This is a genomic window from Rhodococcus sp. 1R11, assembly GCF_004563845.1.
Classification (GTDB): Bacteria; Actinomycetota; Actinomycetes; order Mycobacteriales; family Mycobacteriaceae; genus Rhodococcoides.
In genome coordinates, this window is the sequence record NZ_SPNG01000013.1 from 115,072 (window position 1) to 167,050 (window position 51,979).

General features: G+C 64.8%; 47 protein-coding genes (1 of these 47 cut by a window edge). 21 read left to right on the forward strand and 26 right to left on the reverse strand.

Going from position 1 to position 51,979, the window contains the following annotated elements; all coding sequences use genetic code 11:
* Positions 1-938, forward strand: partial view of a M20 family metallopeptidase gene (locus tag E4P29_RS21210; RefSeq protein WP_209205490.1) — the 3' portion only. 226 nt of this gene lie to the left of the window's left edge; 938 of the gene's 1,164 nt are visible here — the last part of the coding sequence; the start codon falls outside the window, past its left edge; the stop codon is at positions 936-938.
* A gap of 146 nt (positions 939-1,084) precedes the next feature.
* Positions 1,085-2,248: a M20 family metallopeptidase gene (locus E4P29_RS21215; protein ID WP_135047078.1), complete on the forward strand. Its 1,164-nt coding sequence runs from the start codon at positions 1,085-1,087 to the stop codon at positions 2,246-2,248.
* Positions 2,249-2,286: 38 nt separating this feature from the next.
* On the opposite strand, the gene E4P29_RS21220 is transcribed toward E4P29_RS21215, so the two are convergent.
* The gene (locus E4P29_RS21220) at positions 2,287-2,751 is read right to left on the reverse strand and encodes a gamma-glutamylcyclotransferase (protein WP_135047079.1); all 465 of its coding nucleotides are present in this window, start codon (positions 2,749-2,751) and stop codon (positions 2,287-2,289) included.
* Between the two features lie 181 nt (positions 2,752-2,932).
* Between E4P29_RS21220 and E4P29_RS21225 the strand changes: the two genes are divergently transcribed.
* The 3 genes from E4P29_RS21225 to glpD all read left to right on the forward strand — a co-directional run bounded on the left by E4P29_RS21225 (position 2,933) and on the right by glpD (position 7,524).
* Positions 2,933-4,336 (forward strand): NAD(P)H-quinone dehydrogenase, encoded by a 1,404-nt coding sequence (locus E4P29_RS21225; protein WP_135047080.1) that lies wholly within the window; start codon positions 2,933-2,935, stop codon positions 4,334-4,336.
* Between the two features lie 139 nt (positions 4,337-4,475).
* Positions 4,476-5,699 carry a PLP-dependent aminotransferase family protein gene (locus E4P29_RS21230; RefSeq protein WP_135047081.1) on the forward strand — a complete coding sequence of 408 codons (1,224 nt, stop codon included), beginning with the start codon at positions 4,476-4,478 and terminating at the stop codon, positions 5,697-5,699.
* 94 nt (positions 5,700-5,793) lie between these two features.
* On the forward strand, positions 5,794-7,524 hold the full coding sequence (gene glpD, locus E4P29_RS21235; RefSeq protein WP_135047082.1) for a glycerol-3-phosphate dehydrogenase: 1,731 nt from the start codon (positions 5,794-5,796) through the stop codon (positions 7,522-7,524).
* Positions 7,525-7,687: 163 nt separating this feature from the next.
* Here glpD and E4P29_RS21240 read toward each other — a convergent pair whose 3' ends face one another.
* Positions 7,688-8,461 carry a DNA-formamidopyrimidine glycosylase family protein gene (locus tag E4P29_RS21240; protein WP_135047083.1) on the reverse strand — a complete coding sequence of 258 codons (774 nt, stop codon included), beginning with the start codon at positions 8,459-8,461 and terminating at the stop codon, positions 7,688-7,690.
* A 51-nt stretch (positions 8,462-8,512) separates the two neighbouring features.
* Entirely contained in the window at positions 8,513-13,057 is a 4,545-nt protein-coding gene (locus tag E4P29_RS21245; protein ID WP_135047084.1) for an ATP-dependent helicase, read from the reverse strand.
* A 95-nt stretch (positions 13,058-13,152) separates the two neighbouring features.
* Between E4P29_RS21245 and E4P29_RS21250 the strand changes: the two genes are divergently transcribed.
* Entirely contained in the window at positions 13,153-13,404 is a 252-nt protein-coding gene (locus tag E4P29_RS21250; protein WP_027496446.1) for a hypothetical protein, read from the forward strand.
* Between the two features lie 101 nt (positions 13,405-13,505).
* Positions 13,506-14,033, forward strand: coding sequence for a DUF1992 domain-containing protein (locus tag E4P29_RS21255; RefSeq protein ID WP_135047085.1), 528 nt, complete (start codon positions 13,506-13,508; stop codon positions 14,031-14,033).
* On the opposite strand, the gene E4P29_RS21260 is transcribed toward E4P29_RS21255, so the two are convergent.
* Together E4P29_RS21260 and E4P29_RS21265 are read right to left on the reverse strand one after the other, a co-directional pair.
* On the reverse strand, positions 14,017-15,582 hold the full coding sequence (locus E4P29_RS21260; protein WP_135047086.1) for an NAD-dependent epimerase/dehydratase family protein: 1,566 nt from the start codon (positions 15,580-15,582) through the stop codon (positions 14,017-14,019). The genes E4P29_RS21255 and E4P29_RS21260 overlap by 17 nt on opposite strands.
* Positions 15,579-16,808: an aminotransferase class I/II-fold pyridoxal phosphate-dependent enzyme gene (locus E4P29_RS21265; protein ID WP_135047087.1), complete on the reverse strand. Its 1,230-nt coding sequence runs from the start codon at positions 16,806-16,808 to the stop codon at positions 15,579-15,581. Before E4P29_RS21265 ends, E4P29_RS21260 begins: the two co-directional genes overlap by 4 nt.
* 378 nt (positions 16,809-17,186) lie before the next feature.
* On the opposite strand from E4P29_RS21265, the gene E4P29_RS21270 reads away from it, so the two are divergent.
* A complete protein-coding gene (locus E4P29_RS21270) occupies positions 17,187-18,305 on the forward strand; it encodes an acyl-CoA dehydrogenase family protein (RefSeq protein WP_135047088.1) in 1,119 nt (372 codons plus the stop codon).
* A 3-nt stretch (positions 18,306-18,308) separates the two neighbouring features.
* Here E4P29_RS21270 and E4P29_RS21275 read toward each other — a convergent pair whose 3' ends face one another.
* Complete coding sequence (locus E4P29_RS21275) at positions 18,309-18,914, reverse strand: ribulose 1,5-bisphosphate carboxylase large subunit (protein WP_135047089.1); 606 nt, start codon at positions 18,912-18,914, stop codon at positions 18,309-18,311.
* A gap of 54 nt (positions 18,915-18,968) precedes the next feature.
* Here E4P29_RS21275 and E4P29_RS21280 point away from each other — a divergent pair, with 54 nt between their 5' ends.
* The 3 genes from E4P29_RS21280 (at position 18,969) to E4P29_RS21290 (ending at position 21,364) form a co-directional block, all read left to right on the forward strand.
* The gene (locus E4P29_RS21280) at positions 18,969-20,153 is read left to right on the forward strand and encodes an NAD(P)H-binding protein (RefSeq protein ID WP_135047090.1); all 1,185 of its coding nucleotides are present in this window, start codon (positions 18,969-18,971) and stop codon (positions 20,151-20,153) included.
* The gene (locus E4P29_RS21285) at positions 20,153-20,863 is read left to right on the forward strand and encodes a type II CAAX endopeptidase family protein (protein WP_135047126.1); all 711 of its coding nucleotides are present in this window, start codon (positions 20,153-20,155) and stop codon (positions 20,861-20,863) included. Before E4P29_RS21280 ends, E4P29_RS21285 begins: the two co-directional genes overlap by 1 nt.
* A gap of 63 nt (positions 20,864-20,926) precedes the next feature.
* Positions 20,927-21,364, forward strand: a complete 438-nt coding sequence (locus E4P29_RS21290; protein ID WP_135047091.1) for an Lrp/AsnC family transcriptional regulator — start codon at positions 20,927-20,929, stop codon at positions 21,362-21,364.
* Here E4P29_RS21290 and E4P29_RS21295 read toward each other — a convergent pair.
* Positions 21,336-24,050 (reverse strand): molybdopterin-dependent oxidoreductase, encoded by a 2,715-nt coding sequence (locus E4P29_RS21295; protein ID WP_135047092.1) that lies wholly within the window; start codon positions 24,048-24,050, stop codon positions 21,336-21,338. The two genes, E4P29_RS21290 and E4P29_RS21295, sit on opposite strands and share 29 nt — an antisense overlap.
* Positions 24,047-24,859, reverse strand: coding sequence for an FAD binding domain-containing protein (locus E4P29_RS21300; RefSeq protein ID WP_135047127.1), 813 nt, complete (start codon positions 24,857-24,859; stop codon positions 24,047-24,049). Before E4P29_RS21300 ends, E4P29_RS21295 begins: the two co-directional genes overlap by 4 nt.
* A gap of 179 nt (positions 24,860-25,038) precedes the next feature.
* Here E4P29_RS21300 and E4P29_RS21305 point away from each other — a divergent pair, with 179 nt between their 5' ends.
* Together E4P29_RS21305 and E4P29_RS21310 are read left to right on the forward strand one after the other, a co-directional pair.
* Positions 25,039-26,607 carry a PucR family transcriptional regulator gene (locus E4P29_RS21305; RefSeq protein WP_135047093.1) on the forward strand — a complete coding sequence of 523 codons (1,569 nt, stop codon included), beginning with the start codon at positions 25,039-25,041 and terminating at the stop codon, positions 26,605-26,607.
* A 7-nt stretch (positions 26,608-26,614) separates the two neighbouring features.
* A complete protein-coding gene (locus E4P29_RS21310) occupies positions 26,615-27,250 on the forward strand; it encodes a DUF2461 domain-containing protein (protein WP_135047094.1) in 636 nt (211 codons plus the stop codon).
* 10 nt (positions 27,251-27,260) lie between these two features.
* Here E4P29_RS21310 and pucL read toward each other — a convergent pair whose 3' ends face one another.
* Genes pucL through uraD (E4P29_RS21330) form a run of 4 tightly spaced genes read right to left on the reverse strand, consistent with a single transcriptional unit; the run spans position 27,261 to position 30,924 of the window.
* A complete protein-coding gene (gene pucL / locus E4P29_RS21315) occupies positions 27,261-28,181 on the reverse strand; it encodes a factor-independent urate hydroxylase (RefSeq protein WP_135047095.1) in 921 nt (306 codons plus the stop codon).
* Between the two features lies 1 nt (position 28,182).
* Positions 28,183-28,509, reverse strand: coding sequence for a hydroxyisourate hydrolase (gene uraH / locus E4P29_RS21320; RefSeq protein WP_135047096.1), 327 nt, complete (start codon positions 28,507-28,509; stop codon positions 28,183-28,185).
* Positions 28,506-29,009 (reverse strand): 2-oxo-4-hydroxy-4-carboxy-5-ureidoimidazoline decarboxylase, encoded by a 504-nt coding sequence (uraD, locus tag E4P29_RS21325; protein WP_135047097.1) that lies wholly within the window; start codon positions 29,007-29,009, stop codon positions 28,506-28,508. Before uraD (E4P29_RS21325) ends, uraH begins: the two co-directional genes overlap by 4 nt.
* 10 nt (positions 29,010-29,019) lie before the next feature.
* Positions 29,020-30,924: a 2-oxo-4-hydroxy-4-carboxy-5-ureidoimidazoline decarboxylase gene (uraD, locus tag E4P29_RS21330; protein ID WP_135047098.1), complete on the reverse strand. Its 1,905-nt coding sequence runs from the start codon at positions 30,922-30,924 to the stop codon at positions 29,020-29,022.
* Positions 30,925-31,101: 177 nt separating this feature from the next.
* On the opposite strand from uraD (E4P29_RS21330), the gene E4P29_RS21335 reads away from it, so the two are divergent.
* Positions 31,102-31,635 (forward strand): nucleotidyltransferase family protein, encoded by a 534-nt coding sequence (locus tag E4P29_RS21335; RefSeq protein ID WP_135047099.1) that lies wholly within the window; start codon positions 31,102-31,104, stop codon positions 31,633-31,635.
* Between the two features lie 91 nt (positions 31,636-31,726).
* On the opposite strand, the gene E4P29_RS21340 is transcribed toward E4P29_RS21335, so the two are convergent.
* Positions 31,727-32,233: an alpha/beta hydrolase gene (locus E4P29_RS21340; protein ID WP_135047100.1), complete on the reverse strand. Its 507-nt coding sequence runs from the start codon at positions 32,231-32,233 to the stop codon at positions 31,727-31,729.
* Between the two features lie 168 nt (positions 32,234-32,401).
* Between E4P29_RS21340 and E4P29_RS21345 the strand changes: the two genes are divergently transcribed.
* The 4 genes from E4P29_RS21345 to E4P29_RS21360 all read left to right on the forward strand — a co-directional run bounded on the left by E4P29_RS21345 (position 32,402) and on the right by E4P29_RS21360 (position 34,951).
* Positions 32,402-32,803 carry a VOC family protein gene (locus E4P29_RS21345; protein ID WP_135047101.1) on the forward strand — a complete coding sequence of 134 codons (402 nt, stop codon included), beginning with the start codon at positions 32,402-32,404 and terminating at the stop codon, positions 32,801-32,803.
* 5 nt (positions 32,804-32,808) lie between these two features.
* On the forward strand, positions 32,809-33,450 hold the full coding sequence (locus E4P29_RS21350; RefSeq protein ID WP_245154436.1) for a class I SAM-dependent methyltransferase: 642 nt from the start codon (positions 32,809-32,811) through the stop codon (positions 33,448-33,450).
* Between the two features lie 88 nt (positions 33,451-33,538).
* Entirely contained in the window at positions 33,539-34,366 is an 828-nt protein-coding gene (locus E4P29_RS21355) for a hypothetical protein (protein ID WP_135047102.1), read from the forward strand.
* A 15-nt stretch (positions 34,367-34,381) separates the two neighbouring features.
* Positions 34,382-34,951 (forward strand): AAA family ATPase, encoded by a 570-nt coding sequence (locus tag E4P29_RS21360; RefSeq protein WP_135047103.1) that lies wholly within the window; start codon positions 34,382-34,384, stop codon positions 34,949-34,951.
* Positions 34,952-34,961: 10 nt separating this feature from the next.
* On the opposite strand, the gene E4P29_RS21365 is transcribed toward E4P29_RS21360, so the two are convergent.
* The 9 genes from E4P29_RS21365 to E4P29_RS21405 all read right to left on the reverse strand — a co-directional run bounded on the left by E4P29_RS21365 (position 34,962) and on the right by E4P29_RS21405 (position 45,479).
* On the reverse strand, positions 34,962-35,648 hold the full coding sequence (locus E4P29_RS21365; RefSeq protein ID WP_135047104.1) for a haloacid dehalogenase type II: 687 nt from the start codon (positions 35,646-35,648) through the stop codon (positions 34,962-34,964).
* Complete coding sequence (locus E4P29_RS21370) at positions 35,645-36,061, reverse strand: DUF1707 domain-containing protein (protein WP_135047105.1); 417 nt, start codon at positions 36,059-36,061, stop codon at positions 35,645-35,647. The genes E4P29_RS21365 and E4P29_RS21370 overlap by 4 nt, the downstream gene beginning before the upstream one ends.
* Positions 36,062-36,144: 83 nt before the next feature.
* The gene (locus tag E4P29_RS21375; protein WP_135047106.1) at positions 36,145-37,938 is read right to left on the reverse strand and encodes an acetyl/propionyl/methylcrotonyl-CoA carboxylase subunit alpha; all 1,794 of its coding nucleotides are present in this window, start codon (positions 37,936-37,938) and stop codon (positions 36,145-36,147) included.
* Positions 37,939-38,065: 127 nt separating this feature from the next.
* On the reverse strand, positions 38,066-39,535 hold the full coding sequence (locus E4P29_RS21380) for a condensation domain-containing protein (RefSeq protein ID WP_135047107.1): 1,470 nt from the start codon (positions 39,533-39,535) through the stop codon (positions 38,066-38,068).
* Positions 39,536-39,669: 134 nt separating this feature from the next.
* Entirely contained in the window at positions 39,670-40,083 is a 414-nt protein-coding gene (locus E4P29_RS21385) for a SufE family protein (protein ID WP_135047108.1), read from the reverse strand.
* Positions 40,080-40,976, reverse strand: a complete 897-nt coding sequence (locus E4P29_RS21390; protein ID WP_135047109.1) for a sulfurtransferase — start codon at positions 40,974-40,976, stop codon at positions 40,080-40,082. Before E4P29_RS21390 ends, E4P29_RS21385 begins: the two co-directional genes overlap by 4 nt.
* Before the next feature lie 130 nt (positions 40,977-41,106).
* A complete protein-coding gene (locus E4P29_RS21395) occupies positions 41,107-42,480 on the reverse strand; it encodes a condensation domain-containing protein (protein ID WP_135047110.1) in 1,374 nt (457 codons plus the stop codon).
* Positions 42,458-43,912, reverse strand: a complete 1,455-nt coding sequence (locus E4P29_RS21400) for a condensation domain-containing protein (protein ID WP_135047111.1) — start codon at positions 43,910-43,912, stop codon at positions 42,458-42,460. Before E4P29_RS21400 ends, E4P29_RS21395 begins: the two co-directional genes overlap by 23 nt.
* A gap of 118 nt (positions 43,913-44,030) precedes the next feature.
* Positions 44,031-45,479, reverse strand: a complete 1,449-nt coding sequence (locus E4P29_RS21405) for a condensation domain-containing protein (RefSeq protein ID WP_135047112.1) — start codon at positions 45,477-45,479, stop codon at positions 44,031-44,033.
* Between the two features lie 550 nt (positions 45,480-46,029).
* Between E4P29_RS21405 and E4P29_RS21410 the strand changes: the two genes are divergently transcribed.
* Complete coding sequence (locus E4P29_RS21410; RefSeq protein ID WP_135047113.1) at positions 46,030-47,376, forward strand: hypothetical protein; 1,347 nt, start codon at positions 46,030-46,032, stop codon at positions 47,374-47,376.
* Positions 47,377-47,381: 5 nt separating this feature from the next.
* Here E4P29_RS21410 and E4P29_RS21415 read toward each other — a convergent pair whose 3' ends face one another.
* Complete coding sequence (locus tag E4P29_RS21415) at positions 47,382-48,659, reverse strand: glycosyltransferase (protein WP_167735576.1); 1,278 nt, start codon at positions 48,657-48,659, stop codon at positions 47,382-47,384.
* 142 nt (positions 48,660-48,801) lie between these two features.
* Between E4P29_RS21415 and E4P29_RS21420 the strand changes: the two genes are divergently transcribed.
* Both E4P29_RS21420 and E4P29_RS21425 read left to right on the forward strand, forming a co-directional pair.
* Positions 48,802-50,178 carry a hypothetical protein gene (locus E4P29_RS21420; RefSeq protein WP_135047115.1) on the forward strand — a complete coding sequence of 459 codons (1,377 nt, stop codon included), beginning with the start codon at positions 48,802-48,804 and terminating at the stop codon, positions 50,176-50,178.
* Positions 50,179-50,293: 115 nt separating this feature from the next.
* Complete coding sequence (locus tag E4P29_RS21425) at positions 50,294-50,737, forward strand: flavodoxin domain-containing protein (RefSeq protein ID WP_027496480.1); 444 nt, start codon at positions 50,294-50,296, stop codon at positions 50,735-50,737.
* Positions 50,738-50,752: 15 nt separating this feature from the next.
* On the opposite strand, the gene E4P29_RS21430 is transcribed toward E4P29_RS21425, so the two are convergent.
* The 3 genes from E4P29_RS21430 to E4P29_RS21440 form a co-directional block, all read right to left on the reverse strand.
* Positions 50,753-51,421: a Maf family nucleotide pyrophosphatase gene (locus tag E4P29_RS21430; protein ID WP_245154437.1), complete on the reverse strand. Its 669-nt coding sequence runs from the start codon at positions 51,419-51,421 to the stop codon at positions 50,753-50,755.
* Between the two features lie 11 nt (positions 51,422-51,432).
* The gene (locus E4P29_RS21435; protein WP_245154438.1) at positions 51,433-51,723 is read right to left on the reverse strand and encodes an acyl-CoA carboxylase epsilon subunit; all 291 of its coding nucleotides are present in this window, start codon (positions 51,721-51,723) and stop codon (positions 51,433-51,435) included.
* 20 nt (positions 51,724-51,743) lie between these two features.
* The coding region (locus E4P29_RS21440; RefSeq protein ID WP_280634557.1) for a carboxyl transferase domain-containing protein at positions 51,744-51,979 on the reverse strand (236 nt) is incomplete at its 5' end.

Consider the following 51,979-nt stretch of genomic DNA (forward strand, 5'->3'; position numbering starts at 1 on the left):
ACGCGTTGCCCGAGATCGGTCACGCCTGCGGCCACAACATCATCGCCGCGTCCGCGGTGGGTGCCGCCCTGGCGCTTGCGCCGGTGGCCGATGCTCTCGGCATCACGGTCCGGGTGCTCGGCACCCCAGCCGAGGAAACCGGCGGCGGCAAGGTCCTGATGCTCGAGCGCGGCGTCTTCGACGACATCGGTGCCGCACTGATGGTGCATCCGGGCCCGTTCGACATCGTGGGCGCGACGTCGCTGGCATTGGCCGACGTTGCCGTCAAGTTCACCGGCCGCGCTGCCCATGCGTCGGCCGCCCCCGAGTGGGGAATCAACGCGGGCGATGCCGTCACCGTCGCGCAGGTGGCGCTCGGGCTCATTCGGCAGCACCTCTCGCCCGGCCAGCAACTGCACGGCATCGTCAGCGACGGCGGCGTCGCGCCGAACATCGTGCCCGGACATGCCGAACTGCTCTACTATCTGCGCGCGAACAGCACCGAGTCACTCGATGCGCTGACGAAGAAGACGTTCGCCTGTTTCGAGGCGGGCGCCATTGCCACCGGATGCACTCACGAAATCCGCACGGTCTCGCCGACGTACGCGGCCCTGACCCCGGATTCGTGGCTGGTGGCGGCATTTCGTCAGGAGATCGAATCGCTGGGACGGTCGCCGTTGGCACCGGAATTGGAAGGATTTCGCCCGTTGGGCAGCACTGACATGGGAAACGTGACGAATGTTCTACCCGGAATCCACCCCGTCGTCGGCCTCGATGCCGGAGGGGCGGTGACGCATCAACCGGAGTTCGCCGCAGCGTGTGTCACCGAGTCCGCCGATCGTGCACTGCTCGACGGTGCTCTCGCCCTCGCCGGAACGGCCGCTCGTGCCGCAGCCGATCCACAGACCCGGGCGCGTCTGCTCGACGGTGTGAACGCTCGATCGGCGGCGCAGCGATGAGCGCAGGCGAAGAGGCGGAAGTTCGGATGAGCGCAGGCGAAGAGGCGGAAGTTCGGATGAGCGCAGGCGAAGAGGCGGAAGTTCGGATGAGGGCAGGCGAAGAGGCGGAAGTTCGGATGAGGGCAGGCGAAGAGGCGGAAGTTCCGATGAGTTCACGTGAAGCCGCGATCGATCGGTGGATTCAGGCTCACACAGAAGATCTGTCCCTGTGGCGTCGGCACATTCACGCCCATCCGGAACTGGCCCGTCGTGAATTCGCTACGACGGCGTTCGTCATGGAGCAGCTCTCGGCGGCAGGCCTGTCACCCAAGCCTCTGCCCGGCGGCACGGGCTTGATCTGCGATATCGGTCCCGACGGCCCGCGCGTCGCGCTGCGCGCGGACATGGACGCGTTGCCGCTGCAGGAGATCACCGGTGCGCCGTACACGTCGACGGTTCCCGGCGTTTCCCACGCGTGTGGGCACGATGCCCACACCACGGTGCTGCTGGCGACCGGACTCGCGCTGGCGTCGCTGCCGGACCTGCAGTACGGGGTTCGGCTGATCTTTCAGCCTGCCGAGGAGGTCATGCCGGGCGGTGCACTCGACGCTGTTGCCGCGGGAGCGCTCGACGGAGTGTCGAAGATTTTCGCGTTGCACTGCGACCCGCGACTCGAGGTGGGACAGGTGGGCGTGCGTGTCGGGGCCATCACCTCCGCCGCCGACACCGTCGAATTGCGTCTGGACTCGCCTGGCGGACACACCTCGCGGCCGCACCTGACCACCGATCTCGTCTACGCGTTGGGCACCGTCATCACCGGGCTGCCGGGCATGTTGAGCAGGCGCATCGATCCGCGAACCAGCACGGTGATGGTCTGGGGCGCGGTCGTGGCGGGGCAAGCCCCCAACGCCATTCCGCAGACCGGCATGCTCACCGGAACAGTACGGACCGGCGACCACGAAACGTGGGCGCTGCTCGAGCCGCTCGTTCGCGAGATCGTCACCGGTCTGTTGGCACCGACCGGGGTGCGATTCGAGCTGCATTACCGGCGCGGCGTACCGCCCGTGGTGAACGACCCGGCGTCCACGGCCACCTTCGAGAAGGCGATCGGGCGAGTGGGGCCGGCGGCGTTGGCCGACACGGCGCAGTCCGGTGGCGGCGAGGACTTCTCGTGGTACCTGGAGAACGTGCCGGGAGCGATGGCCCGACTCGGCGTGTGGTCGGGGACCGGTCCGCAACTCGACATCCATCAGCCGACGTTCGACCTCGACGAGCGAGCCTTGGCCGTGGGTGTGAAGGTGATGACCGGAATCGCGTTGGATCCGAACTAGCGGTCAGGCGGTTGTTGTCGCCGGCTGACCGCGAACTTCTAGGACGTGGTGCCCGGCCCTACGTTGCGGCTGTTGCGGGTGCGTAGGTCTCGCACGTATTCGGCTGGGGCACCGGCAATTTCGGCGGCCTCGGCCATGACCCCGAGGTAGCGTGCCGACGGTAGGCCACCTTCGTAGGCGTCGAGAACGTAGAGCCACGCCAGGACCGGCTCGCCTCCGGTCTCGATGCGCAGCCGGATCTTGCGGTGGATGCCGAGCTCCGAGCCCTCCCACCGATCCAGGCTCTCCTCGTCCTCCTCGGATACGTCGTAGAGCACCACGAAGACCTCCGAGTCCGGGTCCTCGACGATCGTGGCGAGCGCGCCCTCCCAGCCGATGTCGCCACCGCCGAAGGTCAAGCGCCACCCGTGCAGCCACCCGGTTCCCGACAGCGGTGAGTGGGGGCAACGCTGCAACATCTGCTCCGGATGCATGTTCGATCCGTAGGCGGCATAAATTGGCACGTCGGCCAGCCTAAACCGTATCGCCGCCCGTTGACGCCCCGTGGTGGTGTTTCGGTGCGTCGTCGCAGGTACGCCGAGCGACGGGTGGAGTGAAGCTAGCCTTACCGACGCGCGGAACCGGACACTGCAATACCGTTGACGTGACACAGTACAAAGATTTCAGCACGCGAGAAGAGGATCAATGACCCGGATTGTGATCATCGGTGGTGGTCCGGCAGGGTACGAAGCAGCTTTGGTAGCCGCTCAGCACGGCGGACAGGTGACGCTCGTCGATTCAGACGGTATCGGCGGTGCCTGCGTTCTGTGGGACTGCGTGCCGTCGAAGACGTTCATCGCCTCGACCGGCATTCGCACCGAGATGCGTCGAGCCAGCGACCTGGGCATTTCACTGGACCCATCGCAGGCCGCCGTTGCGCTTCCGAAGATTCACGACCGAGTCAAGAGTCTCGCGCAGGCACAGTCGGCCGATATCGCCCACCGCGTCACCTCGGTCGGCGTCGAAATTCTGGCCGGCCGCGCCGAGATGATCGACACCCACGTCGGTATGGCCTCGCATCAGATCAAGGCGGTGTTGGCCGACGGTGAGGAACGCATCCTCGACGCCGACGTCGTCCTCATCGCGACCGGTGCCCGCCCGCGCGTGGTCAAGGGAGCCGAGCCCGACGGCGAACGCATTCTCAACTGGCGACAGCTCTACGACCTCGAGGCACTGCCCGAACATCTCGTGGTCGTCGGGTCCGGTGTGACCGGTGCCGAGTTCGTCTCGGCCTACACCGAGATGGGCGTCAAGGTCACCGCTGTCTCGAGCCGCGACCGCGTCCTCCCACACGAGGACGAGGACGCCGCTCTGGTCCTCGAGGACGCGTTCAACGAGCGAGGTGTCACTCTCGTCAAACATGCCCGGGCCGATTCGGTCGTCCGCACCGACGACGGCGTTCTCGTCACGCTGTCGGACGGGCGCACCGTCGAGGGCAGCCACGCGCTGATGACCGTCGGATCGGTGCCCAACACCTCCGGTCTCGGACTCGAGAACGTCGGCATCGAACTCGACAAGGGCGGATACCTGCGGGTGGATCGCGTCTCGCGCACCGCAGTGGCCGGGATCTACGCAGCCGGTGACTGCACCGGCCTGCTGCCGCTGGCCTCGGTCGCGGCGATGCAGGGACGCATCGCGATGTACCACGCACTGGGTCAGGCCGTCAGCCCGATCAAGCTCAAGACCGTGGCCTCGGCGGTGTTCACGCGGCCCGAGATCGCGTCGGTCGGTGTCGCGCAGTCCAAGATCGACGCCGGTGACGTACCGGCACGCGTGGTGATGCTGCCACTGACCACAAATCCGCGAGCGAAGATGAGTGGGCTCAAGCGCGGTTTCGTCAAGATCTTCTGTCGCCCCGCCACCGGCGTCGTCATCGGCGGCGTTGTGGTCGCCCCGAGCGCGTCGGAGCTGATTCTGCCCATCGCGATGGCGGTGCAGAACAATCTGTCGGTGAACGACCTGGCGAACACGTTCTCGGTGTACCCGTCGCTGTCCGGTTCGGTCATCGAGGCTGCGCGCCAGCTGATGGCGCACGACGATCTGGACTGATCTCAGAATGTGAGAATTGCGTTTCATATTTCGGTAACACGTGAGACAGTCGAGAGAGCGGACACACCCGTCCGCTCTCTCCTCGACTCAGCGGATCCGCGGGCCGTTCCCTCGTTCCTGCTGCCCCGGAGTCTCTTTCGTGTCTTCTACTCACTTCCCTGCCGGCTTGGCCCGGCGCACCGCATCACTGTCCAGCTCGGCGATCCGTGATCTTCTGGCCCTCACCGCACGCGAGGACGTCATCAGCCTGGCGGGAGGTCTACCGGCCACTGACCTGATCCCCGTCGACCGCATCGCGGCAGCTGCCGAGGCGGTACTGTGGAGCCCTGATGCCGTTCAATACTGCGAGACCGCCGGCCATCGCACGCTGCGCAGCGTGATCGCGGCCAGAGAGAGCGCCGTGCGCGGGGGAGTCACGGTTCCGACGGGCACCGTCGTCGTCACGCACGGATCGCAACAGGCCCTGACGCTGCTCGCGCAGGCGCTGATCGACCCGGGTGCCGTTGTCGTCGTCGACGAGCCTGCGTATACCGGTGCGCTGCAGGTGTTCTCGATCGCCGAAGCGCGGATCGAGGCCATCGAGATCGACGCCGACGGCATGGACACCGCCGAACTCGAACGACGGTTGGCGGCGGGACTGCGTCCTTCGGTGGTCCACACGGTTGCCAACTTCCACAACCCTCGCGGGGTCACGATGAGCGAGCCGCGGCGGCGGCACCTCGCGGCGCTCGCGGATTTCTACCGATTCTGGGTGATCGAGGACGACCCGTACGGCGAGATCTGGTTCGGCGCAACGGGCTCTACGCACGGGACGGGCGCACCGCCGCCGCCGATAGCCTGTTTCGGCGATCGCGTCATCCGGCTGTCGAGTGCGTCGAAGATCCTGGCTCCGACGCTGCGGGTCGGCTGGTTCGTCGCCCCGCCCGCCGTGTGTGCGGCTGTGGAACTCCTCAAACAGGGTGCCGATCTGTGCGGTTCCTCGATGACGCAGCTGATGGCGGCGAACATGCTCGGCGACACTGCGTGGTCGAACACCCACTTGACAACGCTGCGTCACGAGTACGCATGCCGTGCAACAGCATTGACGGACGCGCTCGATGCCGAGTTCTCCTCGCGGCTCACGGTCTCGCGCCCGACGGGAGGAATGTTCGCCTGGGCCACCTTCGAGGATGGGACCGACACGGACGAGCTGCTCGCGACCGCCCTGGAGCACGGAGTCGCCTTCGTTCCCGGCTCGGCGTTTGCGTCGGCCGAGCAGTACGGCCGCTCGCTCCGATTGAGCTTCGCGGGATCGACCCCGGCAGAGCTGGCGGAGGCGGTGCGGCGATTGGGTGCCGCACACGCGTCCATCCGCACTCACTGAGCGTCGTCAGCAGGTTCTGCGCTCGGCGGACCTGGGGCGGTAACCTGACATGCACGTAGTGCCCGGGGTTTTTCGACGGATAGGGAGCGTCACAGTGAGCAACCGATCGAACACGAAGTTCCTCGGACCCACCCAACGGGTGGAGGCGTGGGACCAGCTCGGACGCGAACAATTCGACGTCGTGGTGGTCGGCGGTGGCGTCGTGGGTTCGGGTGCCGCGCTCGACGCGGCGACGCGGGGTCTGAAGGTGGCGCTGGTCGAGGCGCGAGATTACGCGTCGGGCACCTCGTCTCGCTCGTCGAAGATGTTCCACGGCGGGCTCCGCTACCTCGAGCAGCTCGAGTTCGGGCTCGTACGCGAGGCGCTGCACGAACGTGAACTCTCGCTGTCCGCACTCGCACCACACCTGGTCAAGCCGCTGAAGTTTCTGTTTCCGCTCACTCATCGCCTGTGGGAGCGCCCGTACATCGCCGCGGGCATCTTTCTCTACGACCGGATGGGTGGGGCCAAATCGGTTCCGCAACAGAAGCATCTGACCCGTTCCGGTGCCCTGCGGATGTCGCCCGGCCTCAAACGGAGGTCGCTGATCGGCGGAATTCGGTACTACGACACCGTCGTCGACGACGCGCGGCACACGATGACCGTCGCCAGAACTGCGGCCCATTACGGCGCAGTGGTGCGTACGTCCACTCAGGTCGTGGGGTTCCTGCGGGAGGCCGACCGGGTATCGGGTGTGCGAGTACGAGATTCGGAGACCGGAGCCACGACCGAGGTTCGTGCGCACGTGGTGATCAACGCCACGGGCGTGTGGACCGACGAAATACAGTCACTGTCGAACATGCGTGGTCGCTTCCGAGTACGGGCCTCGAAGGGTGTGCACATCGTGGTGCCGCGCGATCGCATCGTCAGCGAAGCCGCGATCATTCTGCGCACCGAGAAGTCCGTGCTGTTCATCATTCCGTGGGGCGCGCACTGGATCATCGGCACCACCGATACCGACTGGAATCTCGATCTCGCGCACCCTGCCGCGACCAAAGCCGATATCGATTACATCCTCGGTGAGGTCAACGGGGTGCTCGTGACGCCCCTCACACACGACGACATCGACGGCGTCTACGCGGGATTGCGGCCGCTACTGGCAGGTGAAAGCGACGAAACGTCCAAGCTGTCCCGCGAACACGCGGTCGCTCGGGTGGCACCGGGACTCATCGCCATCGCAGGCGGCAAGTACACGACCTACCGGGTGATGGCCGAGGACGCAGTGGATCTCGCGGCCGAGGACATCCCGGCGCGGGTGGCGTCGTCGATCACCGAGAAAGTGCCGCTCGTCGGCGCGGACGGCTATTTCGCGCTGGTCAATCAGGCCCCGCACCTGGGCGAAGTACACGGTCTGCATCCGCACCGAGTGACTCATCTGCTGGACCGGTACGGTTCGCTGATCGACGAGGTGCTCGCCATGGCTGACGGCAAACCCGAACTGCTGCAACCGCTGACCGACGCGCCCGCTTATCTGCAGGTCGAGGTGGTCTATGCCGCTGCGGCCGAGGGCGCACTGCACCTCGAGGACGTGCTGTCGCGGCGCACCCGGATTTCCATCGAGTACTCGCATCGTGGGATGAACTGCGCGGGACAGGTCGCAGCACTCATTGCCCCGATCCTGGGTTGGGACGAGGCCACGGTCGACCGCGAGGTCGACACGTACCGGGCTCGGGTCGAGGCCGAGATCGAGTCGCAGCGTCAGCCCGACGACGAGTCTGCCGACGCTCTCCGCGTCGTCGCGCCCGAAGCGCGTCAGGAAATTCTCGAACCCGTCCGGACCCTCTGAGTCACGGGACCCGAACCAGCGTCCGCGGTGCGCGAGCAGCCGTCGCGCCGGAGACAGCCATGACCAGCAGGGTGAGTATCGCAAGTGTCAACATACGATCCATGGTGATCGGCGAAGCTGTGAGCAGGCTTGGTCGGCCCTGACGAAGCTCTGTGAAGGCCGGTCATCTCTGGCAGTGCGGGCAGTAGTAGATCTGCCGTTCTTCGAGTGGATTGTCGCCGATCAGTCCGAACTCGATGGTGGTACCGCACCGTCGGCACGGCTTGTTCTCGCGGCCGTACACCCAGAAATGGCGACCCGCGCGACGATCCCCGGTGGTGACGCGCTGATTGCGATTCTTGTTGGCGGTGATGGTGCGGAAGGACAGGTCGATCATCTTCTTCAGGTCTCCGGAGTCCTCGACCGGCGTGCGGGGATCGACTCCGCGAAGGAAGCAGATCTCGTTGCGGTAGACATTGCCGAGTCCGGCTATGTTGCGCTGATCGAGCAGGGCCAGGCCGATCGGTCGACTGGGGTCCGATTCCAGATTGGTCAGGGCGACACCTGGGTCCCAGTCGGGTCCGAGTAGATCCGGTCCGAGATAGCCGACAGCGTCGTCCTCGTTCTCGAGGATCTCCAGCACGCCCAGCTCGAATCCGATGGCCTGTGCCTTCTCGGTGTTCAGAATGATGCGAGCTTGGAAGGCCGGACGACGCCAGCGAGCCCCCAGTGCATAGACGTGCCAGGTGCCTTCCATCTTCAGGTGCGAGTGGATCGAGTAGCCGCCCACTCTGATCAGCAGGTGTTTGCCCCTCGACGCGACGGACTCGACCGTTTCGCCGGTGAAGTCGACTGTGGCGTAACGGGGTACACGAATGTCGCAGGCAGTGAGCTGCTGGCCCTCGAGCGCTGCCCGCAGAGTATTGGCGGCGCGCCAGACGGTATCGCCCTCGGGCATCTGCGTCCTCTCTCGTTTTTCTGTTCTCTTTTTCGGAAGTGATGCGGTGCCTCAGCGCCGCAGGCGTAGCCCGCGGGGAGTCGCCGAGAAACCGGCCTCGGTCAACGTCTTGGAGAAATCCGTGCCGTGGATATCGTGACCGTTGATCCGTTCGACCAGTAACTTGTCCACCCCGCCGCGCTTGACCGTGATCGCCAATGCCGTTGCTGCAGAAGCGATGTCCTCGGTGTTGTCGCCGAAGGTCAGCACCGACTTGCCGCCACGTTCGACGAACATCGTCAACTCACCGCGAACGAGTACGACCAGCGCGCCCGCCTTGCGGCCAGGCCGATGCTTCGTCGTGTCGTCCGGCTCATCGTTGCCGCCGGCCTTCGGCCATGGCAGTGCACCGCCGTACGGGTTCGCCGGATCGCACGAGGCGAGCACCACGGCAGTGGCGTTCTTCTTCGGTTCGTCGTAGCTGCGCAACCGGTCGACGACGTCGGAGGTGGAGAACTGAGCGCCGCCCAGCGAATCGACGAAATAGCCGCGTCGGCAGCGACCGGAATCCTCGAACCCCGTCAGCACCTTGTACATCGTGGCGAACCCGCCGGGGACCCCTTCGTTCATGACCGAACCGCGCGTCACAACGCCGTAGCGTTCGAGGAGTACGTCTGCGGTGGCATGAGCGCGGACGGTGAGGTCCGGTTCGAGTTCGGGCAACCGTGACCACCGACCGCCGGCCGTCGGTGGGCCGGTGCGGGTGGGCAGGGACGGCCGCTCGAACTGACGGTAGGAACGCAGGCGCGGGGTTCGACGCGGTGCTCGATGACTCGGGGCCGAGCGAGTGGTCGTGGAGTTCAACAGGGCTCGCAGTGGCGCGAACGTGTCGTTGCTGAGTCGTCCGGCCCACACCAGCTCCCAGAGTGCAGCCTGCAGAGCAGTGTCGTCGGTGCTCCCGACGGTGTCGGAGAGCTGGCGGAAGAAGTACGCACCACCGCCCGCGACTGCGTCCTGGATGCGAATCTGCAACTCGGACAGGTCGGATTCGGCGGCTGGCACCAGAGTCAGCGGCGCGGTATCGGCCATGTGCAGGCTCACCCAGCCGTCCTTGGACGAGATCGCGCCATGCCCCGCCCACAACACCTCGCCGGTGGAGGTCAACTCGTCGAGCATGGCGGGGCTGTAGTCGCTCACCCGGGAGGCGAGCACGAGCGACTCCCACGCCGACGCCGGAACCGGCACGCCCGCAAGCTGTTCGATGACCGTTGCCACACCATCGATTCCGCTCAACCGGCGACTGTCGACGTGCTGCCACGCCGGCAGGAATCGGCCGAGCGTGGCTGTGGACACGGGTTCGACTTCCTGCCGCGCCGCCGCCAGAGATCTCCGCCGCAATCGCCGAAGAACCTCGGCGTCGCACCATTCGCTGCCCGTTGCACCGGGACGGAATTCGCCCTCGACGACGCGTTTGTCGACGGCCAGTCGGCGCAGGACGTCACGCACCACGGCGGTACCGACGCCGAAGCGCGCGGCGGCGTCGTCGAGGGTGAACGGTCCGTGGGTTCGTGCGTACCGGCTGATCAGGTCGACCAGCGGGTCGTCGACGGGTTCTATGAATGCGGCCGGGGTGCCGATGGGAAGTGGAACGCCGAGTGCATCGCGAAGGCGAGCGGCGTCCTCGATTGCCGTCCACCAGGTCTGTCCGGCGAACGTGACCTCCATCGCCCGCTTTGCATCGGCCAGTTCGGTGAGCCACTGCGGGAATTCGTCGCCGTCGGTGCGCAGGCCGACTTCCGTGGCGGTCAGCGGACCGAGCAGCCGCAGCAGATCCGCCACACCTTCGATGTCCTTGGCGTGTCTGTCCTCGGGCAGTCGCTGCAACTCGAGCTCGGTGGTGGTGATGACGCTGTCGTCCAGCAACTCTCGCAGCTCGACGCGTCCGAGCAACTCGGCCAGCAGCGCCGAATCGAGGGACAGTGCGGCGGCCCGCCGTTCGGCGAGCGGGCTGTCGCCCTCGTACATGAAAGCGCCGACGTAGTTGAACAGCAACGAATTTGCGAACGGTGACGGTGACGGCGTCTCGACGTCGACGATCCTGATCTGGCGTCGCCCGATGCGGGCCAGGATGTCTTCGAGGGCGGGGAGGTCGTAGACGTCCTGCAGGCACTCGCGCACGGTTTCGAGCAGGATCGGGAACGTGGGGTATTTGCGAGCGACGTCGAGCAGCTGTGCCGAACGCTGCCGTTGTTGCCACAGTGGTGCCCGCTTGCCGGGGTTGCGTCGGGGCAGAAGCAGTGCGCGAGCGGCACATTCGCGAAATCTCGACGCGAACAATGCCGATCCACCGACCTGCTCGGTGACGATGTCGGCGATCTCGTCGCGCTCGAACACGAACAGTTCCGCGCCGGGCGGCTGGTCGTCGGTATCGGGAAGCCGGACGATGATGCCGTCGTCGGATGCCGTGGGGGCAGCGTCGATGCCGTATCGCTCGATCAGCCTCGCGCCGACCGCGAGGGCCCACGGCGCGTGTACCTGCTGACCGTAGGTGGAGTGCAGCACCAACCGCCAGTCGCCGAGTTCGTCGCGAAAGCGCTCGACGATCATCGTCTTGTCGGTGGGCAGTTGGCCGGTGGCCTCCAACTGTTCGTCGAGCAGAGCGATCAGGTTGTTGACCGCGTTGGCGTCGAGTCCGTCGGTGCTCAGCCGCTCGGCCAGGTCGCTGCGGTCGGTGGTGCTTCGCAGAAACTCGCCCAGGGCCCGGCCCAGTTCGGCCGGTCGACCGAGGCCGTCGCCGTGCCAGAACGGCAGCCTGCCCGGTTGGCCGTATGCGGGACTGACCAACACCCGGTCGTGCGTGATTTCTTCGATGCGCCAGCTGGTTGCGCCGAGTGCGAACACGTCGCCCACTCGCGATTCGTAGACCATCTCCTCGTCGAGTTCGCCTACCCGAGACTGCTTTTCGCCCACCATGTAGACGGTGAACAGGCCGCGGTCGGGGATGGTACCGCCGGACGTGACCGCCAGTCGCTGAGACCCGGGACGGCCGGTGAGGGTGTTGGCGTCGCGGTCCCACACGAGCCGTGGTCGTAGTTCGGCGAACTCGTCCGACGGGTAACGGCCCGAGAGCAGGTCGAGTGTCGACTCGTAGGCAGATCTGGGCAGAGTGGCGAAACTGCCGGTGCGACGGACTGATTCGAACCAGTCCTCGGCGTCGATGGGTTCGAGTGCGCACGCCGCGACGGTCTGCTGGGCGAGGACGTCGAGGGGATTGGCCGGGACGAACAGGGCCTCGATCTTGCCCGACGTCATGCGTTCGACGGTGACCGCGCAATGGATCAGATCGGTGCGGTGCTTGGGGAACAGCACGCCCTTGGAGATTTCGCCCACCTGGTGGCCGGCGCGACCGACGCGCTGCAGACCACTGGCCACCGAAGGCGGTGCCTCGACCTGAACCACCAGATCGACTGCGCCCATGTCGATTCCGAGCTCCAGACTGCTGGTGGCGACGACGCAGCGCAAACGCCCGGTTTTCAGATCGTCTTCGATCAGCGCGCGCTGATCCTTGCTGACGCTGCCGTGATGGGCCCGTGCCAGTAGGGGATCGGCACCGTGGTTGACGTCGGATGCGGTGCCCACCTGAGATGGTGGTTTGTGCTCGGTATCGACTCCGCCGCCGATACGTTCGGCGTACACCTCGTTGAGCCGCGCGGTGAGTCGTTCCGCGAGCCGGCGCGAGTTGGCGAAGACGATGCACGATTTGTGCTCGAGGATGAGATCGACCATCTTCTCCTCGACGTGCGGCCAGATCGAACCCTGAGCCGGGGGAGCGGCGGAGGTGTCCGCATTCGGGTCGGTGACGCCCAGTTCGGTCATGTCCTCCACCGGCACCTGAACCGTCAGGTCGAAGGTCTTCGGAGCAGGTGGGGCGACGATCTCGATGGGAGCGGCACCGGCGAGGAATCGGCCCACTTCTTCGTGGGGGCGCACCGTCGCGGACAGGCCGATGCGTTGCGCGGGCTTGTCCAGCATCGCGTCGAGCCGCTCGAGAGACACCGCGAGGTGCGCGCCGCGTTTGGTTCCTGCGACGGCGTGCACCTCGTCGACGATCACCGTGTCGACCTCGGCCAGGATGTCTCGCGCCGCAGAGGTGAGCATGAGGAACAGGGACTCGGGAGTGGTGATCAGAATGTCCGGCGGAGTCTTGATCATGGTCCGGCGATCGGCAGCGCTGGTGTCGCCCGAGCGGACTCCGACGGAGATCTCCGGCGGGTTCAGACCGAGACGCTTGGCCGTCTGGGTGATGCCGACCAACGGAGCACGCAGGTTGCGCTCGACGTCCACTGCCAGAGCCTTGAGCGGCGAAATGTAGAGCACCTTGGTCTTGCGGGTGCTGTCCGCACCCAGTTGGGCCAGCTCGTCCAGGGCCCACAGGAACGCCGACAGCGTTTTGCCCGAGCCGGTCGGCGCGACCACCAGGGTGTGCGACCCGCTGGAAATGGACGACCAGGCACCGAGTTGCGCCGACGTGGGGGCCGGAAACGCGCCGGTGAACCACTCGCGAGTCGGCCGCGACAGCTTCTCCATGATGTCGGTGCCGATACTGTGCGTGGCCATCCCACCATCATGCCCCGAGGCACCGACAGGTAACCCCGGAGCGCGAAGCTCGTGCGCTGCGGTGTCGTTTCGCCCGATTCGGGTACCCGGTGGCCATGACCGACGACCAAGAGATCATGCAGAAGATTTCCGCGAAACTCGACGCCCTGCTCGGCAGCAAGACCAACGGCCTGCAGAACGAGGTGCCGCCGGGTGCAAGCATCCAATCGGACGAGGACGACGCCGAGCACGGTCCACTCGGCCGGGATTACCACCTGGCGAGCAAATACGCGCAAGCTCTGGCCATCAACGAGCCTCAGGTGATCGACCGTGACGAGTTCGACCGCTTGGTCGCCGAATACGGCTGAGCCGACGCATTCGAGTGAGCCCCGACCCTCACACGGGATCGGGGCTTACCCGTCTCGGGCGCACCTGGCGATCACCCGGGGCCGGTTCTACAGTCGATGGAGTGACCGAACGCAAGAAGCCAGGAGTCACGTTCGAGTCCTGGGTCGACAAACAGATCCGCGAGGCGCAGGACTCCGGCGCATTCGAAGGACTCGACGGCACCGGTAAACCCATTCCGTTGGGCGATCCCGACGACGAACTGTGGTGGGTCCGCGGCTATCTGAGGCGAGAGAACCTGCCCGTCGATGCGCTCTTGCCCACGGCGTTGGCCCTACGCAAAGAGATCGAGCGGCTGCCCTCGACGTTGATCGGTCTCCGGCGCGAGGATTCCGTACGAGACGTATTGGACGAGCTCAACGCTCGCATCGTCGATTGGATTCGCTTTCCGACCCCGCCGATCGTGCCGCTCGGCCCCGTGGATGTCGAGACGTGGGTGTCCCGGTGGCGCACCAATCGAGCCGAAGTCGACCGACTGGAGAAAGAGCACGACGCAGAGTCGGCTGCGACGTCGGGCCGGCCCTCGGCGGCGAACCACGACGGTGCATCGTGGTTCGCGCGCGTTCGCAGCCGGTTCAGCTGGTGGCACTGAGTCCGATCGTCCTCGCGCAATAGGCCAGAGCGTCCGCCGCCGTGGACACGAACGGAAGCGCAGCTGTGCCGTCCACGCGAATTCGAGAAGGCAACAGCCCGTCGGGACACCTCGGTTCCTCCAGTGTCGTCCACCCTGTTGCGCGCCGGCGCAGGCCGCCGACCAGGGTGTCGGCCGCGTGCCGGACTCCGCTGCGGAGCGCAACCGGGGCGGTGTCGAGGTGCGTGCGAGCGAAACGCAGTGCGACGTCGACGGCGTCGACGGTCTGAATGGCCGATGATCGACCGCGCAGCCCGGTGCTCAGGCCGTGGCCGGGGAGATCCAGTACCACCACGTCGACTCCTGCCCGTGCGATCTCGGCGGCCAAGGGTGTCAGGTAGCGGGCATGCAGACCGGTATCGGCAACCAGCACCACCGACTGGTCGGTGGCCGTCGCCGATCGGTGTACTTCGATGTGCACTCGCCCGCCGGCGACGTCGAGCTGCCGGTGCACGATATCGAGGCCGGCGACGTCCGAGCGAGCGAGCGCGACCGCGTCGGAGGCCGGCCGCAACGCTGCCTCGCAGGCGAGGTCTCGTTCGAGGGCGTCCTCGCTCCGCAGCAGCGACTTGCCCTGCAGCAGAATCATGACCGCGGCAGCCTCGTGAGAGGTGAGGGTGGGTGCCCAGCCGGTGGCTGCGCCCAGCGCGGTCGAATCGACGATGGGCTCTCCGGGCGTGACCCACTGCCCGGAGAACGGCGTGAGGCCGAGGGCGAAGGCAATGTTCGCGATGCGCGTCGCCGCTTTCTGTGGAACGTCGAACATCAACTGGCCCTGCATCGCAGCGAGTTCACGCACACCGACCCAGTCCACCGGACCCAAGTTGTACGGGCCGACGAGGTCGGTCTTGGCCGCGCGGTGGAAGGCGTCGGCCATGTCGTCCTGAAACAAGAATTGATACGAGGCCCGATCCGCTTCCGGGAAGGCGCCGATCGGCCCGGTGAACTGATCGATCCCGTCGTTGGCGAAGTCGGGTCCGATGATGTACGTGCACCGCAACATGGAGATGGTCATCTCACCGGGGTGCCTACGGAGCCACCACTCCGCGTAATGTTCGACTTCGGCCTTGTCGTAGAAGTAGTAGCGATTGGGATCGCCTGCAGGATAACTGTTCTCGGTGAGCGGCTCCGGAGCTATGTCTGCTCCGTACGCATTGATACTCGAGGCGATCACCACGCGTGACACCCCTGCTCGGTATGCGGAATCGATGACGTTGCGTGAACCGCGGAGGTTGATGTCGTGGGTCTCGGTCTTGTCTCTGAGCTCCTCGACCACGAATGCCAAGTGCAGCACGACGTCGCAATCGGCGAACGTCTCCTCGAGGTCGGGAGAGCGAATGTCCGAACGGATCGACGTGAACTTCGGGTGCGTGATTCGGGCTGGGCGACGGGCTATCCCGATGACCGCGTCCACCTCGGGATCATCGAACAGCCTCGGGAGAATCGCGGCCGCGAAGTCACTGGTGGCTCCGGTGACCGCGATACGCAAGCCGCGGTGGCGCTCACTCATGAGGGCAGCTCCGCTACGGCCTCGATTATCTGCTCCGTGGCCGTCGACAGGTGTTCTTCGGTGTGTGTTGCCATCACGCACAGGCGAAGTATGGCACCGGACTTCGGCACGGCGGGATGCAAGGCGGCGCTGGTGAAGATGCCACGGTCGTAGAGGTTCTTCCACAGACTCATGGCCACGAGGTCGTCGCCGATGTGGAGTGAGACGATGGGGGCGGCCGTATCGCCGTGGGGTGTGGACGAGCGGCCTGCTACGTCGAGGCCGGCCGATTGCAGTCCGCCGCGCAGGATCTCGGCGTTGTCGAGTACGCGCCGAGCCCGATCCTTGCCCTCGTCGCTTCGGATCAGGCGGACGGAAGCCAATGCGGCACCCACCGCAGCAGGCACACCGGAGGTCGTGAACAGGAAGGCGCGGGCCTTGACCCGGAGGGTGTCGATCAAGTCGCTCGAGCCGGTCACGAATCCACCGGTGGAGCTGGGGCTCTTCGACAGCGATGCCATCGTGACGTCGACGTCCTTGGTGATGCCGAACAGCTCTGCCGCTCCGGTGAGTTCGGGCCCGTAAACGCCGAGGCTGTGGGCTTCGTCGACCATCAGCGCTGCGTGGTAACGGATACACAGCTCGGATACCGCGTCGAGCGGTGCGAGGTCGCCCTCCATGGAATACAGGCCGTCGACGATGACCAGCACCGCCCCGTCGTCGACGACGGGTTGCTGGAGTTTGGCTTCGAGATCGGCCATGTCGTTGTGCTTGAACTTGACCACCGATGCACCCGAGAGAGTGCTGCCGTCGCGGATCGACGCGTGGGCCGCCGAATCGACGATCACCGTGTCACCGGGGCCGACGATGGCACTGATCGTTCCGAGGTTCGTCTGGTAGCCCGTGGTGAAGACGAGTGCGTCGTCCGTTCCGTGCCACTGGGCGATCTCGTGTTCGAGCTCGAGGTGGAGGTCCAGAGTGCCGTTGAGCAAACGACTTCCGGTGACTGCGCTGCCGAATGTGTCGAGCGCGTGCTGGGCACCCTCGACAACCTTGGGATGGTCGGCGATGCCGAGGTAATTGTTGGATCCGAGCATGATCTTGTCCCGGCCCTCTACGCGAACGACCGGGGCAACGGCCGATTCCATCTTGCGGAAGTAGGGGACCACATCGGCGTCTCGAACTGCGCGCAGCAAATCCACGCGCTCGTCTCCGCCGAGTCGTTTCATCAATCTGTTGACAACCATCGTGTACCAGAACTCCTCACAGAGTCGATTGTGGATTGTCGCGAATTCATGAGTGCATTCGGAGCGGGCTGCGCGGGCGATTGGTATTCGGCAGAAGAATATTCAGCGTTTCAAAAGATGCTCTCGCGACGGAAATCGGTTGGTAATCCGCCCCGAAAAAATAACTTCGGTTTCTTTCGAGGGGTAAACTTTACGAGACCTTTAGTTTATCGCCGCAGGTGACGGGGTATTGTCGAGGGCCAGCGCGAATTCACCTGCTTTACTGCTGTCCACGCCTATATTCGACTGATTTGTCCCGGTCAACCGATGGTACAAATCTGTCGACGCCGCAATCAATCAGTGGCACACAAATCGCTTAGTGACACAAGGAGATGAACAGTGACTGCATTAATGGTGCGCGAAAGAGAAACGCTCGAAAAGTACATGCCGGGTTTGCTGCACTATCTGGACACCACCCCGCTGGACCGACTCGAGTCCCGCGATTCGGACGCGATCGACAAGTTTCGGGAATTCGGGGGTACCGGTCTGGTGGTCCCGGGTGAACTGGGCGGCCTCGGCGCTCCGGCTATCGACGCGGTTCGGGCGCAGAGGGCCATCGGGTCTCGCTCGCCCTCTCTCGGCGCGGGAACCACGATGCACCATCTCTCACTCGCATCCCTGACCGAATTCGCTCGCGGTGCCACCGAGGACGACCGAGCCTTGATCAAGGGATTGGTCGAACAGAAGGCGATCGTCGCTTCCGGCTTCTCCGAGGGTGTGACCGGCGGGAGTGTGTTCATTCCGACGATGACCGCCGTGAAGAAGGGCGACAACTACATCGTCAACGGAAGCAAGAAGCCGTGCAGTCTGGCACGTTCGATGGACCTGCTGACCTGCAGCGTCGAGATCGACTCGGGTGATCGCGCCGTCGCGTTGATTCCGGCCAGTCTTCCGGGTATGAGTGTGAAGCCGTTCTGGACTACCGACATTCTGGCCGGCGCGCAAAGCGAAGAAGTGTTGCTCGAAGACGTCGAAGTGCCGGCCAGCCTCGTCCTGCCCAACAAGGACGACGATCCCGATGGCGTGCACGAGATGACCGGTTACCTCTGGTTCGGGATGCTGATCTCCGCCAACTACATCGGAGCAGCGACCTCTCTGCTCGAGCGGATGATCGAGCAGGGCAAGGGCGACTACGAGGGCTACGTTCGGGCAGCGGCCGAACTCGAAGTGTCCATGGCGGCAATCGAGAACGTCGCCCGCGCATTCGACGAAGGCGAACGCGGACAGGACATTTCGGTGAAATTGTTGTTCAACCGTATCGCGATTCGAGACGCGCTGGTGCGCAGCAGCTCGGCTGCCATCGAATCGCTCGGCGGGATCGGCTTCATCAAGTCACCCGAAATCGCTTACGTCGCAGCAGCATTGCACGCGTTCGCGTTTCATCCGCCATCACGACGGTCCATATCGGAGACCCTGGCGCGTTTCCACGCAGGTGAAGATTTCGCCTTCGTCAAATAGCGACTACCGCTGTTCGTCTTCGAGCTCGTCGTTCAACTTGTCCTCGCCCCGGTTGCGGAAGAACTTGAATCCGGGGATGCCGATGACGGCGCGCCTGACGTCCTTCGTCACTCCGAGAAGTTCGTGGATCTCGGGGGAGACCGTATCGAGGGTCGCGAGGATGGGGAGTAGAGCTTCCATGTGGTCGAGGAGTCCGGGAAGCTGATCGACCATCGATATCGCTGCGTCGACCTCGTCGTCGGACAGGTTGTCGACGAACCGTCGAGCCATGGGCTCGGACTTCTTGGCGATGGGATCGAACATTTCGATCAGCTCCAGCGCCGTATGTGAGGCGGCCGATGCCGACGCGACCACGATGTCCGCGGCACCGGTCGTCCGCTGTACGTGGGCAACCACCGCGTCGGCCGAGTCGATGACGTGGTCGATTCGTGTCATCAATGTCTCTATGCGGCTCAACAGTGCTTCGATTCTGCCCGGGAGGGTAAGCGCGAAATCGGTCGTGGTGAACACCCAGCTCGCACCGGCCCGCGCCACTGCGGCTCCTCGCCGAAGCACCGATTCGGTACCGAGAGGGTCGGGGAGGACAACACCTGCCAACACGAGAGCCATAGGAGCGACAATGCCACACCGACGCAACGCCCCGACTGCCGTTAGCCTCGACGCATGAGAGTCCTCGTCACCGGTGCCAGCGGATACATCGGATCTCGGCTGGTGGCGGCCCTGTTGGCAGACGACACGGACGTCGTCGTGGGGTCTCGGACTCCGAAGAACCTGCGCTCGTTCGATTTCTACGATTCCGTGACCACCGTGTCGCTCGACGTCACGAACGAACAGTCGTGCGCCGCTGCCTTCGCCGAGTCGGGCGACATCGACGTCGCCTACTACCTCGTCCACGCAATCGGCGAGGCCGATTACCGAGCCCAGGATCGGACGTCCGCCGAGCAGTTCGCCGCTGCCGCGGCGCGAGCAGGAGTGCGGCGCATCGTGTACCTGGGCGGCTTCGTCCCCGACGACGCTCACCTGTCGGAGCACCTGGCCAGTCGCGCCGACGTCGGTGAGGCGCTGACGGTGGACGGTATCGACCTGGTGTGGTTGCGAGCGGCGATCGTCATGGGTGCCGGCTCCACGTCGTACGAGATGCTGCGCTATTTGGCGGACCGCCTGCCGGTGCTGCCGTTGCCGAGTTGGCTCGCCGAACCCGTCCAACCGATAGCAGTCGACGACGTACTGCACTACCTGGTGGCGTCGGCAGACGCCGACACCGTCCCAGCAGGTTCGTACGACATCGGCGGCCCGGACGTGGTCCCGTACCGCGACCTGGTGTTCGCCTACGTCGAAGCCGCCGGGCTGCAGCGAATCGGGATGCCGGTACCGCTCGTTCCGACATCCCTTGCCGGCAAGGTGATCGGAAAGATCATTCCTGTGCCCGCCGGGCTCGCCGAGGATCTGGTCGGTTCACTGCACAACACGATGACCACGTCGGAGAGCCGGATTCGGGATCTCGTCCCCGATCCGCCCCGTGGTCTGACCACCATCTCGGACGCCATGGCCCGTAGTGTGCGAGGAACCGTGGGCGAGCCGCCCGGGGTCTGTGCGCTGAAGGACCCGCTGCGACTGGCGAACACCGACGCAGCATGGAGCGGCGGAGATGCGCTCGGCGTTCGGCGACACGGCGTGGCCGCGTCCTCGGACCGCACCTGGGGTCTGGTCGAGGCTCTGGGCGGCCGTCGATTGCTGGCGTCGAAGCCCGTGGCAGCAGCCGTGCGTACCAACCTCGATGTAGCTGCGAGTGTGAACCGACGTGCCAAGTCGGTCGTGCGCCGACTGACCGATACCGAGGAGGCATGATGGCAACGTGGTCGACGACCGCGCTGAACGTGATGAAGTCCGCTCTGGTCGATCCTGTGGAGCGCGACCACCGAGAGTCCGACGCGGCGTTCAGGAAACGGCGCATCATCGTGCTGATCACGCTGGTGATCGGGGCGACGGTGCTGTATTTCTCGCTCAAGGTGGAACCGGGTGACCCGTCGTTCTACGCACTGACGCTCGTGTTGGCCGCAGTGTGGATCGTCGGTGGGTTCCTCTCGGGGCCGCTGCACCTCGGACGAATCAAGGTGGGCGGGTCCATCCGGCGGCCGATCGTCACCCCCATCCTCATCGGTCTCGCCGTCGGTGGAGTGTTCATGCTCGGCGGCCTCGTCGTCCGCCAGATTCCGCCGCTCGCCGACTTCACCGAAAACGTGCTCGCACACGCTCGGGTGGGGTCGCTGGTACTGATCGTGTTCATCGCGTTGCTCAACGGTGTTGCCGAGGAGATCTTCTTCCGAGGTGCCTTGTACTCCGCGATCGGAGTCAAGCATCCGGTGATCATCTCGACGGTCGTCTACACCATCGCCACCCTCGCATCCGGCAACCCGATGCTCGGTTTCGCCGCCGTGCTGCTCGGCTACGTGATGGGGCTGCAACGTCGCGCGTCGGGCGGAATTCTGGCACCGATCCTGACGCACGTCAGTTGGTCGGCGGTCATGGTTCTGGCCCTGCCCCCGCTGTTCGTGTGAGTACAGAGTCATGTCTCGTGAGGGCACAGGGGCATCGACGGTGATGTGGGTTAGATTGCGCACGTGAGTGAAAACCTCGATCGCGTCGACCGGCTGATCGTCGACGAGTTGATCTCGGACGGGCGCGCGACGTTGGCGACGTTGGCAGAAAAGGCGTCCCTGTCCGTCTCGGCCGTCCAGTCGCGGGTTCGACGCCTGGAATCGCGACGAGTCATCCGCGGATACACAGCGCAGGTCGATCCCGAAGCGTTGGGGCGGCCGCTGTCGGCGTTCGTCGCGATCACTCCGATCGATCCGGCCCGGCCGGACGACGCCCCCGCACGACTGAAGCATCTGACCGCCATCGAGTCGTGTCACTCGGTTGCCGGCGAGGAGAGCTACGTCCTGATGGTGCGCGTCGAGTCGCCGCGCGCCCTCGAGCAATTGCTGCAGGAAATTCGCGCAACGGCGCATGTGCAGACGCGCAGCACGATCATTCTGCAGACGTTCTACGATCGTTGACCGCTCGCCAGACGCGGTCCGAGGACATGGGCAAGTGGTGCAACCGCACTCCTACTGCGTCACGGATCGCGTTGGCCAATGCGGCGGAGACGGGGTTGTACGGTGACTCGCTCATCGACTTCGCGCCGAACGGGCCCAATCGGTCGTAGGTGTCCGCGAACAGCACCTGTGTTCGTGGGATGTCGGCGAACTGGGGGACGTGGTAGCTGCGAATGGAGTCGGTGGTGATTCGTCCGGCACCGTCGGTGCGCATCTCCTCGTACAGTGCGCTGCCGATGGCCTGTGCGACACCACCTTCGACCTGGCCCCGACACTGCTGCGGGTTCATGACCGTGCCTGCGTCGGCGCTCTGAACCGACTGGAGGATCTCGACCGCACCGGTGGTTTCGTCGACAGCCACTCGAAATGCCTGCACGTTGAACGCCAGTGATCGCGGGAGTCCGCCGCTGTTGCCGCTTGCCGTCACTGTTCCGCCCGCCGATGCCAGTACGTCGTCCAACGGGACGAAGTGATCTCCGCACCGCACCCCCTCGGGCCCCAACGTGCAGTCCGAAGGGCGGTGACCGGTCGCGGTGGCAGCGACCTCGACGATGCGAGCCGACAACCCGCGGACCGCAGCGTAGAGCGCCTTGCCTGCCACGACGGTTCCCGCCGAGCCGAACGCACCGGTGTCGTAGGTGACCGACTCGGTATCGGACTGCACGACGCGGATGCGATCGACCGACGTGCACAGCTCGCTGGCCGCGATCTGGGTGTGGACGGTGGTGGTCCCGTTCCCGAACTCTGCGGTCCCGACGCGTATCTCGTAGCCACCTTCGGGCAGCAGCGACGCGGTGGCCTCGGCGCGGTGGCCGCGGGGCGGAATGGTGGCGATCATCGCCACCGCCATTCCCTCACCGATCTTCCAGCCGGGCGATGCGGGCTCGCCGTTGCCTTGCCTGATGGCCCTCTCGGCCAGGTCGATGCACTGATCGAGACCGTAGCTGCCGAATTGCAGGTCGTCGCCTTCGAGGTGCGCGGCGACGATCTCGTCGCCGGGAACGATCACGTTGCGGCGGCGGAACTCGAACGGGTCGATATCGAGCTTTCGGGCGAGATCGTCGATGGCCGATTCGATCGCGAACATGACCTGCCCCAGTCCGTAGCCGCGGAAGGCACCCGATGGAATGTTGTTGGTGTACACGGTTTTCGCGTCGACCCGCTTGTTGGCGCACCGGTAGATCGCCACCGATTCGCCGCATCCGTGAAACATCACGCCGGCACTGTGATTGCCGTACGCCCCGGCATCGGTCAGCACGTCGATGGACAGGGCGGTCAACACGCCGTCGGCGCTCGCGGCGGCGGTGACGTCGACGCGGAACGGGTGTCGGCACGGTGCGACCGTGAACTCGTCCGTGCGGGTGAACTCGAACTGCACCGGCTTACCGGTCCGCAGAACGGCCAGGGCGACGACGTCCTCGGTCAGTAGTTCCTGTTTGCCGCCGAAGCCGCCACCCACCCGTGCACTGAACACGCGAACACGGTCCCGGGGGAGACCGAAGATCTCGCATATCTCGTCGCGCACCAGGTAGGGAACCTGCGTACTGGTGCGCAGATGAAGTCGGCCGTCGGCGTCCAGCCAACCGATCGTTCCGTGAGTCTCCAAGTGCACGTGCTGGATTCGCTGCGTCGTCCAGCGTCCGGTGACCACGGCTGCTGCACCGCGTACTGCGGCGTCGACGTCGCCGGTGCTGCCGTGCAGTTCGGCCACCAGGTTTCGGGACGGGTCGGCGATCCGAGCCGCTGCGTCCTTGTCGCCGTGGATCTTCGGTGCGTCCGGGGCGAGTGCCGACTCGGGGTCGAACACGGCGGGTAGCACCTCGTACTCGACGACCAAGGCGCGGCAGCCCGCCTGTGCGGCAGCGACCGACTCCGCGACCACGATCGCCACACGTTGGCCGATGAACCGAACGACGGTGTCGAGTACACGGGTGTCGTCGGGGTCGTCGACGCGGCGGTCGTGTCTGGCTGTCGAGAATGCCACCGCCGGGCTGTCTTTCGCGGTGAGCACCAGCTGCACGCCCGGCACCTGTTCCGCGGCCGTGGTATCGATGGAGACGATCCGCGCGTGGGCATGCGGACTGCCGAGAACGCTGGCGTGCAGCAGCCCGGGCGGGGAGTGATCGAGCGTGTACGGCTCGGTTCCGGTGACTATCCGTGTGCTTGCGGGGGCTTCGAGCGAACGCCCGCATGTCGGGCCGTCGGCCACCTTCTCGGTGTTGACCACGCCGCACACGGCATCGGCGATGGCGCGATACCCGGTGCAGCGACACAGGTTTCCCTTCAATCTCGCGGGCAGCTCGTCCCTGTCCTCCGCGGTCAGGGTCGACGCGGTCACGACCATCCCGGCGGTACAGAACCCGCATTGAAATCCGGCGGCTTCGACGAACCGGCGCTGCATCGGGTGCAGATCCTCCGGGGTGCCGAGCCCGGCCACGGTGGTGACGGACCTGTCGGCCGCGCGGTAGGCGGGAAATATGCACGAGTGCACCGGTTCTCCGTCGACGAGGACCGTGCATGCGCCGCAGTCACCGGCGTCGCAGCCCTTCTTGACCTCGAAACGGTCGTGTTCGCGGAGCAGGGTGCGCAGACATTGACCAGGTCGCGCGGCGACCTGGGTCGGTACGCCGTTGATGTCGACGATCATGACAGCTCCTCGCGAATGGACTGCGCCGCGGCGCAACTGATGTGTCGACGCCAATCCGGCGCACCGTGGGGATCGTCGTACCAGTGCTGCGGACCGATCGTGTCGGCGAGCGCGTCGGCGAGTTCGTGCGCCGTCGGTACAGCCAAAAAACGAAGCACGAACGGACGAACGGTCGACGCGGTGACGGTCAACACGAATGTGCCGTCGACGTCGACGCGGCCGATCACCACCGCCGCCGATCGGCCGAGAGGTGAGAGCGACAGCGTGCGCATCGCCGTTCGCGATTCCAGGGCGTGTCGCGGAATGTCGATGCTGCGCAGTACGTCCCCGGGTCGGAGCACCGTGGTCTGGGGGCCGACGACCAGCTGGTCGATCGGCAGACGATAGTCGTGCTCGGGGCCGTGTGCCGACCACACCTCTGCGACGCCGTCGAGTGCGGCAGTCAACGAGATCATGGCTCCGGCAGGTAGGGCGAGCGCTATGTTTCCACCGACAGTGGCCGTCTTCCAGATCTTGAACGAGGCCAACAGGGCGGCTGCACACCGAGGGAACAGAGTGGTTGCGGGGAGGGCGGACTCGAAACGAGCCAAAGTCTCGATCGTGCACGTCGCTGCGATCCCGAGTCCGTTCTCGTCGACGATCAACGGCTCCCATCCCAGGGCCGTGATGTCGATCAGGGTGGTCAGGTGGTCCTGTCTCTCCGAGAACAGCCATGTGCCGCCCGCAACTACCGCGGCGTCCGCGCTGCCCGGCGGCAGATCCGCACGCGAGCGGGGAAGCAGAACACGATCGACAGTGCCGAGATCCATGGCTTCGCTCACCTCATTCTCGCCGGCCCGGATTCACCGCCCGGTGCGCCTTCTCGAACTGTAGTGACTTTCTGTTACCGATCTCGGTGCTCTCGCGATACGCCCGAAACTCGGTGGAAACAAGCCGCGCTTATCTTTGCCTCCGGCACGGCCGAACACACGAGGCGGGAGGTTCAGCGATGTACGTCGGAGACCTACTCGACGCCTCGCACCTGGGCATCCGATTGCTCACCTCCGATCGCGACGCCCTCGGACGCACCCTGCGGTGGACGTACACCACCGACCTACCCGACCCGTCCCGGTACATCGCGGGCGGCGAGTTGGTGATCACCGGACTCGTGTGGCGGCGCACGCCCGAGGACAGCGAAGTGTTCGTTCGATCAGTGGCCGGATCCGGTGCGACGGCGTTGGCTGCGGGGGAGGGGTTGCTCGGCCACATTCCGCTCGATCTCGTGGACGCATGCGAGCGACACGGTCTGCCGCTCCTCGCTGTTCCCGACACCGTGTCGTTCGGTGAGGTCACCGAATTTCTCGTCGGCCGGGTCACCGGTGATCGAATTGCATCGCTGAACAATTCGCTCGTGCGCCAACGCCAGTTGCTCACCGCGGTCGCCGACGGCAGAGCGCTCGACGAACTGGCCCTGCATATCTCCAGGGAAACGGGAATGGCGTGCCTGGTCTTCACCGCCACCGGGCGTCGGTTGGTCACCGAGGTATCTGCTTTGTCCGACGCCGATGTCGACACCTTGACGCACGCGGCACTCTCGTCCGAAACACTTCCTGCGACAACCGTTCTCGAGGACGGATCGACCTACAGTGTCTTCGGCGTCGGGCCGTCGCTGGTACAGCGCACCACGCGATGGTTCCTGGCTGTGGCCGGAGACATGGACTCGTTCTCTCCCGACGTCTCCGAGGCGTTCGGACAACTCGCAGCCATCGCGGCGCTCGATCGTGCTCGGCGGGAAGAAGGACGGCTGGTGCGGCGTGAGATCGCAGACCAGGCTGTGGCGTTGATCGAACACGACAGCACCGGATTCGAGGCACTGACCAGGCTGCGCCAGGCAGGAGTCGACCCCGACAAGCCGCTCGTCGTCGTCAGAGTTGCCCACAGCGGTCGCGTCGACCTGCGAGAGATGCTCCGGTCCGTCGTCGGGGACACCCTGACCTCCTTCGGCGGTGGGTGCGTCGGATGCAGCGCACACGGCGACATCGTCGCAGTCGTCAACACCGACGACAGGCTCTTCGCGCAGACCGTCCGAATTCGGCTGTCCAGGTTGCGCTCCGGAATCGGACCCAGCCGGATACATGTGGGCGTGAGCGCCGTGGCCACCGGGCTGACCATCGACGGCGCGCTGAGGTCGGCTCGTCACGCGCTCGAACTGAGCAGGCAGGGATCCGCAGCGGTGACGGTCACTGCAGGAACCCAGCCGACCTCGGCAGTGTCGATGATGTCGGCGCTTCCCGACGACGTACGAAAATCGTTCGTCGAGCACGTCCTCGCGCCGCTGCTCGAACACGACCGACGCACCGACGCCGACCTGACCCACACCCTGCGGGAGTTCCTGGCCAACGGAGGGTCCTGGCATCGCACCGCGGAGTCGACGCACGTCCATCTCAACACCGTCCGATATCGCATCAAACGCGTGGAGGAACTGCTCGGGCGAGATCTCGGCTCCACCGCGGACAGACTGGATGTCTACCTCGCCCTGCAATCCTTGCCTCGGGCGTCGGCCCACGGCGCTGCATAATGGGGAAATGACTGCAGGCTTCACCGGAATCCCCTTCACTGCTCTGGACTTCTACGAAGACCTCGAAGCCGACAACAGCAAACTCTGGTGGAACGAACACAAGGATGTCTACGACAGTGCCGTCAAGGCACCGATGACCGCGTTGCTGGCGTATCTGGAACCCGAATTCGGAAGCGCCAAACTCTTTCGGCCGTACCGGGACGTTCGATTCTCGAAGGACAAGACCCCGTACAAGAGCCACCAGGGTGGGTTCGTCGCACGGGGTGACAGCCTCGGCTACTACGTTCAGATCGATCCCGCCGGATTGTTCGTCGCAGGAGGCTTCTACAACAGTTCCCCGGATTCGATCGCGCGGTTCCGAAAGACCGTCGACGACGACGTACGCGGAGCCGAACTCGAGACGTTGCTGGCCGCGCTGACGAAATCCGGGTTCGAGATCGGTGGCGACGTGCTCAAGACCAAGCCGCGGGGTTACGAGATCGACCATCCGCGCATCGATCTGCTGCGGCACAAGACTCTGACCGCCGGCAAACATTTCGGCTCACCGGCATGGCTCGAAACCCCGAAGGCCGCAACCAAGGTACGCGACGCCTGGCGCGCGCTGAGCCCGCTGGTGGAATGGTCTGCGGCGCTGCACACGTGAGCGCACTGCGTTACCCGACGACGGAGTATGTGCGCCAAGCACTTCCGGCGTCCGGAGCGTCCTCTCGTTCGACCGTTGCCTGGATCAGACCGTAGGGCCGATCGTCGGCGTTGAACACCTCCAGGTTGTTCTCGATACCGAATTTGCCCAAGTCGTAGACGAAGTGGTGCTTGTTGGGGGCCGACATCGAGATCTCGGCAATGAACGGATACTTCTGCAGCACCGCCTCGCCCATGGCGTACAGGGTTTGCTGAAGAGCCAGCGACTGTAGATTGGCAAATCGCTCGATCATCGCCGCCTTGACGCCCGCGTACACCGCATCCCACTCGACATCGGTTGTGGTGTAGCGCCACTGCGCTGTCAGCGACGTCGCCATCACTCGGTCGGTCGTGGGCTCGAGAATTGTCAGGTCGTCTTCGAGGAAGCCGTGGAACTCCGAACCCGTCGACTTGAGAATCACCATCTCCTTGAAACCGCTGACGACCCAGGTTCGCTGCGCCTCGCCCTTGCCCTCGACCGTGACGGCCGAGGTACGAATTTCCTCGCCCTTGCGAGTCCACGTGTGGTCGTGCTCGACGCCGTCGACGACCGCACGCGCCCAGGCGTACTCCTCTAGTTCGATACGGGCACCGTCGACGGGCTCGACGTCGTCGACGTAGTGACGGGCGAGGTCGAGCCCGTAGCTCTCCAAGTGGAGCAGACCCTTGGTCTTGGCATACGCGTACGCGGTCTGCTTCTGGGTGTCGGTGGGCAGAACGGCGGACTGATCGCCGGCCAGGTGTGCGGCAGAGAAATCGCCACGCAGCGCACTCGATACGTTGATGTCGTGAATCTCGTGCCGCGGAGAATCTCGATAGATCCGCACCACCCGGTTCTCGGCTTTGCCGTACTGATTGGCTCCCAGAACGATCTTTCCGGTCAGGTCGGTCATGTCAGCTCCCGCGGTAGGTCGAATATGCGAAGGGGGACAACAACAACGGCACGTGATAGTGGGCGTCGGGGTCGATGACGGTGAAGGAGATTGACACCTCGGGGTAGAAGCTCGGGGTCGATGTCGCCTCGAAATACGATTTCGTGTCGAACGAGAGCCGGTACACGCCCGGTTCGACAGGTCCAGGAATCACCTCACCGATGCGGCCGTCTCCGTCGGTCGTGGCCGTCGAGATCTCGCCCTGTTCGGAATGGAACAGCCGCACGCGCATGCCGACTGCCGGTGTGCCCGCCGTGGCGTCGAGCACGTGCGTGGACAGCCCGGTCACTGCGTCGGTCCCAGCACACGGCCGAGGCGAATTCGGTTGATCTTGGCCAGTTCCACGCGGAGCACCCGTCTTTCGGTTTCGGCATCGTTGTCGAGCCTCTCCTCGAGGATAGCGAGCAACTCCTCGGCCGACCTGCCGGTCGCGCACACCAGATACACGTGCCCGAACTTCTCCTCGTACGCGCGGTTTCCCGCCGCCAACTTCTCCCGCACTTCGGTGCCCGCAGTGGTCACCGCGGCCTGCTCGCGCTTGGACGACGGGTTGTCCGCCGTCCCTCCGATCCGGGGATGGCCGTCGAGTGCATGATCTATCTCGGCCTCGGGCAGTTCGGCAAGTACCCGATCTGCTCTGTCCAACAAAGAGTCTCGGCTGGCGAACGGTCTACCCTGGGCGACTCGACGGGCCCAGATCGAGGACGCGCAGCACTCGAACAGTGCATGCATCGCCTGTCGATCGGAGAGCTTGTTGAACCCGTCGAGTCCTATCCATTCGTGCAGCACATCTCGCTCGCTATCTGAAGTCGTTGATCCGGCCGAACCGCGCGGCCGCGATGGGGTTGGCGTCCGCAACCAGATCGTCGAACCGATAGTTCGCGATCTTGGCGATCTCGATCATCGCGAAAGACCGCTCCGCCGACGGCGCATTTTCCACCCGCGACCATCCGTTGGCCAGAACTCGATCGTAGCGTTCGGTTTCTCGGGCGCAGATCACCAACGGGAACCCGAAGTGTCGCCGATACTCGGCGGCGAGCTGAACGATGTTCTCGTGTTCGTCCTCTTCGAGGTTGGACAGTCCGACGTGGTCGGCAGCGTTGAGGGTGCCCGTCGCATCCTCGCTGCCGAGGTCGGGGTAGCTGTTGATCAGCTCGATCTGTTCCTCGGTGCTACCGGCCAGCAATGCTTCCTGGAATGCCTCACGCAGACCGTGGGCATCGGCGAACGGGCGCTGCTGATACGCACGCTCGACGACCCACGGGGTGCCCTGCACCAGACCGCCGAACGTGGCGGCGAACTCCTCGGCCGACATCTCGTTGACCCGGTCGAGGGTGATACCTGTACCCGGACCGCCGGCCACGGCCTGGCCGCGATTTCCGATGTGGAAGAACAGTACGTTGAGAACGATCGCAGAGACAGCGCCCAGGACGATTCCGCTGCCGAACAGCATCTCGAGCCAATCCGGCACGCCCTGCGAGACAGTGGGTTGGATCGTGACGAGCATCGCCAGCCCGAGACTGGTGGCGACGATGATCAAGTTGCGATGGTCGGTGAAGTCCACCTTCGACAAAGTCTGAATTCCGACGACGGCGACCGTCGCGAACAAGGCCAGTGCCGCGCCGCCGAGTACCGGTGGCGGAATGGACGCCACGACCGCGGCCGTCTTCGGCAGCAGACCGAGCAGAATCATGATGCCGCCCGCGCTGGCGACCACCCACCGACTACGCACACCGGTCAGTCGGACCAGGCCGACGTTTTCGGAGAATGCCGTGTACGGGAACGAGTTGAACGTGCCGCCGATGACGGTGGCAACTCCATCGGCCCGCAGCGTGGCAGCGATGTCGTCCTTCTTGATGCGCTTGCCTACGATCTCACCCGTCGCATAGACACTGCCGGTGGTTTCGACCGCGATGATGAGCATGACGACGATCATCGAAATGATTGCGACGACACTGAATTTGGGCACACCGAACAGGAAGGGCTGGGTGAATCCGACCCACGATGCCTCCCCGGTACCGTCGAAGTTCATGTCCCCCAACGCGAACGCGACGGCACTGCCGATGACCAGACCGAGCAAGACGGCGATGGTGGCCATGAAGCCCTTGAAGAACCGTTGGATCAGCACGATGATCAGCAGCGTGCCGATCGCGTACGCCATCCATCGACCATTGGTCGGATCCTGTTCGTGTGTCGCAGGATTGGTCACCGCATCGTTGACCGCTACCGGCAGCAACGCGACACCGATGATCGTGATGACGGTTCCGGTCACCACCGGTGGGAAGAAGCGCAGCAACCTGCTGAAATACGGTGCCATGAAGAACGTGACCAGACCGGCGACGATGACGGCACCGTAGACGTACAGCAACCCCTCGGTGCCGCCGCCGTTGGCCATTGCGATCGCGATCACCGGTGACACACCGGCGAATGTGACACCCTGCAGAAGTGGGAGTCGGACACCGATCTTCCAGAACCCGACCGACTGAATGATCGACGCGATACCGCAGGTGAAGAGGTCCGCGTTGATGAGATGGATCAGCTGTTCGTTGGTCAGCCCGATTGCACTGCCGATGATGATCGGTACGAGAACGGCACCGGCGTAGAACGCGACCACGTGCTGAAACCCGTACGCCGCCAATTTCGGAACAGGGAGCACTTCGTCGACGGGATGGACGCGCTTACGTGTGATGGGCTTGACGGACATCGGTGGGCACCTCGCGGACGCAACAGGGTGGATTCCTGCGACGCTGCAGGAGAAGTGCACCAAGAATCGGTCATTGCGACCGCCGCCGCCAGTCGAGCGAGCACAAAGTTTTCGCCGCGCTCGAGGCGCGTGTTGTGCGATCATCCAAGACTCGGCAGTACGACTGAAGGAGCGACGATGTCCGACGCTGTCGTGGGAGTGGTCCTGGCCGCAGGTGCCGGAACGCGATACGGATCGCCCAAAGTGCTCGCGCACGACGGATTGTGGCTTCGCACGGCTGTGCAGGCACTGACCGATGGTGGTTGTGACCAGGTGATCGTTGTGCTGGGCGCAGTCGACGTGACTGTGCCCGATGGCGCGACTGCTGTACACGCTCCCCACTGGGAACAGGGAATGAGCGCATCGTTCACCGCCGGGCTCGAAGCAGCATCGGATGCGGCGTACGCAGTGGTGCACGTGGTCGACACCCCGGATGTCGGGTCCGACGTGGTGCGGGCAGTCCTCGACGCCGCGCACGAGACCGGTCTCGCCCGAGCCGTGTTCGACGGCCGCCCGGGTCATCCGGTCGTTCTGGCGCGTCGACACCTCGAGGAGGCCGCGGCATCGGCGTCGGGAGACTCGGGGGCGCGGGAGTTCCTGCGGGGTAGGGACGACGTGATCGCCGTCGAATGTTCGCAGTGGGCAACGGGAATCGACCACGACTATCGGTGAGCGGACACCCAGTCTGCATGTTCGACCGAGTCGGCCTCGTCATCGACTACGAGGATCGGGACCAGTAGAAAGCGTCCCCGCGGGGACGCTTTCATCCGAGGATTTCGGCGGCAACGGCGTCGATCATGCCGTCGAACTGGTGACCACCGCTGGGATAAGCGATCACGGTCGCCGACGGTAGCGCGGCCGAGTTCAGCGCCAGATGCGACACGGGGACTACCTCGTCGTCTCGGCAGTGCAGCAACGTCAGGTCGGTCTGCGGTTCGCCGGTGAGCGCGTACTGCGCCACGTCCCAGCCCTGTGGACTCCAGTCCGGCATGGCCAGCAGCGTGGCTCGCTCCGAATGGGCGCGCATGGGTTCGGTCAGTACCCGAACCACGATCGTGGCTCCGAAAGAATGCGCGACAACGCGGTCCGCAGGTCCTGCGTCGTCGAGCAGTTTCCGAACCGGAACAGCCCAGGCCTCGTAACCCATATCGCTGTCGGACAGTTCCGGCATGACGAGGTCGAGACGCAGCGCCTCAGCCAATCCCTGCGCCAGCTCGGTGTCGTCGACGAATCCGCCGGCACCATGAACGAACAGAAGTCGGCCGACCATGCTGAGGTCCTTTCCACGGCAATGCTGTCATCGGAGAAGACCGAATCGCGGCCGAGAATTCACCGGTTGACTCGGATTCGGAGTCCGTGCGAGCATCGTCGGCAGCGTCGCGTGTCGATGACGGACTGCGTCAGGCATGGAGGCGTCGTACTGCCCAGGAGGCAGCGCATGTCCGTTTCGTTCGATCACACCATCATTGCTGCGAAGAACAGTTCTGCGTCGGCGGCGTTCTTTCGCGAACTGTTCGACCTGCCGGAGGCACCCTCGTGGGGCCCGTTCGTCAACGTACAACTCACCGACGGGACGTTGATTCAGTTCGCCGAACCACCGGTGGACGACATTCAGTTCCAGCACTATGCCTTTCGGGTGACCAAGGACCTGTTCGATGAGGCCTACGCCAGGCTTGTCGACAACGAGGTCGAACACTGGGCCGATCCACGGATGACTCGGCCCGGGGTGGTCAACACAGATCACGGTGGTCGTGGGGTGTACTTTCGCGACCTCACCGGCCACTTCTTCGAGATGCTGACGCGCTCGTACCTGGCCGAAACGGACGAGTCTGTACCGTGACGTTCGTGGCAGAACTGCAGCACGTTTCGATGACGAGGGCGGCATACGACACCGTCGCAGAAAGCTACGCGGATCTGGTTCGCGATGAGCTGGACGGCAAGCATCTGGAACAGGCGCTGCTGGTCGCATTCGCGGAGCGTGTCGACGCTGGGGACGTCGTCGACGTGGGATGCGGATCGGGGCGCATCGCGGGCCACCTGCGTCGCCTGGGTCTGAGCATGACCGGAATCGATCTGTCGCCCAGCATGATCGACGTTGCGCGTCGCGAATTTCCGGACGTCCGTTTCGTCGTCGGCGCGATGCAGTCGCTCGTCATGGGCGACCGCACCGTCTCGGGAATCGTCGCCTGGTATTCGATCATCCACACCCCGCCGGCCGAGCTGCCGCAGGTGTTCGCCGAACTGCACCGGGTGCTGCGTCCGGATGGACTGCTGCTGTTGGCATTTCAATCCGGGGATGAGCGGGTGCGACTGGAACAGGTGTACGGACACTCGGTCTCGTACGACGCCTATCGACTGGACCCCGACGCCATTGCACAGATGGTGGTCGACGCCGACTTCGAGATCGAGGTCCGAGTGCGCCGGGCTCCGGTGGGATACGAGTCGACGCCGCAGGCATTTCTGATGGCGCGCAAGCGAACATCGTGACATCTCGAGCCCGATAGCCTCGGCAACGCGACAGGCGATTGTCGCTGATGTCCACTCGGCCAACTTTTCGATGGGTAGGATCGGCCCGATGTGCGCACCCCGTCCACGCGTTCTGTTCGTCACCGACTTGGCGTATCTGTCGAGGGGCCGACGCTACTGCGACGAAGACATCTTTCTGTCGTCGCAGCTTCGCGAATGGGTCGACATCGCGCTCTGTCACCCGCTCGATGCGTTGGCACTGATGGATGGATTCGATGTTGTCGTCGTCCGGAACTCCGGACCTGTGCTGGGATACCAGGATGCTTTCGACGCGTTTGCTCGCCATGCGCGCGAGCACGGTACGAGGGTCTTCACCCAGCTCACCGGCAAAGGCGACCAAAGAGGAAAGCAGTACCTGGTCGATCTGTGTGCGGATGGATTTCCGGTGATCCCCACCGTCGACAGCCCGCGGGACGTCTCGTGCTTACCCGAGGTGGAAACCTATGTGGTGAAACCGAAATGGGGTGCCGACTCGATCGGTATTCGTAACATCGGGCGGGCCGATCTGTCGAACGTCGAGCCGGGCAGTTTGATCCAGCCGCGAATCGACTTCGTGTACGAAGTGTCGTTCTACTTCATCGGCCGCACAGTGCAATACGCCCTGTACGCTCCGGACCCCGGCCGACGTTGGGAGCTGGAGTCGTACTCGAGTACTGCTCAGGACGAAGAGTTCGCGCAACGTTTCGTCGACTGGAACGACATCGACCACGGAATCACGAGAGTTGACGCATGCCGCACCGTCGACGGAGCACTGCTGTTGGTCGAGCTCGAAGACCTGAACCCGTACCTCTCACTGGACCGGTTGCCCGAGTCGGCGCGTAGGGAGTTCGTGAACAACATGGCGGAGGCGATCGTAGCGCTCTGTGCCGAACGGTAGAGGACGGAATCATCCATGATTCTCGGACCGAACGATGCGGTACCCCGCCGCCCCTCGCGAATCGTGGTGGCAGGAACATCCGGTTCCGGTAAGACGACGCTGTCGGCACGGATCGGTCTCGTGCTGGATATCGAGCACGTCGAGATCGACGGCCTGTTTCACGGTGAGAACTGGACGCCCCGTGCCAGTTTCGAGCAGGATGTGGACGAGTTCATCGCCCGCCCGGCCTGGGTGACCGAGTGGCAGTACAGCGTCGTGCGGGATCGGCTCGCCGATCGGGCCGACCTCTTCCTGTGGCTCGATCTGCGGCGTCGAACGGTCATGCGGCAGATCGTGATTCGTACGTTGCGTCGACGGTTCGGTAGAACAGTGCTGTGGAACGGAAACGTCGAGCCACCGCTGCATCGCATATTTTTCGATCGCGAACACGTCGTACGGTGGGCCTGGAACACACATCGGCTGACGGCCGAGCGCGTACAGCGACTGGGCAGGTGCCGTCCAGACCTGACGATTGTACGGTTGCGATCGCACGCAGAAGTGGACAGGTGGATGGCCGATCGACTGATCCCGGCGGCGAGAATTTGAACTGCAGCCTTCAGCAGTTCAGTCGGTCGGCGAGGGACTCGATCGAGTCGACGCTGTAGGTCCACTCGGCCTCGGGAGCAAGGTCGGACGTCTGCGTCGGTCCGTGTTCCAGCGGGCGGGCGACGAATGCGGTTGCGAAGCCACACTCGGCTGCGGCGGCGAGGTCGCTGTTGTGGGCCGCAACCATCATGCACTCGTCGGGACGAAGCCCGAGGATGTCCGCGGTACGCAGGTAGGCGTCGGGCATGGGCTTGTACGCCTGCACCGGTTCTGCGCCGAGGATGGCGTCCCAGGGGAGTCCGGCGTTCTTGGCCATATCCAGCAGTAGAGAGATGTTGCCGTTCGAGAGCGGTGCTACGACGAACTCGGTGCGCAGCCGCGTGAGCCCGGGAACGGAATCGGGCCACGGCTCCAGTCGATGCCACGCGAGATTGAGTGCGGTCGTGGCGTCCGAATCAAGGTCGATCTCGAACTCGGAGAGCACCGTTCGCAGGGACTCGAGGTGGAGTACGTCCAACCGAGTGAAGGGCCGTGCGCCTGACCGCACCTGTTCCATGGCCGGTTGATAGAGGCTCCGCCACCGATCGGCAAACCGATAGCTGTCGACTCCCGGCCCGCAGATGCCGGTGACTTCGCGGGCAATGCTCGTGCGCCAATCGACGACGGTGCCGAAGACGTCGAACAGCAGAGCTTTCAACTCTTCTTCTTCTTTTTCTTCTTGTCCGCAGGATGTCCTACCGCGGACAGGATGGCTCCGGCCAGCGGAATGAGAAGGAAGAAAAGCCACTTCTGATCGAAATCGGTGACGAAGAACAGCGCGAGTGATCCGAAGATGACGATCGGCATCACCACTGCCGCCCAATCGATTCCGCGGTCCTTCACGGCCGGATTGCCGGCGTCGGATCGGGCCACCGACGCAGTCCCGGACGCGGCGGGCAGGTCGACGAATACCGATTCGAGCTGTCCACGAGTCGTCGCGGAAGCGATTGTGGCACTGCGCTCGTCGAATTCGGGGACCGTCAGGCGACCCTCGCTGAAGTGCTGACCCAGCACGTCGAGCGCCTTCTCGCGATCAGCGGTACCGATGCGTATTTCCGGAAGTTCGGACATTGCTACAGGGTAGCGCTATCCACGCCGCCGTTCGATGCCGAAAGTCGCCCGGGGGTCGATCCGTTCGGCATCGAACGTCGGTGTCACTTGATTTCTGCGAGGACGGTGCCTTGGGTGATGGCGTCGCCTGCGGTGACGCTCAGGCCGGTGATGGTGCCTGCTTTGTGGGCGTTGACGGGGTTTTCCATTTTCATCGCTTCCAGGACCGCGACGAGGTCACCGGCCTCGACGCTCTGGCCTTCCTCGACGGCGACTTTGACCACGGTGCCCTGCATGGGTGCGGTGACCGCATCACCGGAGGCTGCTCCGGCTCCGGCACCGCCACGGGTACGCGGCTTGGGTTTGCGCCGCACCGCACCGGCAGACCCACTGTTGCCGCCGCCGAGGGTGAGCTCGCCCGGCAACGAGACCTCGACGCGTCGACCCCCGACCTCGACGATGACGGACTGCCGCGGCAGGACCTCGTCGTCGCTCTGGGGCTGGCCTGCGGTGAACGGGGGAACCTGGTTGTCCCATTCGGTTTCGATCCACCGGGTGTGCACCGAGAAGGAGTCACCGTCGCCGATGAACGCCGGGTCGGAGACCACCGCAGCGTGGAACGGGATGACTGTCGCCAGGCCTTCGACGGTGAATTCGGCCAGGGCGCGGCGGGAGCGGGCGAGGGCTTCCTCACGGGTGGCTCCGGTGACGATGAGTTTGGCGAGCATCGAATCGAACTGGCCGCCGATCACACTGCCGGATTCGACACCGGAATCGACGCGCACTCCCGGCCCGGAGGGGGCGGTGAAGGTGGTGACCGGGCCGGGGGCGGGCAGGAACCCACGCCCGGCGTCTTCACCGTTGATCCGGAACTCGAACGAATGCCCCCGCGGTTCGGGGTCTTCGGTGATGGTCAGTTCTTCGCCGTTGGCGATGCGGAACTGTTGCAGCACCAGGTCGATGCCGGAGGTTTCCTCGGTGACGGGGTGTTCGACCTGCAGGCGGGTGTTGACTTCCAGGAACGACACGAGGCCGTCTTGGCCGACGAGATATTCGACGGTCCCGGCACCGTAGTAGCCCGCTTCGAGGCAGATGGCTTTGGCGCTGGAGTGGATTTCTTTGCGTTGGGCGTCGGTGAGGAACGGGGCGGGGGCCTCTTCGACGAGTTTCTGGAAGCGGCGTTGCAGGGAGCAGTCGCGGGTGCCGGCGACGATGACGTTGCCGTGCTGGTCGGCGATGACCTGGGCTTCGACGTGGCGTGGCTTGTCGAGGTAGCGTTCGACGAAGCATTCCCCGCGCCCGAACGCAGCGACCGCTTCGCGGGTCGCCGAATCGAACAACTCCGGGATTTCCTCGCGGGTGCGGGCCACTTTCATGCCGCGGCCACCGCCACCGAACGCCGCTTTGATCGCGATCGGGAGGCCGTGTTCGTCGACGAACGCCAAAATCTCGTTCGCGTCTTTGACCGGTTCGGAGGTGCCGGGGACCGAGGGTGCTTTGGCGCGGGCGGCGATGTGGCGGGCGGTGACCTTGTCGCCGAGGTCGCGGATGGACTGCGGGGAGGGTCCGATCCAGATCAGGCCGGCGTCGATGACGGCCGCCGCGAAGTCGGCGTTCTCGGACAAGAATCCGTAGCCGGGGTGGATGGCGTCGGCTCCGGATTTGGCGGCGGCGTCCAAGATTTTGTCGATAACCAAATACGACTCCGCAGAGGTTTGTCCGCCGAGGGCGAATGCTTCGTCGGCGAGGCGGACGAACGGGGCATCGGCGTCGGGCTCGGCGTACACAGCGACACTGGCCAACCCGGCATCAGCAGCCGCCCGGATCACCCGAACCGCGATCTCACCACGATTGGCAACAAGAACCTTGGTGATCTGAGCACTGGCATGGCTGGGCACTGAGCCTCCTACAGATGTGTTTTTCGCATGCATCGTCACGAACGTCACGTCGGAGTCTAAGCACCGACGCGGTCGTCGCTGCAATCGGTCCAGGCCGCTGCGGCGCGTCCAGGGCGAGAGGATGGGACTACTGGCTGGTAGCGATCCGCCCGGTATCGGAGTGCCCGGGATCGGGATGCTGGGACGTTGCGGCAGAGAAGGAGGCAGTACCGGTGTCGGCCACCTCTGTCAGCAGGGCGCGAAAGGTGCCTATGTATTCGTGTACCCGGGCAGTTGCGACCTCGGTGTTGGGATACCGAGCCGCGATGTTGATTCCCTGAGGTGTCCGATTGATCCAGATGTACACGTCGTGTTGGTACTGCTTGCTACGCAGCGCACGCGCGTTCCAATCGGGCCAGTGCTCTGCCGCCGGAGCGAACCGCACATCCATGAACGAGACGACGAAACGTGGCCGAGCCGAGTAGCCGAGGGTAGTGAAGACGCGATCGAGCGGAACCCGGGCAATCGGCTTGGTCCTCTTCACCTCGGCCGATGCAGCGGCGACGACCGAGCCGAACGACTCCGCGTCGGCGATGTCGAAAGAGATGGGGCACAGTCCGACGAACCACCCCAGAGCCGAGGCCCATTGGGGCTCGTCCCGGGTGTGTACCGGGGTGACAGTACGAAATTGTGTGCCGCCGCCCAGCTCGGCACCGGTGATGGCCAGGACCCCCAGCAAACCGGCGAACAAACTGTGCCCGGTCTTTCGGCATGCGACGGAGAACGAATCGGCTTGCTCGGGATCGAGCACCCAAGCAGAGAGGCCGCCCTGAGGTACGTCGTCCGGGCTGGGGTCGCCGATGTCGAGCGGGAAGTCGGGTAGCTGGCCGTCGCCGTCGATCAACAGATCGCGCCAGATCGCAACGGCCTCGTGCGAGTGTTCCAACTCCGCATTTCGCTCGCGTTCGGAGGATCCGAAGTCGAGATAACTACCGGCCTCGAACAGTGCGGCGGGTGTCCCGCCGAGCTCCTCGCCGTAGAGGGCTGCGATCTCGTGGGCGACCAGGACAGTGGACAAGCCGTCGATGATCGAGTGATCTGCTGCGAAGAAGACGGTGATCGGCCGCGTCTCGTCCAGTGGTTCGAGAGTGACGAACGCGTAGGCGGGCCAGATCAGGGGCGAGGTGAATTCGTCGAACAGATACTGCAGATGCTCGAAGACCTCACTGGACTGCGCGCACCGTTCCTGCTCGACCTGCCAGATGTCGATGGCTCCCTGAGCAGCGGTCACGCGGGTCATCTCACCGGTCGCCTCGTCGATCGACGCGCTCGACCGCATGGCTTCGTGCCTGTCGATCCAGTTCAGCACCGCCCGCCGGAAGGCGTGCTTGTCGAGGGGGCCGGCAATCTCGAACGCCGCGCCGAGCCACGACTCGCGTCCGCGGCGGGGGCTGCTTTGGCTGGTACGCAGGTGCGCCTCGTGGACGTAGGACGTCGGGCGAGGATCGGGCTGCCATCCGGCGGCTTCGGGAGTGTGGGCGTGTGGGCCGACACTGGGAATCCATTCGGTGAGCGTGCCCGCGGGAACCGCGTAGTCCGCCAACTCGGTGAACTCCATATCGGCAGCAACCAGCCTTCGTCAGACGCATTCGGGGGATTGTTCGGAGAGCGGGCAACGATGCCCACTACCGAAGTCTACCGACGGCGGCGTGTATCGATCAAGACGAAGGCCGGGCGCTGCCGACCTCGTGGTCAGCGCAGGTGCCTCTTGATACGTGCGAGCATCGCCGACATCCCTCGTAGGCGCAGGGGGCTCACCGCATCGCTCAATCCGAGGGCCGAGTAGAAATCGTCCGGAACGTCGAGGATTTCCTGCGCGCTGAGACCGTCGAGCCCTTGCGCCAGGATCGAGGCGAATCCGCGAGTCGTCGGAGCCTCCGGCGGCGCGCTGAAGTACAGCTCGATCCGGTCGGGATCGGATGCGTCGACCGACAGGAACAGCGGCGACTGACATTCGGGGACCGGCTCCATCGCATCCTGGGCGAGGTGTTCCGGCAATGGCGGTAGTTCACGGCTGAATTCGAGCAGGAGCTGCAACTTGTCCTGGCCCTCGACTGCCGCGAAATCCTCGACGATCTCGGCCAACGATTCTGGAAGGGCACTCATCGTGCGGCCGGTGCCGATCCGGGTTCCTCGCCCTTGGCGATCGGAACGCGCACAGCATTGCCCCACTCGGTCCACGAGCCGTCGTAGTTGCGGACGGACTCGTACCCGAGCAGATGCGTCAGCACGAACCAGGTATGGCTCGACCGCTCGCCGATGCGGCAGTACGCGATGACCTCGTCGGTCGCAGAGGTGTCCGAATAGATCTCGTCCAGTTCTGCGCGTGAGCGGAATCGACCGTCCGGCGCTGCTGCCTTGGCCCAGGGGATGCTGACCGCGGTCGGAATGTGGCCGCCGCGCAACGCACCTTCCTCCGGGTAGTCGGGCATGTGGGTGCGTTCGCCGGTGTATTCCGCGGGGGAGCGTACGTCGATCAGGGGCACTGAGCCGAGAGCTCCGAGCACGTCCGAGGCGAATGCGCGGATCGGTGCGTCGTTCCTCTCGACCACGGGGTAGTCGGTTGCCGGGAACTCGGGCACATCGAGTGTGGTGTCGCGGTTCTCGGACAGCCAGGCATCACGTCCGCCGTCGAGCAGGCGCACGTCCTGGTGTCCGAACAGGGTGAACACCCACAGTGCGTAGGCGGCCCACCAGTTGCTCTTGTCGCCGTACACGACGATGGTGTCGTCACGCGAAATGCCCTTGCGGCTGAGCAGTTTCGAGAACTGTTCGCCGTCGATGTAGTCGCGCGTGACCGGGTCGTTCAGGTCGAGGTGCCAGTCGATCTTGACCGCGCCGGGAATGTGGCCGACGTCGTAGAGCAACACGTCCTCGTCGGATTCGACGACACGAAGCCCGGGCGTACCGAGGTGAGCGGACAGCCATTCGGTGGATACGAGACGATCCGGATGCGCGTAGTCGGCGAACATTGCGTTGGAATCGGTTGGTACAGGCACGTATCGGCTCCTACGGAAGATATTCGGCTGGCGGCCCGCTCGGGGGTGAACGGTCTCCGAAGACAATCCTATGCCGTACCGCCACCGAGTGGCGGGAGTCGTCGCCGCAGTGCGCCGAATCGGTACCGTCTCAGCGTGTCAGGGCAGTTCTGTCGGCCTCGTCGGTTGCCGCGCTCAGCAGCGCGACCAGCTCGCCGCTGAACGCAGTCATGACCGAGTGCGCCAGGACGGTGTCGGGGAAACGTGCCCGCAGAGCCAGACCCGAGGCTGTCCGTGACACCCAGAACTGCGCGTCGTCGGACAGCGTCGCGTTGCTGATGTGGTGTGCGTTGGATTCTTCGAGTCCCTGGTGGCCCTCGATTCTGGTGTAGTCGATGTACGACACCATGAACACGTCGCGGCGCGAGAGGGTGAACGTGTCTCCGAGGGATGCCAACACCTGGGGGATGGGCACGGTGCTCAGCGGTAGCGCAGCGCGAAATTCCCGTTGGGCCGCGACGATCGTGTCGACGAGTTCGTCGCCGACCTCCACGGTCATCGGGGCGTTGGTGGTGAACCAGCCCAGTGCCCGCCGGAACCGATCCTCGTGACGGGTGTGCAGCGGGAACAGGAACGGTATCTGCCGCGGTCCGCCGATGGCGGTGCAGGCCTGCCCGATCGCAGCCACGACCCCGGCGAACATTCCGGCACCCGACCGCGAGCACAGGCGCTCGAACTCGGCAGTGCGGTCGACATCGATGAGCGGCGCGACAAGGGTTGCCTGCGTGGCAGTTTCACCGTCCACCAGTCCCAGATCGAACGGAAACCTCGGAGTCGTACCACCGCACCTGACAAGAAATTCCGACCACCGCACCATGCGTTCGTCGTGGCGATCCACCGCCGGCTCGGTTGCTTCGATGCGGCAGTAGTCGACGAATCCTCCCACCGGACTCAGCTCGATGTTCGGACTCGACGGGCAGCGCCGGTACGCGTCGTACCAGCCACGAACCTCGTCCACGGTCACCGCGATCGACAGCGCGTCGATGTTCGAGTGGTCGAATGCACAGACCACCGTCGAGATGTCGGGCCGGTCGATCGCGACGCACGTGTACGACGGGAAACGTCTTGCATCGCAACGGAACTCGAGAATTCGGCGGAGATGCTCACGTAGCTCGGTCGGACACCCGAATTCGGTCCGGTCGGACGCCGTGATCTCGACCGAACCCGGGTGATGGAGCATCCTGCCCAGACCGTCGGTCGCCTGCACGAACGAGCTGCGCAGGGTGTCGTGTCGGTCGATCAGTCGAGCGAACGCCCACGCGAGTGCGTCGACATCGAGAGGGCCGGGCACATCGAACGTGCCCGCGATCCACACCCGCTGAGCCTCGCCGAGATCGCCCAGATGAAACCGTTGATTGAACGACGGCGGAATCGGAGACGGTCGGGCCTCCCCGGTGACGTCGGCGGTGAATTCGACGACGACACCGGCCGCGGGGTGGTATTCAGTGATCGAGGTGACCTGCACCGACCCGCTCCTGAACCGAACCGGGCGTCAGGACGTAGTCGCCTGTGCGCGCAATCTTTTCCAGTACCGACGCCAGGTGTGCGTGGTACCGCTCGACCGATTCGGCAGCGACGGCCGTGTCGGGGGTCTGCGCCACCAGATAGAGATGCTCGCCGTCGCGGTTGATCCACATCGACGCATTGGAGGTCGCGCCCTCGCCGGTGAAATGCTTGGCACGAGTGTCCGCATCTCGACCGACGCCGGGGAACCAGCGAAAATCGATGTACGAGAGCATGTTCGGACTCACGGCGAGTTCGCTTCCGAGCGTGCCGTCTGCGGCGAGAGCGCCCAGTACTGCATGGACGGGTGCCTCCGCGATCTGCTTGGCTCGCTCGAAACCTTCGTGCGCCGGGCCGGCGACGTCGGAGAAGCGCTCGTGTCCGGCGATGTCGAACGCAACCGGCGCGAAGTTGACGAACCAACCCTGGGATTGTCCGTAGTCACCGTGGTGGCGAGTGCTCAGCACTGTGATTCCGAAGTACTTCGCGGTTCCCGCGAGCTCGAAGTCGGTGATGCCGACGGCGGCGAAGATGCCACTGCTCATGCGCGCACCGGCGGCCTTGCAGGCGGCATCGAAGGCTGCCGTGAGGTCTCGGTCCAACAGGTGGCGTTCGACGATACGGACCGGGGCGCGTTCGCCGGGTGCGAGCCCGAGATCGAGTGGGAATCGAGGCATGCGGCCCTCGTGCGCGGTGAAGATGTCGCGCCACGCCGCGATCTCGGGGGAGTCGGCACCGTAGGTTGCGGCACGGGCACGCTCGTCGGCGGCGTACTCGAGGTGACTTCCTGCCGGAGCGGGTTGCGGCGCGTCCGCACCGATCTCGATCGCGTACAGATCGGCCAGCTCACTGATGACCAGTGCCTGTGAACCACCATCGGTGAATGCGTGGTCGGCACCGTAGTACAGCGTGAAGCTTCCCGGCCTCGACACCACACCGACGACGAATCCCGGCCAGATGTCTGCGGTGGCCTCAGTCGAGAAGCGCTGCCGCACATAGTGTTGGAACTGCTCGTCGTCGGCTGTCTCACCAGCGTCCACGGCGTCGAATCGGGCGACGTCCGGGCCACCGAGGTGTCGAACGATGTCGGTGCCGTCCACCTCGAACCAGCAGCGCAGACCCTCGTGCCGCAGCACATACGCCGTCAGGGCACGGCTCATCGCATCGGCGTCGATATCCCCGTCGATCTCGGTGGCCACGCCGGTGTAGGCCGTGTGTACGTCACCCCGCGCACGTGCCGCCCAGGCTGCCTTCAGGTGGTCTTCCTGGAGAAACGACGGTGGAGTCGAATCGATCGGTGCCGCAGCGGCGCTCGCCTGTGCGGCCGCGGTGGGACGCCACTCGAGCAGTCGGCCGGGCGCGGGGTTCCAGCTGCCCATTGCGGTGATGATCATGTTCGCTTCACTCTTCCGGTCGGGGCGCAGTAGACCGAATGTAACGGCTGCCTACGCCACCGTCCCCGTCCACTCCGCATCCACTTCTCCTGCGTCCACGCCTATTCTGCGTCCACGCTCATTCTGCAGCGACGACGACCGACGGTTGGGCCGCCGCGAGCACCGTATCGTGAGCGCCGTCGGAGTCCAGGACCGCCGTCAGTACCGCGACGAACTCGGTGATGAACCGGTGGACGTTGGTGGACGAGACGTTCGAACTGGGGAAGCGGGCCGAGATGTTGAGCCCTTCGAGAGTGCGATTGACCCAGAAGTAGACCTCGTCGTCGGCGTGGCAGTTACTCCTGAGCGCCCGACCCTTACGCCCCTGCCACTGAGCGGCGTCGGGGAGGAAACGTAGGTCGATGTACGAGACCACGAACCGGGGAATTTCGGTGGACCCCAGAATTTTGGCGATCTTGGAGTACGGCATACGGGCCAGGCCCTTGTTCGCTGCGCCCGCGGTGGCCGCGGCCTCGAGCGCCTCGACGAAGGTGCAGGCGTTGTCGAGCTGAATCTCCATCGGAAGAATGCCGACATACCACCCCACCGACGCGGCCCACTTCTGCTCGTCGCGGGTGTGCATCGGCATCACCGTGCGCAGTGACCGACTGCCGGACAGGCGAGCGTTGGTCAACGCGAGAGCGGCGAGGATTCCGGCCTGCATGTTGTATCCAGCGGCGCGGCACGCCGCATTGAAGCCGTCGGATTGTTCTGAGGTCAGCAGCCACGACGAGATGCTGCTCTGGGGCGCAGGGCCGGTGTCGGCGCGGGGCCGGTCGCCCGCCAACGGAAGCGGGAAAGCGGGGAAGCGGCCGTCGTCGACAGCGAGGAAGTCCTGCCACGTTCGTACGGCACTGTGATCCGCCGTCAGGGTGTCACCGAGTGCCCGTTCGGACTGACTGAAGTCGACGTAACTACCCACCTCGGGCAATTCCGGATCGATGCCGTCGAGGGCATGTGCGTACAGCCGGTCGATCTCGTTGATCGCGTAGATCTGGCTGTATGCATCCATGACCGAGTGATCGGCCGCGAAGGCGAGCAGAAACGATTCCTCGGGTCCGGAGGCGAGCGTGCGGGACGCGTCGTCGGGCTCGATGGTGGCGAGAACGAAATGCGGCCAGGCCGTCGGAGACACGGTGTCGCCGAACCACGACTGCAGATGGCCGAACACCTGGGTTTCGGATCGCGACTCCGCATGTGGGCGATCGGTCACCTGCACGGCGTCGACCGGTGCGGTGTAGCGCTGCCACGAACCGGACTGCTCGTCACGACGAACCTTGGTTCGGAACGCCTCGTGCCGACCCATGTACGCGGCGATGGTGCGGCGTACCGCCTCGACGTCGTAGCGACGATGGATCTCGAATACCGTGCCGATCCAGGAGCCCGGCGCGCTGCGCTCGCAATGGTCCTCGTGGGTGAACGACAGCCCGCGGGGATCGAGAGCCCACTGGTCGTCGTCGACGCTGGGAACCCATTCGGTCAAGAGTCCGGCGGGGAGGGGATAGTCGGCGAGTTCGGTGTATTCCATGGGGTCCTCTTCCGTTCCGGGCTCGGCCAGCGGTATTCGCCAGTAGTGGTGTCTATCGGTATTGGATTACGGTCGAGTTGTGGATGTAACGGCGGAAGTCGTCGTTCCGGCTCGCTTTTATCGGGTGCACTCGCAATGCTTTCGGCATTGAAAGAACAACTATTCGACGGACCGCGAAGTCGCCGTCCGGTCGACGTGAGTACGGCACTCACAATAGGACGAAAGCGAAACTATTTCGCGACGCTTAAAAGTAATTCTTGTCACTGCGCAGGGGGTTGACCGACGGGTGGATCGGCAGTCGGAAAATCTATTCTCGCACACGGCTGCGGTGCGGTAACAAGAGTATCAGCACGTCAGGGCCCGATATTTCAGGAGAGCCGATCCGGGTGACGGGCTCGGAATCCAGGGTCCAGGCCGTACCGGCACCCCGAGATCGGAGTCACAAGTGCGTTCGGGTCGGTGGAATGGCACCTATTGCAAACATTGAATGAATCGGCCGGTGAGAAACAGCACCACCTTCCCCGTTCTTTCGATGTAGTAGGTTCGGCGCGTGACTCGAATTGGATTTGCCGATCACCTTTTCTTGCGAATGCACCACGGCATCGGATTCCCGGTCTACAACCAGTTCCTGTGGTGGTTCGACGACGTCGTGCAGCGAGAACACCTGGAAAGACTGCGTGACAACCTGTCCGACGGTCTGCTTGCGCGCAGGGTGGTGGCATCGGCAATTCCGACGGCCCGAGATCGGTGGGTTCCGTCGGCCGCCTCTCATTCACTGGATTTTCATCCAGAATTCATAGACCCGTCGATGGTGCGGCAATGGGCGGACGGCCGCATCGATCCCGATATCGACCCCGAGACGGGATTGGGTTGGCAACTCGCGGCCGCCAGGCTGAGCGACGGCGGCATGGTGGTGTCTTTGGTCGCCTCGCACATGGTCGCCGACGGTGGTGCCTTGATCGCTGCATTCCGTGCGGCGAACTCCGACTCTCGTCCGTCCCGTGTCGCCGCGGCCTCGGGCGGTCTCGCGGCCCTCGCTTCCGACTTCGGTGACGCCGTCGAGCAAATTCGGTCCGCGGGTGGATGGCTGGTGAACGCGGCGGTGCAGGCTCTGCCGACGCCCGGCCGCCAGGAGTCGGTCGGTCCCACCCGTCCGAAGTTGAAGCCCCACCGGGCAGCGCCCGAGCGAGCGGCTGCGGCGGACTGGACTTCGCCGCATGTGGTTGCCGAGGTGGATGCCGAGGCGTGGCGGTCGACTGCGGAACGCTGGGGCGGAACGTCCAATTCGCTGTTCGTGGCGGTCCTGACAGCTGCATCCGGACTTGCCGGCCGTGCCTCGGTGGGAGACACGGTGCAGTGGTCCTTGCCCGTCAGCGATCGCGGCGACGCATCCGACACTCGGTCCAACGCCACCAAGATCGTCAAGATCGATGTGTCGATCGCCGACCCGACCGATCTTGACCTCGGCCCCATCCGCGCCGCCAGCAAATCGGCGTTTATGGCTTTCGCCGCTGCTCAGGCCGCCGGTGCCGCTCCGGCCGGTCTGTCCCAGGCGCTCGTTCAGATGTTGCCCGACGCCGTGGTCGCACGAGTACCGCAGCCACGCGACGGTGCCGAAGGGCTGGCGTCGAACCTCGGTGCTCTTCCCGACGACTTCACAACGGTGGCGGGGATCGCTGCCTGGGCGGTGTCCGGCCGAGCGACGTTCGCCGGAGCCGACGCCGACTTCGCCCGTTCGCTCGACGGCGGGCTGACCGCATGGTCGAGCGAGACCGGCACCAGTGTGACCGTGACCGTCCACGCCATGGACCCGGACCGATGCCCGGACGAGCACGTGTTGCGCGAACATCTGACCGAGGCGCTTCGGAGATGGGGACTTTCGGCACGCTTCTGGTGAGCGGGTCAGCGGTCGCGCGCTGCTGCTTCGGTGATGTCGGCGGCGGCGGCCGTCGCCGTTCGAGGAGGCGTCATCGTATCCGCAAGCGCTCGCGCGGCCTGCTGGGTGTCTTTGGTCATGAGCTCGGAGATGCCTTGCAGTAGAACGGATTCGGTCAACGTCGAGAACTTCGTGCTCGAGCCGGCTCCCACGCGCCGCAATGCCGATCCCCAGAACGGTTGGTCGGCGCTGAACCAACACACCAGGGTCGGCAGCCCGGCTCGTGCCGAGGCCGCAGTCGTCCCGGCACCGCCGTGATGAACCGCGGCCAGGCAACGCGGAAAGACAGTGGTGTGATCGACCGATTTCACGACGAAGACGTTCGGGTTCGCTCGATGGACCGCTGAATCGGACTCCAACAGATCGCTCCAGCCCGCGCAGACCAGGGCACGCACACCCAATCGGTCGGTGACGTTGTCGATCATGTGCATCAATGCAGCCGGTTCGGGCACCGGCATGCTGCCGAATCCGAAATACACTGGCGCAGTTCCTGCGTCGAGCCATCGGCGCAACGCGGGATCGGTCTCGGTGACTCCGTCGACGAGCCCGATGAAGCCCACGAACGGGCGTAGTGGACCCCACTGTCGGGCGAGCCCGGGGAACAGCGCCGATTCGTAGGCCTGGATCTCGACGCCGCCGTAGCGCGCCGACCTGACAGGCGTCGACCCCGTGGTGGGGGGCAAACCCAGTGATGCCCTCTGCGCGTTGTCGCGCTTTTTCATCGATTTCCAGCGCAGTGCTTCGAGGGCCGCCCACATCGACCGATTGACGACGGCAGGTAGGTTCACGCCCGGTGCGATCGACACTGCATCGTTGCGCCTGAGGGGGCAGTAGTGCAGGGACACAAACGCTGTGCCGTGCGCTTCGGCCACGTTCAGAGCCATCTCCTGACCGAGCGAGCCGGTGACGATTGCATCGCACCCCGCAGCCATTCGGGCCAGCTCGGACGTCATGTCGTCCCAGCCGTGATGGGCCAGCTCGGCCAGCGCAGCAAGGCGGGTCCGCGGGTTTCGAGACTTGATGTGCACTCTGACCAGATCGGATTCCAACAGCTGCTGCGTGTCGGGCCCGAACGACTGGACCTGGATACGTTCCGACGCTGCAGTGGCAGCCGATACGACTTCGGTGAGATTGGGTGGGGCACCGAACAGCACGTCGTGCCCGCGCTCTGCGAGTTCGAGCCCGAGAGCGATACCGGGGGTCACGTCGCCTCGGCTTCCGTTGAACGGCATCACGAACTTCACAGGCGCACTCGCAGACGGTCGGCGTGGGGAAGAGCCCCAACCTATCAGCACCGTCCGAACCGAGCTGATACGCAAATCATATGGCGGGAAACACATTTGCGACCGTTCCACCTACGTGGGCGGGCAGGGATAGTCTCTCGTGGTGGAGAGATTGACGTACGACGACGACCTGTTCCTACGCATGGAGTGCGTCCTCGGAGTACCCGTGGTCAATCAGATCGTCTGGCGGTTCGACTCGGCCGTCTCGCTCGACGCGCTCGAATCCATGTGGCAGTTGCTTGCTACCGGCCCGTTGGATCGCTCCGTACGACGCTCGACGGTGCCCGGTGCCCGGGACGGCTGGATCACGGCCCGCACGCCGGCCGACCCGATCGTGCTCGGACACCCGATCGCCCGGGACGGCATCGATCTGTGGATCGAGAACGAGGCAGCGGTGACACTGGACCCCATCCACGGACCTGCGTGGCGCTTGTCGGCGACGTCGGTCGACGGCGGTGGCACGGTGGTCTCTCTCGTCGGATCGCACGTGGTCGGTGACGGCGGTGCCCTTACCTCTGCGGCAGCAGCAGCTCTCGCTGGTCGGGCGATCCCGGACGACTTCGTTCGCGGCGGGCTCGACCAGGTTCCTCCGCGGTCGTCGGTACGTGCCGACATCGCGGACGGCGTCGGACAGATCGGTGCGGCACTGTCCGGGATGGCGCGAGCGCTCGGACGTACGGCAGTGGACGCGGTGCGTTCGCGGACCTCGTCCGACGGAGTCGCAGCGGGCTCTGCGGCAGCCAGCCCGACGCCGAGCCGTGCCCGGGCGGTCACTGCGGCGCCGCGAGAAGGCAAGTGGGTGCCGAGCACGGTGGTCGTCGACTGCGTAGCGAGGGACTGGGCCGCAGCCGCAGCGAGTAAGGGCGGGAGCTCGAACAGTCTGCTGGTCGCGGTGGTGCTCGGCATTCTCACCGCGAGTGGACGCGTCGGTCCAGAGGACCGGGTACGGGTGGCCCTTCCTGTCAGCACCCGAACACCCGGAGACAGTCGCGCCAACGCGACGTCCGGAGTGTCCATTCACGTCGACGGGGGGCAGGGCTACCGCGACGATCTGACGGCCATCCGCGCATCGAGCAAGCAGGCGTTCACCGACCAGGCCGACAGTACGGTGACATCTGTGTTCGAGCTGCTCAAACCATTGATGCAGGTGTTGCCAGACGTCGTCGTCGCCAAGCTGGCAGCATCGGGCTCGGCACCGCTGTGCCTGTGCTCGAACCTCGGCGATCGCGGCGCGCGACTGCGCACCATCGGAGGCGTCGACGCCGCGGCAGTGGCGATGCGGTCCATCACCCAGAACACCGATGTGGCGTTGCTGCGTCGCACCGCCGGCGGGATCAGTGCGTGGTGGAACGACTCGGGTGATCGCGCGACGCTGTGCGTCACCGGCCTGGATCCGGACGCGTTCCCCAGCAAGGAGCACCTACGTGGGCTGGTCGAGGCGGAGTACGCGAACTGGGGCCTGTCTGCCGAATTCTGGTGACCTCGAGACACATCACAACATCGGGCGTACGCGGATTTTCGGCGGGATCCCCGGTACGGCTATGCTTTTGCGACTGTTCGAGTGTTCGAGCGCATGTGAGAAAGGGGAGCGATCCATGGCAGTGGTCGTGTTGTTCGGGTCCGAGACCGGTACGGCCGAGGAGGTCGCCGACAAGATCGCGGACGTGCTCGGCGATCACGATGCCGAAGTACGAGACATGCTCGAATACGAGGTCTCCGACATCGACACGGACGACTTCCACGTCGTCATCTGCTCCACCTACGGCGACGGAGAGCTCCCCACCGGCGCGGAGCCGTTCTACGAGGCACTCGTCGAGGATGCCCCCGACCTCGCAGGACTGCAGTTCGCAGTCTTCGGTCTGGGCGACAAGGTATACGAAGACACCTTCAACCGCGGCGGCGAGATCATCGCCGAGAAGCTCACCGAGCTCGGTGCGAAGCAGGTGGGCACCCACGCTCGGCACGACAGCTCGTCGAACATCAAGCCCAAGGCAATGGCCGAGGACTGGGCTCGCGAGCTGATCGATCTGTTGCCCTGAGATAGGTCTCGCCGGTCAGATCCCGATCGGGTCGTCCGGCGAGCCGTCCCAGAGGGCGGCAAGCGACGTACCCACCCGCTCGAGAAGAGTACGAACCAGCGGCAGGCCGATCCCGATCACCGACGAGGGATCACCCTCGATGCTGTCGACGAACCAGCCGCCGAGACCGTCGAGCGTGAATGCTCCCGCCACCTGCAGCGGTTCGCCGGACGCCAAATACGCGTCGAGATCGACCGCGGACGGGGTTGCGAAACGAATCGTCGTCGAGCTGTGCGCTGCAGCCTGCGCCACCACGACTCCGGCGGTCACTCGCAGAACGGCATGACCGGTCAACAGTGCCCCGGTCGATCCGGCCATGGTCCGCCAACGCTCACGGGCCACCTCGACGGTGTGCGGTTTACCGTGCAGCTCACCGGCAATCGACAGCATCGAATCACACCCAACGATCACCAGATCCGCCGAAGAATCCGAGAACGTCTCGGCGACTGCGGCGGCCTTGGCTCGTGCAAGTTCGGTGACCACGGTGGCGGCGGACGCGGACGGCCCCAGCTCGGCCGTCACCGCGTCCTCGTCGACTCCCGACACCCGAACGATCGGCTCCACGCCGGCACCACGAAGAACCGCTAGGCGAGCAGGTGACGCCGACGCCAGAACGAGTCGTATCGAATCGGCCCGGTTCGTCACGGGCGGCACCGTCACCGCGAGTATCGGCCCGACGCGGCGTACGAATACGCCGACTGCGCCGCGAAGCCGCGATGCATCGACGACGGTGCACCCCACAATTCCCTCGGCCGAGAATCCACGCTCGATGCCGAATCGTTCTGCGCCGCAGTCAACACCGCTACCAGAGCCGCGACGTCCTCGTCGGTCGGGTTGCCCTTGACGACCCGAATTGCCGCGGACATGCCTGACGTGGCATCGGCCTGATCGCCGTTCACGACGTCAGGATTCGTTTCGCCCGCTGCGTCATGATTCGCTGCACTCACTGCCTCATGATTCGCTTCGTTCATAGTGGGATGTTTCCGTGTTTCTTCGGGGGCAGGGTCACTTGTTTGCGTTCGAGCAGTCGTAGCGCGGTCACGATCTGTCCGCGGGTGTGACTGGGTGGGATGACCGCATCGAGGTACCCGCGTTCGGCAGCGACGTACGGATTGACCAACGTGTCCTCGTACTGCTGCTGCAACTCGAGCCGCAACGCATCGACGTCCTCACCGTTCTTCGCGGCCTCGAGCAACTGCTTGC

What these genes read in the sequence shown, in the direction of transcription:
- E4P29_RS21215 (WP_135047078.1), top strand. Translation starts at nt 1,085, where the DNA reads ATGAGTTCACGTGAAGCCGCGATCGATCGGTGGATTCAGGCTCACACA.
- E4P29_RS21225 (WP_135047080.1), top strand. Translation starts at nt 2,933, where the DNA reads ATGACCCGGATTGTGATCATCGGTGGTGGTCCGGCAGGGTACGAAGCA.
- E4P29_RS21240 (WP_135047083.1), bottom strand. Translation starts at nt 8,461, where the DNA reads ATGCCCGAGGGCGATACCGTCTGGCGCGCCGCCAATACTCTGCGGGCA.
- E4P29_RS21245 (WP_135047084.1), bottom strand. Translation starts at nt 13,057, where the DNA reads ATGGCCACGCACAGTATCGGCACCGACATCATGGAGAAGCTGTCGCGG.
- E4P29_RS21250 (WP_027496446.1), top strand. Translation starts at nt 13,153, where the DNA reads ATGACCGACGACCAAGAGATCATGCAGAAGATTTCCGCGAAACTCGAC.
- E4P29_RS21260 (WP_135047086.1), bottom strand. Translation starts at nt 15,582, where the DNA reads ATGAGTGAGCGCCACCGCGGCTTGCGTATCGCGGTCACCGGAGCCACC.
- E4P29_RS21265 (WP_135047087.1), bottom strand. Translation starts at nt 16,808, where the DNA reads ATGGTTGTCAACAGATTGATGAAACGACTCGGCGGAGACGAGCGCGTG.
- E4P29_RS21275 (WP_135047089.1), bottom strand. Translation starts at nt 18,914, where the DNA reads ATGGCTCTCGTGTTGGCAGGTGTTGTCCTCCCCGACCCTCTCGGTACC.
- E4P29_RS21280 (WP_135047090.1), top strand. Translation starts at nt 18,969, where the DNA reads ATGAGAGTCCTCGTCACCGGTGCCAGCGGATACATCGGATCTCGGCTG.
- E4P29_RS21285 (WP_135047126.1), top strand. Translation starts at nt 20,153, where the DNA reads ATGGCAACGTGGTCGACGACCGCGCTGAACGTGATGAAGTCCGCTCTG.
- E4P29_RS21295 (WP_135047092.1), bottom strand. Translation starts at nt 24,050, where the DNA reads ATGATCGTCGACATCAACGGCGTACCGACCCAGGTCGCCGCGCGACCT.
- E4P29_RS21300 (WP_135047127.1), bottom strand. Translation starts at nt 24,859, where the DNA reads ATGGATCTCGGCACTGTCGATCGTGTTCTGCTTCCCCGCTCGCGTGCG.
- E4P29_RS21305 (WP_135047093.1), top strand. Translation starts at nt 25,039, where the DNA reads ATGTACGTCGGAGACCTACTCGACGCCTCGCACCTGGGCATCCGATTG.
- E4P29_RS21310 (WP_135047094.1), top strand. Translation starts at nt 26,615, where the DNA reads ATGACTGCAGGCTTCACCGGAATCCCCTTCACTGCTCTGGACTTCTAC.
- pucL (WP_135047095.1), bottom strand. Translation starts at nt 28,181, where the DNA reads ATGACCGACCTGACCGGAAAGATCGTTCTGGGAGCCAATCAGTACGGC.
- uraD (WP_135047098.1), bottom strand. Translation starts at nt 30,924, where the DNA reads ATGTCCGTCAAGCCCATCACACGTAAGCGCGTCCATCCCGTCGACGAA.
- E4P29_RS21335 (WP_135047099.1), top strand. Translation starts at nt 31,102, where the DNA reads ATGTCCGACGCTGTCGTGGGAGTGGTCCTGGCCGCAGGTGCCGGAACG.
- E4P29_RS21340 (WP_135047100.1), bottom strand. Translation starts at nt 32,233, where the DNA reads ATGGTCGGCCGACTTCTGTTCGTTCATGGTGCCGGCGGATTCGTCGAC.
- E4P29_RS21345 (WP_135047101.1), top strand. Translation starts at nt 32,402, where the DNA reads ATGTCCGTTTCGTTCGATCACACCATCATTGCTGCGAAGAACAGTTCT.
- E4P29_RS21355 (WP_135047102.1), top strand. Translation starts at nt 33,539, where the DNA reads ATGTGCGCACCCCGTCCACGCGTTCTGTTCGTCACCGACTTGGCGTAT.
- E4P29_RS21360 (WP_135047103.1), top strand. Translation starts at nt 34,382, where the DNA reads ATGATTCTCGGACCGAACGATGCGGTACCCCGCCGCCCCTCGCGAATC.
- E4P29_RS21370 (WP_135047105.1), bottom strand. Translation starts at nt 36,061, where the DNA reads ATGTCCGAACTTCCGGAAATACGCATCGGTACCGCTGATCGCGAGAAG.
- E4P29_RS21380 (WP_135047107.1), bottom strand. Translation starts at nt 39,535, where the DNA reads ATGGAGTTCACCGAGTTGGCGGACTACGCGGTTCCCGCGGGCACGCTC.
- E4P29_RS21385 (WP_135047108.1), bottom strand. Translation starts at nt 40,083, where the DNA reads ATGAGTGCCCTTCCAGAATCGTTGGCCGAGATCGTCGAGGATTTCGCG.
- E4P29_RS21400 (WP_135047111.1), bottom strand. Translation starts at nt 43,912, where the DNA reads ATGATCATCACCGCAATGGGCAGCTGGAACCCCGCGCCCGGCCGACTG.
- E4P29_RS21405 (WP_135047112.1), bottom strand. Translation starts at nt 45,479, where the DNA reads ATGGAATACACCGAACTCGCCGACTATCCCCTCCCCGCCGGACTCTTG.
- E4P29_RS21425 (WP_027496480.1), top strand. Translation starts at nt 50,294, where the DNA reads ATGGCAGTGGTCGTGTTGTTCGGGTCCGAGACCGGTACGGCCGAGGAG.